Origin of the sequence: Pseudomonas sp., assembly GCF_035277045.1 — a bacterium.
Taxonomy (GTDB): Bacteria; Pseudomonadota; Gammaproteobacteria; order Pseudomonadales; family Pseudomonadaceae; genus Aquipseudomonas.
Map to the genome: position 1 here is coordinate 54,988 of NZ_DATELE010000196.1, position 55,116 is coordinate 110,103.

The 55,116-nt window shown below is 65.3% G+C and carries 56 protein-coding genes (3 of these 56 running past the window's edge); 30 read left to right on the plus strand and 26 right to left on the minus strand.

Annotated features, from left to right (window positions below):
• From VJS90_RS10375 to VJS90_RS10385, 3 genes are all read right to left on the minus strand, one after another.
• Positions 1–1,180, minus strand: partial view of an ethanolamine ammonia-lyase subunit EutB gene (locus tag VJS90_RS10375; protein ID WP_324121564.1) — the 5' portion only. The gene continues 215 nt to the left of window position 1, outside the view; 1,180 of the gene's 1,395 nt are visible here — the first part of the coding sequence; it begins with the start codon at positions 1,178–1,180; the stop codon falls past the left edge of the window.
• A gap of 25 nt (positions 1,181–1,205) precedes the next feature.
• The gene (gene eat / locus VJS90_RS10380) at positions 1,206–2,654 is read right to left on the minus strand and encodes an ethanolamine permease (protein WP_324121565.1); all 1,449 of its coding nucleotides are present in this window, start codon (positions 2,652–2,654) and stop codon (positions 1,206–1,208) included.
• Positions 2,655–2,801: 147 nt separating this feature from the next.
• Positions 2,802–4,322 (minus strand): aldehyde dehydrogenase family protein, encoded by a 1,521-nt coding sequence (locus VJS90_RS10385; protein WP_324121566.1) that lies wholly within the window; start codon positions 4,320–4,322, stop codon positions 2,802–2,804.
• A 264-nt stretch (positions 4,323–4,586) separates the two neighbouring features.
• Between VJS90_RS10385 and mpl the strand changes: the two genes are divergently transcribed.
• From mpl to VJS90_RS10400, 3 genes are read left to right on the plus strand one after another with little or no spacing between them, the layout of a single operon-like run.
• Positions 4,587–5,936: a UDP-N-acetylmuramate:L-alanyl-gamma-D-glutamyl-meso-diaminopimelate ligase gene (gene mpl, locus VJS90_RS10390; RefSeq protein WP_324121567.1), complete on the plus strand. Its 1,350-nt coding sequence runs from the start codon at positions 4,587–4,589 to the stop codon at positions 5,934–5,936.
• A complete protein-coding gene (ubiX, locus tag VJS90_RS10395; protein WP_324121568.1) occupies positions 5,933–6,562 on the plus strand; it encodes a flavin prenyltransferase UbiX in 630 nt (209 codons plus the stop codon). Before mpl ends, ubiX begins: the two co-directional genes overlap by 4 nt.
• Positions 6,559–6,846, plus strand: a complete 288-nt coding sequence (locus tag VJS90_RS10400; protein ID WP_324121569.1) for a YceK/YidQ family lipoprotein — start codon at positions 6,559–6,561, stop codon at positions 6,844–6,846. Before ubiX ends, VJS90_RS10400 begins: the two co-directional genes overlap by 4 nt.
• 25 nt (positions 6,847–6,871) lie before the next feature.
• On the opposite strand, the gene VJS90_RS10405 is transcribed toward VJS90_RS10400, so the two are convergent.
• From VJS90_RS10405 to VJS90_RS10415, 3 genes are all read right to left on the minus strand, one after another.
• Positions 6,872–7,513 carry an oxidoreductase gene (locus VJS90_RS10405; protein ID WP_324121570.1) on the minus strand — a complete coding sequence of 214 codons (642 nt, stop codon included), beginning with the start codon at positions 7,511–7,513 and terminating at the stop codon, positions 6,872–6,874.
• Between the two features lie 26 nt (positions 7,514–7,539).
• Positions 7,540–9,276, minus strand: a complete 1,737-nt coding sequence (locus tag VJS90_RS10410) for a C13 family peptidase (RefSeq protein WP_324121571.1) — start codon at positions 9,274–9,276, stop codon at positions 7,540–7,542.
• Positions 9,277–9,361: 85 nt separating this feature from the next.
• A complete protein-coding gene (locus VJS90_RS10415) occupies positions 9,362–9,817 on the minus strand; it encodes a MaoC family dehydratase (protein WP_324121572.1) in 456 nt (151 codons plus the stop codon).
• Positions 9,818–9,976: 159 nt separating this feature from the next.
• Between VJS90_RS10415 and VJS90_RS10420 the strand changes: the two genes are divergently transcribed.
• The 3 genes from VJS90_RS10420 to VJS90_RS10430 are packed head-to-tail and all read left to right on the plus strand — an operon-like array spanning position 9,977 to position 11,652.
• Complete coding sequence (locus VJS90_RS10420; protein WP_324121573.1) at positions 9,977–10,339, plus strand: CidA/LrgA family protein; 363 nt, start codon at positions 9,977–9,979, stop codon at positions 10,337–10,339.
• Positions 10,336–11,052, plus strand: coding sequence for an LrgB family protein (locus VJS90_RS10425; RefSeq protein WP_324121574.1), 717 nt, complete (start codon positions 10,336–10,338; stop codon positions 11,050–11,052). Before VJS90_RS10420 ends, VJS90_RS10425 begins: the two co-directional genes overlap by 4 nt.
• A 9-nt stretch (positions 11,053–11,061) precedes the next feature.
• A complete protein-coding gene (locus VJS90_RS10430) occupies positions 11,062–11,652 on the plus strand; it encodes an LON peptidase substrate-binding domain-containing protein (protein WP_324121575.1) in 591 nt (196 codons plus the stop codon).
• On the opposite strand, the gene VJS90_RS10435 is transcribed toward VJS90_RS10430, so the two are convergent.
• Together VJS90_RS10435 and VJS90_RS10440 are read right to left on the minus strand one after the other, a co-directional pair.
• Complete coding sequence (locus VJS90_RS10435) at positions 11,653–12,969, minus strand: bifunctional DedA family/phosphatase PAP2 family protein (RefSeq protein WP_324121576.1); 1,317 nt, start codon at positions 12,967–12,969, stop codon at positions 11,653–11,655.
• A gap of 3 nt (positions 12,970–12,972) precedes the next feature.
• A complete protein-coding gene (locus VJS90_RS10440; RefSeq protein WP_324121577.1) occupies positions 12,973–13,665 on the minus strand; it encodes a DNA-3-methyladenine glycosylase in 693 nt (230 codons plus the stop codon).
• Positions 13,666–13,915: 250 nt separating this feature from the next.
• On the opposite strand from VJS90_RS10440, the gene VJS90_RS10445 reads away from it, so the two are divergent.
• The 13 genes from VJS90_RS10445 to VJS90_RS10505 all read left to right on the plus strand — a co-directional run bounded on the left by VJS90_RS10445 (position 13,916) and on the right by VJS90_RS10505 (position 26,244).
• On the plus strand, positions 13,916–15,187 hold the full coding sequence (locus VJS90_RS10445) for a glutamate-5-semialdehyde dehydrogenase (RefSeq protein ID WP_324121578.1): 1,272 nt from the start codon (positions 13,916–13,918) through the stop codon (positions 15,185–15,187).
• 22 nt (positions 15,188–15,209) lie between these two features.
• Positions 15,210–15,863: a nicotinate-nucleotide adenylyltransferase gene (gene nadD, locus VJS90_RS10450; RefSeq protein WP_324121579.1), complete on the plus strand. Its 654-nt coding sequence runs from the start codon at positions 15,210–15,212 to the stop codon at positions 15,861–15,863.
• 45 nt (positions 15,864–15,908) lie between these two features.
• Positions 15,909–16,331, plus strand: a complete 423-nt coding sequence (gene rsfS / locus VJS90_RS10455) for a ribosome silencing factor (protein WP_324121580.1) — start codon at positions 15,909–15,911, stop codon at positions 16,329–16,331.
• 9 nt (positions 16,332–16,340) lie between these two features.
• Positions 16,341–16,808: a 23S rRNA (pseudouridine(1915)-N(3))-methyltransferase RlmH gene (gene rlmH, locus VJS90_RS10460; protein WP_158460618.1), complete on the plus strand. Its 468-nt coding sequence runs from the start codon at positions 16,341–16,343 to the stop codon at positions 16,806–16,808.
• A 13-nt stretch (positions 16,809–16,821) separates the two neighbouring features.
• On the plus strand, positions 16,822–18,711 hold the full coding sequence (gene mrdA / locus VJS90_RS10465; protein ID WP_324121581.1) for a penicillin-binding protein 2: 1,890 nt from the start codon (positions 16,822–16,824) through the stop codon (positions 18,709–18,711).
• 38 nt (positions 18,712–18,749) lie between these two features.
• Entirely contained in the window at positions 18,750–19,853 is a 1,104-nt protein-coding gene (gene rodA, locus VJS90_RS10470; protein WP_324121712.1) for a rod shape-determining protein RodA, read from the plus strand.
• 17 nt (positions 19,854–19,870) lie between these two features.
• Positions 19,871–20,881, plus strand: a complete 1,011-nt coding sequence (gene mltB / locus VJS90_RS10475) for a lytic murein transglycosylase B (RefSeq protein ID WP_324121582.1) — start codon at positions 19,871–19,873, stop codon at positions 20,879–20,881.
• Positions 20,881–21,900: a septal ring lytic transglycosylase RlpA family protein gene (locus VJS90_RS10480; protein WP_324121583.1), complete on the plus strand. Its 1,020-nt coding sequence runs from the start codon at positions 20,881–20,883 to the stop codon at positions 21,898–21,900. Before mltB ends, VJS90_RS10480 begins: the two co-directional genes overlap by 1 nt.
• Positions 21,901–22,031: 131 nt before the next feature.
• A complete protein-coding gene (locus VJS90_RS10485; protein WP_324121584.1) occupies positions 22,032–23,192 on the plus strand; it encodes a D-alanyl-D-alanine carboxypeptidase family protein in 1,161 nt (386 codons plus the stop codon).
• Positions 23,193–23,267: 75 nt separating this feature from the next.
• A complete protein-coding gene (locus VJS90_RS10490; RefSeq protein WP_324121585.1) occupies positions 23,268–23,543 on the plus strand; it encodes a DUF493 domain-containing protein in 276 nt (91 codons plus the stop codon).
• A complete protein-coding gene (gene lipB, locus VJS90_RS10495; RefSeq protein WP_324121586.1) occupies positions 23,543–24,190 on the plus strand; it encodes a lipoyl(octanoyl) transferase LipB in 648 nt (215 codons plus the stop codon). The genes VJS90_RS10490 and lipB overlap by 1 nt, the downstream gene beginning before the upstream one ends.
• 2 nt (positions 24,191–24,192) lie before the next feature.
• On the plus strand, positions 24,193–25,212 hold the full coding sequence (lipA, locus tag VJS90_RS10500; RefSeq protein WP_324121587.1) for a lipoyl synthase: 1,020 nt from the start codon (positions 24,193–24,195) through the stop codon (positions 25,210–25,212).
• Positions 25,213–25,287: 75 nt separating this feature from the next.
• Positions 25,288–26,244, plus strand: a complete 957-nt coding sequence (locus VJS90_RS10505; RefSeq protein ID WP_324121588.1) for an LD-carboxypeptidase — start codon at positions 25,288–25,290, stop codon at positions 26,242–26,244.
• Between the two features lie 236 nt (positions 26,245–26,480).
• Here VJS90_RS10505 and VJS90_RS10510 read toward each other — a convergent pair whose 3' ends face one another.
• From VJS90_RS10510 to leuS, 5 genes are all read right to left on the minus strand, one after another.
• Positions 26,481–27,800 (minus strand): lytic murein transglycosylase, encoded by a 1,320-nt coding sequence (locus tag VJS90_RS10510; protein ID WP_324121589.1) that lies wholly within the window; start codon positions 27,798–27,800, stop codon positions 26,481–26,483.
• Positions 27,801–27,861: 61 nt separating this feature from the next.
• Positions 27,862–28,026, minus strand: a complete 165-nt coding sequence (gene arfA, locus VJS90_RS10515) for an alternative ribosome rescue factor ArfA (RefSeq protein ID WP_324121590.1) — start codon at positions 28,024–28,026, stop codon at positions 27,862–27,864.
• 209 nt (positions 28,027–28,235) lie between these two features.
• Positions 28,236–29,273: a DNA polymerase III subunit delta gene (holA, locus tag VJS90_RS10520; RefSeq protein WP_324121591.1), complete on the minus strand. Its 1,038-nt coding sequence runs from the start codon at positions 29,271–29,273 to the stop codon at positions 28,236–28,238.
• A gap of 36 nt (positions 29,274–29,309) precedes the next feature.
• The gene (gene lptE, locus VJS90_RS10525; RefSeq protein ID WP_324121592.1) at positions 29,310–29,915 is read right to left on the minus strand and encodes an LPS assembly lipoprotein LptE; all 606 of its coding nucleotides are present in this window, start codon (positions 29,913–29,915) and stop codon (positions 29,310–29,312) included.
• A gap of 61 nt (positions 29,916–29,976) precedes the next feature.
• Positions 29,977–32,583, minus strand: coding sequence for a leucine--tRNA ligase (leuS, locus tag VJS90_RS10530; protein WP_324121593.1), 2,607 nt, complete (start codon positions 32,581–32,583; stop codon positions 29,977–29,979).
• A gap of 248 nt (positions 32,584–32,831) precedes the next feature.
• Here leuS and VJS90_RS10535 point away from each other — a divergent pair, with 248 nt between their 5' ends.
• Complete coding sequence (locus VJS90_RS10535) at positions 32,832–33,149, plus strand: hypothetical protein (RefSeq protein ID WP_324121594.1); 318 nt, start codon at positions 32,832–32,834, stop codon at positions 33,147–33,149.
• 129 nt (positions 33,150–33,278) lie between these two features.
• Complete coding sequence (locus VJS90_RS10540) at positions 33,279–34,040, plus strand: YdcF family protein (protein ID WP_324121595.1); 762 nt, start codon at positions 33,279–33,281, stop codon at positions 34,038–34,040.
• A 31-nt stretch (positions 34,041–34,071) separates the two neighbouring features.
• Here the strand turns inward: VJS90_RS10540 and lnt are convergent, their stop codons facing one another.
• Genes lnt through VJS90_RS10560 form a run of 4 tightly spaced genes read right to left on the minus strand, consistent with a single transcriptional unit; the run spans position 34,072 to position 37,928 of the window.
• The gene (gene lnt / locus VJS90_RS10545; RefSeq protein WP_324121596.1) at positions 34,072–35,589 is read right to left on the minus strand and encodes an apolipoprotein N-acyltransferase; all 1,518 of its coding nucleotides are present in this window, start codon (positions 35,587–35,589) and stop codon (positions 34,072–34,074) included.
• An 8-nt stretch (positions 35,590–35,597) separates the two neighbouring features.
• A complete protein-coding gene (locus VJS90_RS10550; protein ID WP_324121597.1) occupies positions 35,598–36,437 on the minus strand; it encodes an HlyC/CorC family transporter in 840 nt (279 codons plus the stop codon).
• 5 nt (positions 36,438–36,442) lie between these two features.
• The gene (gene ybeY, locus VJS90_RS10555; protein ID WP_324121598.1) at positions 36,443–36,937 is read right to left on the minus strand and encodes an rRNA maturation RNase YbeY; all 495 of its coding nucleotides are present in this window, start codon (positions 36,935–36,937) and stop codon (positions 36,443–36,445) included.
• Entirely contained in the window at positions 36,930–37,928 is a 999-nt protein-coding gene (locus VJS90_RS10560; protein WP_324121599.1) for a PhoH family protein, read from the minus strand. The genes ybeY and VJS90_RS10560 overlap by 8 nt, the downstream gene beginning before the upstream one ends.
• A gap of 186 nt (positions 37,929–38,114) precedes the next feature.
• Here VJS90_RS10560 and VJS90_RS10565 point away from each other — a divergent pair, with 186 nt between their 5' ends.
• On the plus strand, positions 38,115–38,441 hold the full coding sequence (locus VJS90_RS10565; protein WP_324121600.1) for a DUF1820 family protein: 327 nt from the start codon (positions 38,115–38,117) through the stop codon (positions 38,439–38,441).
• A 9-nt stretch (positions 38,442–38,450) separates the two neighbouring features.
• Here the strand turns inward: VJS90_RS10565 and VJS90_RS10570 are convergent, their stop codons facing one another.
• From VJS90_RS10570 to VJS90_RS10585, 4 genes are all read right to left on the minus strand, one after another.
• Positions 38,451–39,002, minus strand: coding sequence for a tetratricopeptide repeat protein (locus VJS90_RS10570; RefSeq protein WP_324121601.1), 552 nt, complete (start codon positions 39,000–39,002; stop codon positions 38,451–38,453).
• A 218-nt stretch (positions 39,003–39,220) separates the two neighbouring features.
• Positions 39,221–40,507, minus strand: a complete 1,287-nt coding sequence (gene hemL, locus VJS90_RS10575) for a glutamate-1-semialdehyde 2,1-aminomutase (RefSeq protein ID WP_324121602.1) — start codon at positions 40,505–40,507, stop codon at positions 39,221–39,223.
• 16 nt (positions 40,508–40,523) lie between these two features.
• Positions 40,524–41,150, minus strand: a complete 627-nt coding sequence (thiE, locus tag VJS90_RS10580) for a thiamine phosphate synthase (RefSeq protein WP_324121713.1) — start codon at positions 41,148–41,150, stop codon at positions 40,524–40,526.
• A 22-nt stretch (positions 41,151–41,172) separates the two neighbouring features.
• Complete coding sequence (locus tag VJS90_RS10585; protein WP_324121603.1) at positions 41,173–41,970, minus strand: hydroxymethylpyrimidine/phosphomethylpyrimidine kinase; 798 nt, start codon at positions 41,968–41,970, stop codon at positions 41,173–41,175.
• 263 nt (positions 41,971–42,233) lie between these two features.
• Here VJS90_RS10585 and VJS90_RS10590 point away from each other — a divergent pair, with 263 nt between their 5' ends.
• The 4 genes from VJS90_RS10590 (at position 42,234) to VJS90_RS10605 (ending at position 48,148) form a co-directional block, all read left to right on the plus strand.
• Entirely contained in the window at positions 42,234–44,225 is a 1,992-nt protein-coding gene (locus VJS90_RS10590) for a sensor histidine kinase (protein ID WP_324121604.1), read from the plus strand.
• Between the two features lie 81 nt (positions 44,226–44,306).
• On the plus strand, positions 44,307–45,947 hold the full coding sequence (locus VJS90_RS10595; RefSeq protein ID WP_324121605.1) for an acyl-CoA dehydrogenase family protein: 1,641 nt from the start codon (positions 44,307–44,309) through the stop codon (positions 45,945–45,947).
• A 104-nt stretch (positions 45,948–46,051) separates the two neighbouring features.
• Positions 46,052–47,512 (plus strand): AMP nucleosidase, encoded by a 1,461-nt coding sequence (gene amn / locus VJS90_RS10600; protein WP_324121606.1) that lies wholly within the window; start codon positions 46,052–46,054, stop codon positions 47,510–47,512.
• 6 nt (positions 47,513–47,518) lie between these two features.
• On the plus strand, positions 47,519–48,148 hold the full coding sequence (locus tag VJS90_RS10605; protein WP_324121607.1) for a pseudouridine synthase: 630 nt from the start codon (positions 47,519–47,521) through the stop codon (positions 48,146–48,148).
• On the opposite strand, the gene VJS90_RS10610 is transcribed toward VJS90_RS10605, so the two are convergent.
• Positions 48,145–48,348 (minus strand): DUF2788 domain-containing protein, encoded by a 204-nt coding sequence (locus VJS90_RS10610; RefSeq protein WP_324121608.1) that lies wholly within the window; start codon positions 48,346–48,348, stop codon positions 48,145–48,147. The genes VJS90_RS10605 and VJS90_RS10610 overlap by 4 nt on opposite strands.
• Positions 48,349–48,403: 55 nt before the next feature.
• Positions 48,404–48,880 (minus strand): Lrp/AsnC family transcriptional regulator, encoded by a 477-nt coding sequence (locus tag VJS90_RS10615; RefSeq protein WP_158460648.1) that lies wholly within the window; start codon positions 48,878–48,880, stop codon positions 48,404–48,406.
• Between the two features lie 422 nt (positions 48,881–49,302).
• Here VJS90_RS10615 and VJS90_RS10620 point away from each other — a divergent pair, with 422 nt between their 5' ends.
• On the plus strand, positions 49,303–50,130 hold the full coding sequence (locus VJS90_RS10620) for a DUF6515 family protein (RefSeq protein ID WP_324121609.1): 828 nt from the start codon (positions 49,303–49,305) through the stop codon (positions 50,128–50,130).
• Between the two features lie 168 nt (positions 50,131–50,298).
• Entirely contained in the window at positions 50,299–50,541 is a 243-nt protein-coding gene (locus VJS90_RS10625; protein ID WP_324121610.1) for a DUF1778 domain-containing protein, read from the plus strand.
• A 279-nt stretch (positions 50,542–50,820) separates the two neighbouring features.
• Here the strand turns inward: VJS90_RS10625 and VJS90_RS10630 are convergent, their stop codons facing one another.
• Complete coding sequence (locus tag VJS90_RS10630; RefSeq protein WP_324121611.1) at positions 50,821–51,240, minus strand: polyribonucleotide nucleotidyltransferase; 420 nt, start codon at positions 51,238–51,240, stop codon at positions 50,821–50,823.
• 121 nt (positions 51,241–51,361) lie between these two features.
• Here VJS90_RS10630 and hrpB point away from each other — a divergent pair, with 121 nt between their 5' ends.
• On the plus strand, positions 51,362–53,890 hold the full coding sequence (hrpB, locus tag VJS90_RS10635; protein WP_324121612.1) for an ATP-dependent helicase HrpB: 2,529 nt from the start codon (positions 51,362–51,364) through the stop codon (positions 53,888–53,890).
• A 287-nt stretch (positions 53,891–54,177) separates the two neighbouring features.
• The gene (locus VJS90_RS10640) at positions 54,178–54,666 is read left to right on the plus strand and encodes an Lrp/AsnC family transcriptional regulator (RefSeq protein ID WP_324121613.1); all 489 of its coding nucleotides are present in this window, start codon (positions 54,178–54,180) and stop codon (positions 54,664–54,666) included.
• A 6-nt stretch (positions 54,667–54,672) separates the two neighbouring features.
• Here VJS90_RS10640 and VJS90_RS10645 read toward each other — a convergent pair whose 3' ends face one another.
• Positions 54,673–55,116: the 3' portion of a GNAT family N-acetyltransferase gene (locus tag VJS90_RS10645; protein WP_324121614.1), read on the minus strand. It continues 9 nt past the right edge of the window; the window shows 444 of its 453 coding nt (coding positions 10–453); the start codon falls outside the window, past its right edge — the gene reads right to left on this strand; the stop codon is at positions 54,673–54,675.
• Positions 55,109–55,116, minus strand: partial view of an MFS transporter gene (locus tag VJS90_RS10650; RefSeq protein ID WP_324121615.1) — the 3' portion only. 1,213 nt of this gene lie beyond the right edge of the window; only the last 8 of its 1,221 coding nucleotides appear in the window; its start codon lies beyond the right edge, outside the window; its stop codon occupies positions 55,109–55,111. The genes VJS90_RS10645 and VJS90_RS10650 overlap by 17 nt, the downstream gene beginning before the upstream one ends.

The following is a 55,116-nucleotide window of genomic DNA, read 5'->3' on the forward strand; positions in this document are numbered from 1 at the left end:
TGATGAAGTTGATGCCCGCCACGCCCAGCAGCGTCAGCAGGGTGTCCATGTCGTCCTGGTCGGCTTCGGCGTGGTTGGTGTAGCAGATGTCGCAGCCCATCGGCACCCCGAGCAGCTTGCCGCAGAAATGGTCCTCGAGGCCGGCGCGAATGATCTGCTTGCCGTTGTAGAGGTATTCCGGGCCGATGAAACCGACCACGGTGTTGACCAGGAACGGCTTGAAATGGCGGGCCACGGCGTAGGCGCGGGTTTCGCAGGTCTGCTGGTCGACCCCGTGGTGGGCGTTGGCCGACAGGGCGCTGCCCTGGCCGGTCTCGAAATACATGAGGTTTTGCCCGAGGGTGCCGCGGTTGAGGCTCAGGCCTGCCTCGTAGCCTTCCTGCAGGACATTGAGGTTGATGCCGAAACCGGCGTTGGCGGCCTCGGTGCCGGCGATGGACTGGAACACCAGGTCGAGCGGCACGCCGCGGTTGATCGCCTCGATGGAGGTGGTGACGTGGGTGAGCACGCAGGCCTGGGTGGGGATCTCGTAGCGCTGGATGATGGCGTCGAGCATGTGCAGCAGGTCGCAGATCGAGGCGATGCTGTCGGTGGCCGGGTTGATGCCAATCATGGCGTCGCCATTGCCGTAGAGCAGGCCGTCCAGAATGCTGGCGGCAATCCCGGCGGGCTCGTCGGTGGGGTGGTTGGGCTGTAGCCGGGTCGACAGGCGCCCGCGCAGGCCCATGGTGCCGCGAAAGCGGGTGACCACGCGGATTTTCTGCGCCACCAGCACCAGGTCCTGCACGCGCATGATCTTGGACACGGCGGCGGCCATTTCCGGGGTCAGGCCGGGGGCGAGGGCGCGCAGGCTGTGTTCATCGGCCTGCTCGCTCAGCAGCCAGTCGCGCAGCCCGCCGACGGTCAGGTGGCTGACGGGGGCGAAAGCCTGGGTATCGTGGCTGTCGATGATCAGGCGGGTGACCTCGTCCTCCTCGTAAGGAATCAGCGCCTCGCTGAGAAAATGCGTGAGCGGGATGTCGGCCAAGGCCATCTGCGCGGCGACGCGTTCGCCGTCGCTGGCCGCGGCGATGCCCGCCAGGAAGTCGCCCGAACGGGCCGGGCTGGCCTTGGCCATGACGTCCTTCAGGCTGTCGAAACGGTAGACCTCATTGCCTACCGTGTGTACGAAAGTTGCCATTCAACATTCTCCAGACGCGGGGCGATCAATGCAGGGCCTGCTCGGCCTTCTGAATCGCGGCGAGTTCCTCTTCCGGGGTTCCGGCGACCAGGTGGTGGCGGCTGTAGAAAGCGAAGTAGGCGATGAGCACGCCATAGATCACCGCCGCGCCAATCACTACCCGTGGATCGACCAGGAAGCCCGCGACCACCGCCAGGCACGCCAGCACCAATGCGGTGCCGGAAGTGAACATTCCGCCCGGCGTGCGATACGGACGCTCCATTTTGGGGCGTCGGATGCGCAGGGTGATGTGCGCGGCCATCATCAGCACATAAGACAGCGTAGCGCCGAACACCGCGACCAGGATCAGCAGGTCGCCCTGGCCGGTCAGCGACAACGCGAAGCCGATGATGCCGGGGATGACCAAGGCCAGCACCGGCGCCTTGCTCTTGTTGGTCTGGGACAGCTTGCGCGGCAGGTAGCCCGCGCGCGACAGCGCGAAGATCTGCCGCGAATACGCATAGATGATCGAGAAGAAGCTGGCGATCAGGCCCGCCAGGCCCACCAGATTGACGAATCCGCCCATCCAGGTGGAACCGCCGTAGGCCCGGGACAGCGCCTCGACCAGCGGGTTGCCCGAGGCCTTCAGGGCATCCGCGCCCGCGCCGCCGGGGCCGACCACCAGGATCAGCAAGGCGAACGCGAGCAGCACCAGCATGGCGCCGATCAGGCCGCGTGGCAGGTCGCGGCGTGGATTCTTGGTCTCCTCGGCCGCCAGCGGCACGCCTTCGACGGCCAGGAAGAACCAGATGGCATAGGGGATCGCGGCCCACACGCCGACGTAGCCGAACGGCAGGAAGCTGCTGGCGCCGACCGCGTCGGTCTGGGCGATGTCGAAAAGGTTGTTGACGTTGAAGTGCGGCACCATGCCGATCAGGAACACCGCCAGGGCGATCGCGGCGACCGCGGTGATGATGAACATCAGCTTGAGCGCCTCACCGACTCCAAAAATGTGGATGCCGATGAAGATGATGTAGAAGGCCAGGTAGATCATCCAGCCGCCAATGCCGAACAGCGACTCGCAGTAGGCGCCGATGAACACGGCGATGGCGGCGGGGGCGATGGCGTATTCGATCAGGATCGCCGTGCCGGTGAGAAAGCCGCCCCAGGGCCCGAATGCGCTGCGGGCGAAGCCGTAGCCGCCGCCTGCGGTGGGGATCATCGAGGACAGCTCGGCCAGGGAAAAGCACATGCACAGGTACATGGTGGCCATCAGCAGGGTGGCCAGGAACATCCCGCCCCAGCCGCCCTGGGCCAGGCCGAAGTTCCAGCCGGCGTAGTCACCGGAGATCACGTAGGCCACGCCCAGGCCCACCAGCAGGACCCAGCCGGCGGCGCCCTTTTTCAGTTCACGTTGCTGGAAATAGTCCGAGCTGACCTTTTCGAAGTCGACGGAGGATGTCGTTGGCGTAGCGCCGGGGTTTTCGCTTGGCATCAGTGTCCACCTTTTTTCTTGGTCCGGCGAGGAGCTGCCGGTTAGTGGTGATACGGCTTGCAGGAAGCGGGCCAGAGCGGTTGGAGGGCTTTGGCCGGTAGAGTCTCAGGGGGTTTTGGGGCCGCTTTGCGGCCCCAAAATGGTTCTTTAGAAGAACCCAAGCGGATTGATGTCGTAGCTCACCAGCAGGTTCTTCGTCTGCTGGTAGTGATCCAGCATCATCTTGTGGGTCTCACGCCCGACCCCCGACTTCTTGTACCCGCCAAAGGCCGCATGCGCCGGATACAGGTGGTAGCAGTTGGTCCACACGCGGCCCGCCTTGATACCGCGCCCCATCCGGTAGGCCCGGTTGATGTCACGGGTCCAGACCCCCGCGCCAAGACCGAACTCGGTGTCATTGGCAATCGCCAGCGCTTCGGCCTCGTCCCGGAACGTGGTCACGCTGACCACCGGCCCGAAGATCTCCTCCTGGAACACGCGCATCTTGTTATTGCCCTTGAGCAGGGTCGGCTGGATGTAATACCCGGTGGCCAGGGAGCCTTCGAGTTTTTCCACCTTGCCGCCAGTCAGCAGCTCGGCGCCTTCCTGTTCGGCAATCTCGAGGTACGAGAGAATCTTCTCGAACTGCTGCTGCGACGCCTGGGCGCCGACCATGGTGTCGGTGTCGAGCGGATCGCCACGCTTGATCTGCTGGACTTTCTTCATCACCGCTTCCATGAACTGCGGATAGATCGACTCCTGCACCAGCGCCCGCGACGGGCAGGTGCACACTTCGCCCTGGTTGAAGAAGGCCAGGACCATGCCTTCGGCGGCCTTTTCGATAAAGCTCGGCTCGGCCTGCATGATGTCTTCGAAGTAGATGTTCGGCGATTTGCCGCCCAGCTCCACGGTGGACGGGATGATGTTCTCGGCCGCGCATTTCATGATGTGCGAGCCGACCGGGGTGGAGCCGGTGAAGGCGATCTTGGCGATGCGCTTGCTGGTGGCCAGCGCCTCGCCGGCTTCACGGCCGTAGCCCTGCACGATGTTGAGCACGCCGGGCGGCAGCAGGTCGCCGATCAGCTCGGCCAGCACGGTGATGCCCAGCGGGGTCTGCTCGGCGGGTTTGAGCACCACGCAGTTGCCGGCCGCCAGGGCCGGCGCGAGTTTCCAGGCGGCCATCAGCAGCGGGAAGTTCCACGGGATGATCTGCCCGACCACGCCGAGCGGTTCGTGGATGTGGTACGAGACCGTGCCTTCGTTGATTTCGGCAGCGCCGCCTTCCTGGGCGCGGATGCAGCCGGCAAAGTAGCGGAAGTGGTCGACGGCCAGCGGGATGTCGGCGTTGAGGGTCTCGCGGATCGGCTTGCCGTTGTCCCAGGTTTCAGTGATGGCCAGGAGCTCGAGGTTCTGCTCGATGCGGTCGGCGATGCGCAGCAACACGTTGGAGCGGTCCTGCACCGAGGTGCGGCCCCAGGCGTCGGCTGCGGCGTGGGCCGCGTCGAGGGCCTTGTCGATGTCTTCGGCGGTGGAACGGGGGAATTCGGCGATCGGCTGGCCGTTCACCGGCGAGACGTTGGTGAAATAGGTGCCTTTCACGGGGGGAACAAACTCCCCACCGATGAAGTTGCCGTACTGGCGCTTGAACGAGACCTTCGCGCCGTCGGTACCGGGATGTGCGTAACGCATGATGTGTCTCCTGGCTATTGTGTTTGTGGGGGAGGATATAAAGTCTAGTGCAAGCGCCGGGCCAGCGCTTTTGGGTGTATTGCAATCAATGACTTGGCGCCGTTACCCCAGCGGTTTGCCAGCGCCGCGTGGCAGTTGCGATACGGGCGGGGTGACACTTTGCGCCGTCCGCGGTACAGGCTTGCGCGGGTTGGCCGAGCGAAACACCTGGTGCGATTTCCCGCGCCCTGGGCTACCCTGCCCCGACGTTTTGCGAGGTCGATCATGCACATTCATATTCTCGGTATTTGCGGCACTTTCATGGGTTCCCTGGCCGTGCTGGCCAAGGAGCTCGGCCATCGGGTCACCGGCTCCGATGCCAATGTCTACCCGCCCATGAGCACCCAGCTCGAGTCCCAGGGCATCGAACTGACCCAAGGCTACGACGCGGCCCAGCTGGACCCGGCGCCTGACCTGGTGGTGATCGGCAACGCCCTGTCGCGCGGCAACCCGGCCGTGGAACACGTGCTGAACAAGGGCCTGCCCTATGTCTCTGGCCCGCAGTGGCTGGCCGACCACGTGCTGCAGGGCCGCTGGGTGCTGGCCGTCGCCGGCACCCACGGCAAGACCACCACCAGCAGCATGCTGGCCTGGGTGCTGGAACACGCCGGCATGAGCCCGGGCTTTCTCATCGGTGGCGTGCCGCAGAACTTCTCGGTGTCCGCCCGCCTGGGCGGGACGCCGTTCTTCGTGGTCGAGGCCGACGAGTACGACAGCGCCTTCTTCGACAAGCGCTCGAAGTTTGTCCATTACCGTCCCCGCACCGCGATCCTGAACAACCTGGAGTTCGATCATGCGGATATCTTCCCTGACCTGGCAGCCATCGAGCGTCAGTTCCACCACCTGGTGCGCACCATCCCGAGCGAAGGCCTGATCGTCCATCCGACCACCGAGCAAGCGCTGGAGCGGGTGATCGGCATGGGCTGCTGGACGCCGGTACAGACCACCGGCGAAGGTGGCCAGTGGCAGGTACGGCTGCTGAGCGCCGACGGTTCGCGCTTCGAAGTGAGCTTCGAAGGTGAAGTGCAAGGCGTGGTCGACTGGGCCCTGACCGGCCAGCACAACGTCGCCAACGCCCTGGCCACCCTGGCCGCGGCACGCCATGTCGGCGTGGTGCCGGCCATGGGCATCGAGGCGCTAAGCGCGTTCAAGAGCGTCAAGCGGCGCATGGAGAAGGTCGCCGAGGTGAACGGCGTGACCATCTTCGATGACTTCGCCCACCACCCGACGGCCATCGCCACCACCCTCGACGGCCTGCGCAAGCGCGTGGGCGACGCGCCGGTGATCGCGGTGATCGAGCCGCGCTCCAACTCCATGAAGCTTGGGGCCCACCGCGATGGCCTTCCAGAGAGCGTCGGCGATGCCGACCAGGTGATCTGGTACGCGCCGCCCAACCTGGGCTGGGACCTGGCCGGTACCGCGGCGCAGTGCAAGGTGCCTGCCATCGTCGCCGATAGCCTGGAAGCGATCATCGAACGGGTCAAGAGTCAGGCTCAGCCTGGAACGCAAGTGGTCATCATGAGCAACGGCGGCTTCGGCGGCCTGCACGGCAAGCTGGCGGAGGCGCTCAAATGAGCGGGCCACAGCGCATCACCCTGGCGATGACCGGGGCTTCGGGGGCCCAGTACGGCCTGCGTCTGCTTGATTGCCTGGTGCGCGAAGAGCGGGAGGTGCACTTCCTGATCTCCAAGGCGGCGCAACTGGTGATGTCGACCGAGACCGACGTGGTGCTGCCGGCCAAGCCGCAGGCCATGCAGGCGTTTCTCACCGAATACACCGGCGCGGCGGCGGGGCAGATCCGCGTGTATGGCAAGGAAGACTGGATGTCGCCGGTGGCCTCGGGCTCTGGCGCGCCGGCTGCGATGGTGGTGGTGCCGTGCTCGACGGGCACCTTGTCGGCGATCGCCACCGGTGCCTGCAACAACCTCATCGAACGCGCCGCCGACGTGACGCTCAAGGAGCGCCGCCAGCTGATCCTGGTGCCGCGCGAGGCGCCGCTGTCGACCATCCACCTGGAAAACATGCTCAAGCTGTCGCAGATGGGCGCGGTTATCCTGCCTGCCGCGCCTGGGTTCTATCACCAGCCGCAGACCATCGACGACCTGGTCGATTTTGTCGTGGCGCGCATACTCAACCTGCTGGACATCCCGCAGGACATGCTGCCGCGCTGGGGCGAGCATCACCTGAGCGCGGACGAGTGAAACGCCTGCTGTCAGGGCTGGCGCTGCTTGTCGCGCTGCAGGGTTGCGCGACGGTGCGCACCCTGGATGCCGCCAAGCCGGGCGCGCCGGTGGTCTACTCCGGCACGCGTCTTGACCTGTATGCGTTGAAGGGTGGGTGTTGCGCGGTGGACCGGTTTGGCGCCGAGGCGCCAGCCTACCCCGGTCTGGATCTGCCGGGCAGTGCCTTGCTGGACACGGTATTGCTGCCGCTGTCGGTATTGACGGTGCTAGGTGTCGGCTTCCAGGCCACCGGGGGGTTGTAGCCTGCACCCCACTCGGTGACCGCCTTTACTTGCCCAGCCTGCGCAGCTCGTCCGACTCGACGATCCGGATCCCGTCCTGCTCCTCCAGCGCCAGACGCCACAGCGCACGGGCCAGCTGGCAGGCCTCGATCCCGCGAAACTTGCCGGGAATCAGCTTGGACAGCGAGCCCGCCACCTGCTCGGCCAGGCGTGGCTCCGGGCGGTCGCCCAGCAGCAGCGAGGGCCGTGCGATGGTCAGCTGCGGCCAGTCCTGTGCCTTGAGGGCTTCTTCCATCTCGCCCTTGACCCGGTTGTAGAAAATCGAAGATTTCGGATCGGCGCCAATCGCGCTGACGACAAGAAGATGACGCGCGCCAAGCTCGCGGGCACGCCTGCTGAAGGCCACGACCATGTCCAGGTCGACAGCGCGAAAGGCGGTCTCCGAACCTGCCTGCTTGAGGGTGGTGCCCAGGCAGCAGAAGGCGATATCCACGCGTCCGCCCAGCTGCGGCAGAAAAAGCGCCGGATCGCCTACCGGGTTTTCCAGGTGCGGGTGTTCGGCCAGCGGGCGTCGGGTCGGGGCCAGGACGCGGCTGATGGTCGGTTCGTTGAGAAGCCGGTCGAGCAGGTGTTCACCCGTCAGGCCCGTGGCTCCGGCAAGCAGTACATGCTGAGGCGTCAAGTACATGATGTCTCTCCCTTGTTACACCCAGCTTAGTGGTTTGCAGGGGTTTTTTCCTGCTCCGCCTGGGCTGGTGGTCGCGCATCGCTCTGCAAGGCCTTCCGGGCCTGCTGCTGGCGCAGTCGCTGCCAATGGCCAAGCACAGCGGGAGGAGCCCAGAGCTGAGGTTCGGAGGCTTCGAAACCTTCTGTCCTTTCTCGTTCGGCAACAGTGGCGCTCGCCAGTTCAAACGCCTGTTTCAGATCGTCGGTCTGGTTCAGTGCCTGGGCGAACAGGGCATCGCCAAAGTAGGTGAAGTCGGCTTCTTCCGAGCAACCGAACGACACCCTGTCCGGCCGCGCCGCCGTCATGATCAGCGTGCGGTCGTCCTTGAGCGGGGCGATATAACCCCCGGAATAACACGCGGAGATGACGATTACCTTGTCGCGATGTTCCAGTGGCGCCAAAGCGCTGGCCAGTTCACTGGCGGTCATGTCGGCCAGCTGCAGGCGCGGCTGGTCGAGCACCAGCTGGTGATCCTGGCTTCCGTGGCTGGTGAGGTAGATGAAGATCAGGTCTTCGGGGCCGCTGCGCTCGGCCAGGGCCTGGGCGGCGCGGGTGAGGTTCTCGCGGGTGGCCATGGGACGGTCGGCGAGGTGATCGCGGTGGTTCACCAGGGTGACCTGGCCGCGCGCGCCAAAACGCACCTTGAGCAGCCGGCTGACATAATCGGCCTCACGCAGGAACACGCTTTGCTGGCCGTCGCCCGCCAGCACCAGGCTGTACAGCTCGATCGGCGGAGCAGAGCGGGGCAGGCGGTCCAGCGATTGCTCCAGCAGCCTGCCCTGGTTCAGCAGCGCCAGCTCGAGCGGGTCGGGGAGCAGCTTGCCTTTCTCGTCTCGGACACGCAGACCATTGACCCAGGCGCCGCCCTCGACCTGGCCATTGCCTGATGTCAGCCGTCCGTGGCCCTGGTAGGCGTCGTTCTCGAAGCCGCCCACATAATGGCTGCCATCAGCCAGTTGCAAGCGGCCCTGGCCGCTAAAGCGCCAGTCGCGGAAGCCACCCTTGTAGTGGCTGCCGTCGCTGCCCAGCAACTCGCCTTCGCCCATCAGCGAGCCGTCCTTGAATTCGCCTATCCACACATCGCCCTCGGCGTTTTCGTAGCGGCCGCGGCCTTCCAGGCGGTTGTCCTTGAATTCGCCAATGTACTGCTCGCCCTCGACACTGTTGAACGTTCCGGCGCCCTGCAGCAGGCCATCGACAAAACGGCCACTGAACTGGTTGCCGCTGGCATCGCTGCGCACCCCGGCACCATTGGGCTTGCCTTTGCTGAACAGGCCCTGGTAGCGGCTGCCGTCGGCCAGGTCGAGCTGGCCGGCGCCGTCGTACTGGTCTTCCTTGAACTGGCCGCGATAGACGCTTTCATGTTCCTTGAGCGTGCCCTCGCCATCGCGCCGGCCGTGCCTGAACGTGCCGCTGTAGTGGCTGGCCAGGGTGCTCAGGGTGCCCACGCCCTGGAACAGGCCTTCCACGAACTGCCCGCGATAGACCTCGCCATTGCTCCCATGCCACTCACCCTGGCCATGCCACTGGCCATCGTGGAAGGCGCCCGCGTACCAGCTGCCATTGGGGTAATCGATGCGACCTTCGCCTTGAAGCAGGCCATCGACCACCTCGCCCCGGTAGCGGCCGCCATCGGGCAGGCGCGCGTCCGGCGGTGACAGCGACTCGCCGTCACCACAGGCGGCGAGCAACAGGATCAGGACGATAGGGGCGAGTTGGCGCATGGCGGGGTCCGGGAAAAAACAAGCCCGGGAGTATGCCGCACAATGCGCCGGATGAGACAGCCGCAGCCGTCGAGTGTTCTGTGTTTCAGACGAAGCAGAGCGTGAGGGGCTCGGCAATGTAGGCGGGCTTCTCCTCGCCTTCGATCTCAAGGGTGGCCGTGGCCTTGAGCAGCCACTGGCCTGGGCGCTTCTCTGTGGCCTCGACCAGTTCGACCTTCAGGCGCACCTGGCTGTCGACTTTGACCGGCTGGATGAAGCGCACGCTGTCCAAGCCGTAGTTGACGACCATCTTCAGCCCTTCAGGGAGCACCAGGATGTCTTCCATCAGCTTGGGGATCAGCGACAAGGTCAGGAAACCATGGGCGATGGTGCCGCCGAACGGCGTCTGGGCCGCCTTCTGCGGGTCGACGTGGATGAACTGGAAGTCCCCGGTTGCCTCGGCGAACAGGTTGATGCGCGCCTGGTCGATCTTCAGCCACTGGGAGCGGCCCAGTTCCTTGCCAACATGCTGCGACAGTTCTGCAACGGGTACGTAGGGCATCGCGGTCTCCAGAGCGTCATTTTGAGTAGGGTGGTACGAGAGTCCAAGATCAGCACGGCATCGGGGTGTGGTCAAGTCGCCATGACGTCGGTGAATGCCGGGTTATAGCCGCTCGCCCGGCATGCTTATAATGGCGCCGGGCCTTGATGGGAGATCCCTATGTTGTTGCGTGGTTTGACCTGGCTGGTGCTGTTCCAGCTGCTGGGCACGGCGATCAATCACTTGCTGATGCCGGTACTGCCGGGGCCGATCATTGGCCTGCTGCTGTTGCTGGCCTTCCTGATGGCGCGCGGCGAGGTGGGCAAGCCGCTCAACGACGCGGCCAGCAGCCTGCTGCGCTATTTGCCGTTGCTGCTGGTGCCGCCAGCGGTGGGGGTGATGGTCTACGCCAAGGATATCGCGGCCGACTTCTGGGCGATCGTCGGTGCGCTGATGATCTCCGCACTGTTGACCCTGGTGTTCGTCGGCGTGCTGATGCAGCGGCTGATGCGGCGTCAGGTCAAGCGCGAGGAGCAGCCATGATGCTCGACTGGCACGGCGCGGTCGACGCGGTCATCCATCACCCGTTGTTTGGCATTGGCATCACCCTGGGCGCCTACCAGCTGGTGCTGGCCGCCTTCGAGAAGACCCGCTGGATCTTCCTGCAGCCGGTCCTGGTATCGATGCTGCTGGTCATCGGCGTGCTGCTCGCCTGCGGCATCAGCTACGGCGAATACCGCAAGAGCACCGAGATCATGAACATCCTGCTGGGCCCGGCCACCGTGGCCTTGGCAGTGCCGCTGTACCTCAACCTGCGGCGCATCCGCCAGCTGTTCTGGCCGACGTTTACTACGCTGGTAGTCGGAGGCCTGTTCGCCACCGTGGCGTGCCTGCTGCTGGGGTGGTGGTTTGGCGCCGAGCACATGATTCTGATGACCATGGCGCCCAAGTCGGTGACTTCGCCGATCGCCATGCTGGTGGCCGAACAGATCGGCGGCGTGGCGGCCCTGGCCGCGGTGTTCGTGTTGATCACCGGGGTGATCGGGGCCATTTTCGGCCCGGCGTTGCTGTCACGTTGCGGGGTGCTGAGTCCCGAGGCGCGTGGCATGTCGCTGGGCATTACCGCGCATGCCGTCGGTACCTCGGTGGCATTGCAGGAAAGTGACGAGTGCGGCGCCTTTGCCGCGCTGGCGATGAGCCTGATGGGCGTGGCCACGGCGGTGTTCCTGCCGCTGGCCGTCAGCCTGGTGGCCTGAGGACATGAAATGACGCTTCCGCTGTTTCCCCTGAATACGGTGCTGTTTCCTGGCTGCCTGCTCGACCTGCAGATTTTCGAGGCACGCTACCTGGACATGATCGGCCGCTGCATGAAGCAGGACGGCGGTTTTGGCGTGGTGTGCATCCTTGAAGGCGAGCAGGTCGGCAAGGCCCCGCAAGGTGTGGCGACGATCGGCTGCGAAGCGCTGATCCGCGATTTTCAGCAGCAGGACAACGGCCTGCTGGGCATCCGGGTCGAAGGCGTGCGGCGTTTTCGGGTCGAGCAGACCGAGGTGGAGAAAGACCAGTTGCTGGTGGCCGAGGTGCAATGGCTCCCCGAACGGCCGGACACGCCACTGACCGAGCACGACGACGACCTGCTGGCGCTGCTCACGGCCTTGGGCGAACACCCGATGGTGGCCTCCCTGGATATGCCCAGGGCGGTGGACGGACAGCAGTCGCTGGCCAACCAGCTGGCCTACCTGCTGCCCTTCATGGAAGAAGACAAGCTCGACCTGCTGGCCATCGATTCGCCCCGCCGGCGCCTGGAGGCGATCCAGTCGTTGCTGGAACGCATCCAGGGCGAGCTCTTCGCCTGACTAATATTGGTAACGCAGCAGCGCCTGGGGCAGTGCGTAGAGGGCGAAGAAGGCCAGCAGCGCGATGCACGAGGGCAACACCAGCCACCAGACCTTGAGCGGCAGGGCGTTGAGCGGCTCGCGCTGCTGCGTCAAGGTCAGGCACAGGGCGCAGACGCAACAGGCCAGCAAGGCCCCCGCAAGCACGTCCGTCGGCCAATGCGCCCCCAGGTAGACGCGCGAGAGCGCGATCAGCAGCGCGGGCAGGCAGCCCAGCAGGATCCAGGTCAGGCGCATGCGCGGTGGCTGCCCACGCCCGGCAAGCACCGCCAGCGCCAGAAAGAATGCGAACGAGGCGGAGCTGTGGCCGCTGGGCATGCTGTAGGACGTCAGCGGGTCGGTCAGCACTTCTGGCCGCGCCCGGGCGAACAGCCATTTCAAGGTGCCGTTGGCCACGGCGGTTCCCAGCAGCACGCTGCCAGCGAAAACCGCGTGGCGCCACTGCCGGGCGAGCAGCAGCAGGCTAGTCAGCAGCACGCCAAGGATGAGTTGGTGACTGAAGTCGCCAAGCCGTGTGATGACCACCACGGCGGCGTCCAGGGACTGTCGGCGATGCTCCTGGATCAGCGTCATCACGCCTTGGTCGAACTCATGCAGGTACGGCCAGCCGAGGAACACCGCGGCCAGCGCCAGCAGGCTGGCGCCGGCGACCAGTCGGGCGCCATGGCGATGCCGGCGCAGGCTGCTGTTGATGCTCAGGCCCACCAGTATCGCCAGCCCCCCGGCAATCAGCCCCGCGTCCAGCCAGAAGCCTTCGGGCAATGGCAGGCGCATCGCCGCCCCGGTCGTCCAGCCTGGCAGCAGGTAGGCAACCGACCACCCGGCTCCGGAGACGATGCTGACCGCGATGAAGCGCGGCAGCGGCATGTCGAACATGCCGGCGACCATGGGCAGCATGGGTCGCAGCGGGCCGATGAAGCGCCCGACCAGCAGGCTCGCGATGCCGTAGCGCTGGAAGTAGGTCTCGGCGCTGCCAATCCACTCGGGGTGATGGCGTATCAGGGGCAGTCGGCGGATGTTCTGGTGGAAGCGCCGTCCTAGCGTGTAGGACACCGCATCACCGAGCATGCCTCCAAAGAAGCCCAGCATCAGCGTCTCGCCCAGTGACAACGCGCCGCTGCCCGCGAGCACGGCAACGGCGAACAGCAATACCGTGCCCGGCACGATGATCCCGGCGATGGCCAGGCATTCGATACAGGCCACCACGAAGATTGCCAGGCCAAGCCACTGGGGGTTGGCGCTGAGCCAGCCGGTCAGGCTGTCGAGCCATTGGCCCATGTTTCAGCTTCCTTGTTGGAGAATGAAAAAGTCGCGCCCTTCGACTTGGCCCCGGCGCAGGGGGTTCCTTGTGCAGAAACGGGCATATTCGGCATCGACGAAGCGGTATAGCAAGTGTTCGTCCCGGCCGTGGGGAATACCGAGGCGAGTGGTCTGGATAATGTGTTTCGGATTTATTCCGCTGTCCTCGACATAGAGGCGTTCCGCGTCGAAACGCTGGGCGTCCCAGTGCGGCACTTTCAGGCCCAGGGCCTTGCACAGCAGGGTCTGCCCCGCGCACAGGCGCTCGGGCGGGCGCAGCTGGCCGCTGGCGTCGGGGTTGTTGAGCTGCATCCGGGCCAGGCTATTGGCGTCCGAGAGCGCGTCCTGCCAGGGGAAGGCCGACTTGATCAGCACGGCATTGCCTGGCCCGTTGGCGCTGAAGTTCAGCGAATCGCCGCCCCGGGCGTAGTACATGTAGATATGGCCGCCGTCCAGGAACAGCGCCTTGCGCTTCTCGGTGTAGCCGAGCGACGCGTGGCTGCCCTTGTCGGTGAGGTAGTAGGCCTCGGTCTCGATGATCCGCGCCGCCAGCCACAGGTCACCGTGACGGTGACGAATCACCTTGCCCAGCAGTTCCTTGGCCAGGGTCTGGGCGTCACGATCAAAAAAGCTGTCGGGCAGCGCGCGGGCGGGGCAGGGGGCTGTGTCGGGCATGCGCAGGGCTTCGCGATCCAAAGGGTGTGAGGATAGCAATTTATGGGTTTCTTACACATTGGTGGGTGGTGGATGAGGTTGCATGAGGCGCAATGGTGCCCGATCCCCTGTAAGATATTTCGACACCAGCTGATACATCTTTCCGTCCCACCCCACCCCCCATTTCAGACCATCCGCCAGCCACCGCTGGGCGTATACCTGCGCGCCAGTTATAATCAGCCGATTTCCCCTTTGCCAAGACACCGAGCCCATGACTGAGTCCGTTCTTGACTACATGACCCGCCTGGGTCGCGCCGCTCGCGAGGCTTCGCGGGTGATCGGCCGTGCCAGCACCGCGCAGAAGAACCGCGCCCTGCAGGCGGCGGCCGATGCCCTCGACGCCGACCGCGACGCGCTCACCGCAGCCAACGAACAGGACCTGTCCGCTGGCCGCGCGAGCGGGCTGGACGCCGCGCTGCTCGACCGCCTGGCCCTGACGCCTGCGCGCATCGACGGCATGATCACCGGCCTGCGCCAGGTCGCCAGCCTGCCGGACCCGGTCGGCGCCATGCGCGACATGAGCTATCGGCCATCGGGCATCCAGGTCGGCAAGATGCGCGTTCCGCTCGGGGTAATCGGGATCATCTACGAATCACGTCCGAACGTGACCATCGACGCCGCCAGCCTGTGCCTGAAGTCGGGCAACGCGACCATCCTGCGCGGCGGTTCCGAGGCCATCCATTCCAACCGCGCCATCGCCGCCTGCATCCAGCGCGGCCTGGCCGAAGCCGGCCTGCCGCCCGCCGTGGTGCAGGTGGTCGAGACCACCGACCGCGAGGCGGTGGGCGCACTGATCAGCATGCCCGAATACGTCGACGTGATCGTCCCGCGCGGCGGCCGCGGCCTCATCGAGCGCATCAGCCGCGACGCGCGCGTGCCGGTGATCAAGCACCTGGACGGCATCTGCCACGTGTACGTGGCCGAGCACGCCGACCTGGACAAGGCCTGGGGCATCGCCCTCAACGCCAAGACCTACCGCTACGGCATCTGCGGCGCCATGGAAACCCTGCTGGTCGACCAGCGCGTGGCCACCGACTTCCTGCCCGAGATGGCCCGCCGCCTGCGCGACAAGGGCGTCGAACTGCGGGGTTGCGAGCGCACGCGCGCGATCATCGAGGCATTGCCAGCCAGCGAAGACGACTGGCACACCGAGTACCTGGCGGCGATCCTGTCGATTCGCGTGGTCGACGGCCTCGACCAGGCCATCGAGCACATCAACCACTACGGCTCGCATCACACCGATTCGATCGTCACCGAGCACCAGGGCCTGGCCCGGCGCTTCATCGCCGAGGTCGACTCGGCGTCGGTGATGCTCAACACCCCGACCTGCTTTGCCGACGGCTTCGAGTACGGGCTGGGCGCGGAAATCGGCATTTCCACCGACAAGCTGCACGCCCGTGGCCCGGTCGGCCTCGAAGGCCTGACCTGCGAGAAGTACGTGGTGATCGGCGACGGCCAGCTGCGCGGCCAGGGGTCCTGCTGATTTGAGTCAGGCGACCACGCCCGTGCGCGGGGCTGTCCGGCGTGTCGGGATTCTCGGCGGCACGTTCGACCCGGTGCATATCGGCCACCTGCGCAGCGCGCTCGAAGTGGCCGAGTTCATGGCCATGGACGAGCTGCGGCTGCTGCCGAACGCGCGCCCGCCGCACCGCGACACCCCGCAGGTGGCGGCGCGGGACCGCCTGGCGATGGTCGAGCATGCGGTCGAGGGCGTGGATCGCCTGAGTGTCGACGCCCGCGAGCTGGCGCGCGACAAGCCTTCCTATACCATCGATACCCTGGAGTCGATCCGCGCCGAACTCGCCGCCGACGACCAGTTGTTTCTGGTGCTGGGCTGGGATGCCTTTTGCGGCTTGCCTGGCTGGCATCGCTGGGAAGAGCTGCTACAACACTGTCACATCCTGGTGCTGCAACGCCCGGATGCCGACGTCGAACCCCCGGACGCGCTGCGCAACCTGCTGGCGGCGCGCTCCGAAAGTGACCCCACGACCCTGTCCGGGCCGGCGGGCCACATCTCATTCGTCTGGCAGACTCCGCTCGCGGTGTCGGCCACGCAGATCCGACAGCTGCTGGCCAGCGGCAAGTCGGTGCGGTTCCTGGTGCCGGACGCAGTACTGGCCTACATCGATGCGCACGCCCTTTACCGTGCGCCGAACTGAAGGCGCCACACGGCGCCTCACCCAAACGAGTTGAACGAGTTTTATATGAAAAAGCAAAGCAACATCACTGCCGAAGAACTGGTCGAACTGACCAAGGCAGCCCTGGAAGACGTCAAGGCCCAGGACGTGCAGATCATCGACGTGCGTGAGAAGCACAGCCTGACCGACTACATGATCATCGCCACCGGTACCTCCAACCGCCAGATCAGCGCCATGCTGGAAAAGGTCCGCGAGCAGGTCAAGGCCAAGGGCGTGCAGCCACTGGGCGAAGAAGGCAAGGGCGACAGCGACTGGGTCCTGCTGGACCTCAACGACGTCATCGTGCACATGATGACCGCCGCCGCTCGCCAGTTCTACGACCTGGAGCGCCTGTGGATGGGCGCCGAGCAGAGCCGTGCCGCCGATGGCAAGCACCACAGCCCGGATCACGCCCACAGCTACTCCGACAACCTGAAAGACCGGGAATAAGGAAGCGCTGTGCGTCTGCGTCTGATCGCGGTCGGCTCGCGCATGCCCCGATGGGTCGAGGATGGCTGGCATGAATATGCCAAGCGCCTGCCCTCGGAGCTGGCGCTGGAGCTGGTGGAAATTCCGCTGAACACCCGTGGCAAGAACGCCGATGTCGCCCGCCTGATCCGTCAGGAAGGCGAGGCGATGCTGAGCAAGGTGCAGCCAGGGGAGCGTATCGTCACCCTGGAAGTCCACGGCAAGCCGTGGAGCACCGAGCAGCTGGCGGTCGAGCTCGATCGCTGGCGGCTGGACTCGCGCACGGTCAATTTCATGGTTGGTGGCCCGGAAGGGCTTGCGCCAGAGGTCTGCGCGCGCGCGGAGCAGCGCTGGTCGCTTTCACCGCTGACCCTGCCGCACCCGTTGGTAAGGATACTGATCGGCGAACAGCTGTACCGTGCCTGGACCGTCTTGTCCGGGCATCCTTACCACAAATGAGCCTGTAAGCTTCATGTCGCAGCCGATCCGCCTCAAGGACCACGAGAAAGACGCCCGCCTGGTGCGTAACCGCGTCGTGGTCGGTGCGGTGGCGATCATGCTGCTGATCGGTGTGCTGATTGCCCGGCTGTATTTCCTGCAGGTGATCCAGTACGACTATCACTCCACGCTGTCGGAGAACAATCGGGTGCATGTGCAGCCGATCCCGCCGACCCGCGGGCTGATCTACGACCGTAATGGGGTGATCATCGCCGATAACCGGCCAAGCTTCAGCCTGACCATGACCCGCGAACGGTCTGGCGACTGGCAGCAGGTGCTGGACGTGATCGTCGAGGTGCTGCAGCTTTCGGCGGACGACCGGGCCCTGTTCGAGAAGCGCATGCGCCAGGGCCGCCGGCCGTTCGAACCGGTGCCGATCCTGTTCGAGCTGACCGAGGACCAGATCGCCCGGGTCGCCGTGAACCAGTTCCGCCTGCCCGGCGTCGAGGTGTCGGCGCAGCTGGTGCGACACTACCCGCAGGGCGCGCATTTCGCGCACTCGGTCGGTTATGTGGGGCGGATCAACGAGAAAGAGCTCAAGACCCTCGACCCGGTCAACTACAGCGGTACCCACCATATCGGCAAGACCGGCATCGAGCGCTTCTATGAAGCCGAGCTGCACGGGCAGGTCGGTTACGAAGAGGTGGAAACCAATGCACGTGGCCGGGTGCTGCGGGTGCTCAAGCGCACCGACCCGATTCCCGGCAAGGACATCGTCCTGGGGCTGGACATCAAGTTGCAGGAAGCCGCCGAAGCGGCGCTGGCCGGGCGTCGTGGCGCCATCGTCGCGCTCGACCCGCGCAGCGGCGAGGTGCTGGCGATGGTCAGCCAGCCGAGCTTCGACCCTAACCTGTTCGTCACCGGCATCGGCTTCCAGGCTTACGCCGACCTGCGCGATTCGATTGACCGTCCGCTGTTCAACCGGGTACTGCGCGGGCTGTATCCGCCGGGCTCGACCATCAAGCCCGCGGTCGCCATCGCCGGGCTCGACAGTGGCGTGGTCACGGCCGGCAGCCGGGTCTTCGATCCCGGTTACTACCAGTTGCCCAACTACGACCACAAGTACCGTAACTGGAACCGCAGCGGCGACGGCTGGGTCGACCTGGATCTGGCGATCATGCGTTCCAACGACACCTACTTCTATGACCTGGCGCACAAGATGGGCATCGATCGCCTGTCCAGCTACATGAACAAGTTCGGGCTCGGGCAGAGGGTCTCGCTGGACATGTTCGAAGAATCCTCCGGCCTGATGCCCACCCGCGAATGGAAGCGTGCCACCCGCCGCCAGGCTTGGTTCCCGGGCGAGACGCTGATCCTCGGCATCGGCCAGGGCTACATGCAGACCACGCCTTTGCAGATGGCCCAGGCCACGGCGCTGATCGCCAGCAAAGGCAGGTGGAACCGTCCGCACCTGGCCAAGACCATCGAGGGACAGCCGCCGGTGGACGAGAATCCGATCGACGATATTGTCCTGCGCGACAAGTCCGACTGGATCAAGGTCACCCACGGCATGGAGCAGGTGATGCACAACGCCCGCGGCACCGCCCGCCAGGCCGCCGCCGGGGCGCAGTACCGCATTGCCGGCAAGAGCGGCACGGCCCAGGTAGTCGCCATCAAGCAAGGCGAGAAATACGACCGCAACAAAGTCCAGGAGCGCCACCGTGACCATGCGCTGTTCGTCGGCTTCGCCCCCGCGCAGGACCCCAAGATCGTGGTCTCGGTGATGATCGAGAACGGCGAGGCTGGCGGGCGGGTCGCGGCGCCCGTGATGCGTCAGGTGATGGACGCCTGGATGCTCGACGAGAACGGCCTGCTCAAGGCCGAGTTCGTACCTTCAACCGTCGCGCAGGAAACCGCCCCGTGATGAGTAATTTCGATCGCATGCTCTCCAGCGAGGATGTGATGCGTCGGCGCGCCAGCTTCTTGCAGCGCATCCATGTCGACGGCCCCTTGCTGATCCTGTTGCTGGCCCTGGCGGCCGGCAGCCTGTTCGTCCTCTATTCGGCCAGCGGCAAGAACTGGGACCTGCTGCTCAAGCAGGCCAGCTCGTTCGGCCTGGGCCTGGTGTCGATGTTCATCATCGCCCAGCTCGAGCCCCGCTTCATGGCGCGCTGGGTGCCGGTGGCCTACCTGGGCGGGGTGTGCCTGCTGGTGGTGGTCGACGTGATGGGCCACAACGCCATGGGTGCCACGCGCTGGATCAACATCCCCGGGGTGATTCGCTTCCAGCCTTCGGAGTTCATGAAGATCATCATGCCGGCGACCCTGGCCTGGTACCTGTCCAAGCGGACCCTGCCGCCAGACCTCAAGCACGTGATCATCAGCCTGATGCTGATCGGCGTGCCGTTCATCCTCATCGTGCGCCAGCCTGACCTTGGCACGGCCCTGCTGATTCTGGCCGGGGGCGCGTTCGTGCTGTTCATGGGCGGGCTGCGCTGGCGCTGGATTCTGACCGCGGTCGGCGCGGCGGTGCCGGTGGCGGTGGCCATGTGGTTCTTCTTCATGCACGACTACCAGAAGCAGCGCGTGCTGACCTTCCTCGACCCCGAGAGCGACCCGCTGGGCACCGGCTGGAACATCATCCAGTCCAAGGCCGCGATCGGTTCGGGCGGGGTGTTCGGCAAAGGCTGGCTGCTCGGCACCCAGTCCCACCTGGACTTTCTGCCCGAGAGCCACACCGACTTCATCATCGCCGTGCTCGGCGAGGAATTCGGCCTGGTCGGCATCTGCGCGCTGCTGTTGCTGTACCTGCTGCTGATCGGCCGCGGGCTGGTCATCACGGCCCAGGCCCAGACGCTCTACGGCAAGCTGTTGGCCGGCGCCCTGACCATGACCTTCTTTGTATACGTGTTCGTCAATATCGGTATGGTCAGCGGCCTGTTACCCGTGGTGGGCGTGCCGCTGCCCTTCATCAGCTATGGCGGAACTTCGTTGGTGACGCTGCTGTCAGCGTTTGGCGTTCTGATGTCGATCCACACCCACCGCAAGTGGATTGCGCAAGTTTGAATAAGGTGAACAATTTCATGCAAGCAGTGCGTGGCTGGGCGGCTCGTTGGGTACCGTGGATCGGTGCGATGGGCTTGTTCGGCGCTGTCCAGCAGGCCAATGCCGGAGACTATGACGGCTCGCCCCAGGTCGCTGAGTTCGTCGGTGAGATGACCCGCGACTACGGCTTCGCCGGCGAGCAGCTGATGGGTGTGTTCGCCGAGGTGCAGCGCAAGCAGTCGATCCTCGATGCGATCTCGCGCCCGGCCGAGCGGGTCAAACCGTGGAAAGAGTATCGGCCTATGTTCCTGACCGACGCGCGCGTTGCCCGTGGCGTGGACTTCTGGCGCCAGCACGAGGCAACCCTGGCGCGCGCCGAGCAGGAATACGGCGTGCCGGCCCAGGTGATCGTGGCGATCATCGGCGTGGAGACCTTTTTTGGCCGCAACACCGGCAACTTCCGGGTGCTCGACGCGCTGTCGACCCTGGGCTTCGATTATCCGCCGCGCGCCGAGTTCTTCCGCAAGGAGTTGCGCGAATTCCTCTTGCTGGCCCGCGACGAGCAGCTCGACCCGCTCACGCTGAAGGGCTCGTACGCCGGTGCCATGGGCTTGCCGCAGTTCATGCCCAGCAGCTTTCGCGCGTACGCCGTGGATTTCGACGGTGACGGCCATATCAACATCTGGAACAACCCGGACGATGCCATCGGCAGCGTCGCCAGCTACTTCAAGCAGCATGGCTGGGTCGGCGGCGAGGCGGTGGTCAGCCGCGCGACGGTACGCGGCGAGCATGTCGACGAAGGCCTGAGCCCGGGTATCGACGCGGTCAAGACGGTCGCCGAGTTGCGGGCACTGGGCTGGTCGAGTCATGATGCGCTGCGCGATGATCTGCCGGTGACCGCCTTCCGTCTCGAGGGCGAAAATGGCCCTGAATACTGGCTTGGCCTGAAGAATTTCTACGCGATCACTCGCTACAACCGCAGCGTGATGTACGCGATGGCGGTACATCAGCTATCGGACCTGCTGGTTCAAGCACGGGGCGTCAAGTAATGCGCGTATTGTCCAACTCCACTTCCTTCAAGCTGCTGGCCTGCGCCGCCGCCGGCCTCGTCCTGGCCAGCTGCTCCAGCACCCGCGCTCCGCAAACCCAGCAGCAGGGCGCCGTCGTGCGTGCCCAGCCGGGCCTGGACATCAACCGGGCCCACAAGGACGGCGCGCCGTGGTGGGACGTCGACGTGTCGAAGATCCCTGATGCCACGCCGACCGTGCACACCGGCAACTACAAGGCCAACCCCTACACCGTGCTGGGCAAGACCTACTTCCCCATTCAGGACTCGCGCAACTACCGCGCCGAGGGCACGGCATCCTGGTACGGCACCAAGTTCCATGGCCAGAACACCGCCAACGGCGAGGTCTACGACCTGTACGGCATGAGCGCGGCGCACAAGACCCTGCCGCTGCCGGCCTATGTACGGGTGACCAACCTGGACAACAACCGTACGGTGGTGCTGCGGGTCAACGACCGCGGGCCGTTCTATTCCGACCGGATCATCGACCTGTCCTACGCCGCGGCCAAGAAGCTCGGCTATGCCGAGACCGGCACCGCCCGCGTGCGCGTCGAGGGCATCGACCCGCAGCAGTGGTGGGCCCAGCGTGGCCAGGCCGCGCCGATGGTCCTGCAGCAGCCGCAAGTGGCCCAGGCCAAGCCGCTGCCAGCCACCACCGGGCGTGTCGAGCAATGGACCCCGCCACCGCAGCAGCACGCCGCGGCCGTGGTGCCGGTGCAGGTGGCCAGCAACTCGGCCACCGGCAACCCTGCCATCAGCAACAGCGGCGGCCTGTTCCTGCAGGTCGGCGCCTTCGCCAACCCGGATGCCGCCGAGCTGCTGCGCTCCAAGCTCAGCACCATGGTCAGCGCGCCGGTGTTCATCAGCTCCATCGTGCGCAACCAGCAGACCCTGCACCGCGTGCGCCTGGGGCCGATCAGCAGCCAGGGCGAAGCCCAGCAGATGCAGGACAGCGTGCGCCTGGCCAACCTTGGCCAGGCCAAGGTGGTCACGGCGGACTGACAGCGGAACTGTCAGTTTTGTCATGAAGCGGGTGGCGCGCCCATGTACAATGGTCGTTTTGCCCGCAAGGCCCCGGCCTGATAACGTTTTGCCCATGAGGGCATGAGCCCATTAGCCATTTCGAGAGACGGATGAACATCACCTCCTTTGCCAAACGCCTTTGCCTGCTTGTACCGCTGATGATCACCCCTGCTGCGTTCGCGGCAGAGCAGATGATGCCGTCGCCGCCGCAACTGGCTGCCAAGTCCTACGTGCTCATGGAAGCAACCAGCGGTAACGTCCTGGTCGAGAACAATGGTGACGAGCGTCTCCCGCCGGCGAGCCTGACCAAGCTGATGACCGCCTACATCGCCACCCTCGACATCCGTCGCGGCCAGATCGGCGAAAACGACCCGGTCACCGTCAGCGAAAACGCCTGGCGCACCGGCGGTTCGCGCATGTTCATCAAGGTGGGGAGCCAGGTCAGCGTCAGCGACCTGCTGCACGGCATCATCATCCAGTCCGGCAACGACGCCAGCGTCGCCCTGTCCGAGCACATCGCCGGCAGCGAAGACGCCTTCGCCGACATGATGAACAAGACCGCCGCCGACCTGGGCATGAGCAACAGCCACTTCATGAACCCGACCGGCCTGCCGCACCCGGAGCACTACTCCTCGGCGCATGACATGGCGGTGCTGGCGCGCGCGATCATCCACGAAGACCCTGCCCACTATGCGATCTACTCGCAGAAAGAGTTCTACTGGAACAACATCAAGCAGCCCAACCGCAACCTGTTGCTGTGGCGCGACAAGACCGTCGACGGCCTGAAGACCGGCCACACCGACGAAGCCGGCTACTGCATGGTGTCCTCGGCCGTGCGTGATGGCATGCGCCTGATCGCCGTGGTGTTCGGTACCAACAGCGAGCAGGCCCGTGCCGCCGAGACCCAGAAGCTGCTGACCTACGGTTTCCGCTTCTTCGAAACCCAGACCTTCTACCAGAAGGGCACCGAGCTGACCCAGGCCCAGGTCTGGAAGGGCGCCACCAATGTCGTCAAGGCCGGCCTGGCCGATGACCTGAGCATGACCATGCCCAAAGGCCAGCTCAAGCGCCTGGTTGCCAGCATGACCCTCAATCCCCAGCTGACCGCGCCCATCGCCAAAGGTGACGTGATCGGTAAAGTCGAAGTCAAACTCGATGACAAGGTTGTCCACAGCGCCGACCTGATCGCCCTGGACGGTGTCGAGGAAGCTGGTTTCTTCGGCCGTATGTGGGATAGCATCCGCCTGTTCTTCTACGGGTTGTTCAACTGATACGTGACCTGCCGCGCCCCCGCCTGTTGTAGCGGGGGCGTTGTTGTTGCCACGGCTTACGAGGCCGTTACTGCCATGAGCGAAGCTGACGTCAAGTCGCACAAAATCGAATTCCCTTGCGCCGATTACCCGATCAAGGTCATCGGCGACACTGTTGTCGGTTTCAAGGACACGGTGATCGAAATCCTGAGCAAGTACGCCCAGGTCGACCTGAGTACCCTGGCCGAGCGCCAGAGCAAGGAAGGCAAGTACACCACGGTGCAGCTGCACATCATCGCCACCGGCGAAGACCAGCTGCACAACATCAACAGCGCGCTGCGCGCGACCGGCATCGTCAAAATGGTGCTGTGATGCCAGCCACACTCGGCTTTCGCGATCTCGGTCAGCAGCCCTACGAGCCGGTGCTGGCGGCCATGCGCCGCTTCACCGACGCGCGTACGGCCGAGACCTGCGACGAAGTCTGGCTGGTCGAGCACCTTCCGGTGTTCACCCAGGGCCAGGCGGGCAAGGCCGAGCACCTGCTGGTGCCGGGCGAGATCCCGGTGGTGCAGACCGACCGCGGTGGCCAGGTGACCTACCACGGCCCTGGCCAGCTGGTCGCCTACCTGCTGCTGGATGTGCGCCGCCTGGGCATTGGCGTGCGCGAGCTGGTGACCCGGATCGAGCGCAGCCTGGTCGAGTTGCTGGCAAGTTATGACGTGCAGGCAGCGGCCAAGCCCGATGCGCCTGGCGTGTATGTCGACGGGGCGAAGATCGCTTCTCTCGGCCTGAGGATCCGCAACGGCCGGTCGTTCCACGGGCTTGCCCTTAACGTGGACATGGACCTGGCGCCGTTTCGCCGTATCAATCCCTGCGGGTATGCGGGGCTGGCCATGACCCAGCTGCGCGACCTGGCAGGCCCGATCGAACTCTCCGAGGTCAGGACAAGGCTGCGCGGACAGCTGGTCAAGCACCTCGACTATGCTGAGCAGACGACCCTCATGGGCGGAATCGACTGAATATGACTATTGTGCAAGAAGCCGTGCCTAACCTGATCCCGACCCAGGATGTCACCGCGCGACCGGCCCCACGGCCAAAGGTCGAGGCGGGCGTCAAGCTGCGGGGCGCCGAGAAGGTCGCCCGCATTCCGGTAAAGATCATTCCCACCGAAGAGCTGCCGAAAAAGCCCGACTGGATTCGCGTGCGCATTCCGGTCTCGCCGGAAGTCGACCGCATCAAGCAACTGCTGCGCAAGCACAAGCTGCACAGCGTGTGCGAGGAAGCCTCCTGCCCGAACCTGGGCGAATGCTTCTCGGGCGGTACCGCGACCTTCATGATCATGGGCGACATCTGCACCCGTCGCTGCCCGTTCTGTGACGTCGGCCACGGCCGGCCGAAGCCGCTGGACATCGACGAGCCCAAGAACCTCGCCGTGGCCATCGCCGACCTGCGCCTGAAGTACGTGGTGATCACCTCGGTGGACCGCGACGACCTGCGCGATGGCGGTGCCCAGCACTTCGCCGATTGCATCCGCGAGATCCGCGCCCTGACCCCCGGCATCCAGCTGGAGACCTTGGTGCCCGACTACCGCGGGCGCATGGACGTGGCCCTGGCGATTACCGCGCAGGAGCCGCCGGATGTGTTCAACCACAACCTCGAAACCGTGCCGCGCCTGTACAAGGCCGCGCGTCCGGGTTCGGACTACCAGTGGTCGCTGACCCTGCTGGAGAAGTTCAAGGAGCTGGTGCCGCACGTACCGACCAAGTCCGGCCTGATGCTGGGCCTGGGCGAGACCGACGAGGAAGTGATCGAGGTGATGCATCGCATGCGCGAGCACAACATCGACATGCTGACCCTGGGCCAGTACCTGCAGCCATCGCGCAGCCACCTGCCGGTGCAGCGTTTCGTGCACCCGGACACCTTTGCCTGGTTCGCCGAGGAAGGCTACAAGATGGGCTTCAAGAACGTCGCGTCCGGCCCGTTGGTGCGTTCTTCGTACCACGCCGACCAGCAGGCGCATGAGGCTCGGATCAAGCTCTGAGCCCTTGTGGGTTGACGATGCCGATGCGCGCCGTGAGGCGGCATCGGCATTTTTGTTTGCAGAGGGAACCTACGAATGAACCACGCTTGCACCGCTACCCTGGATTCACGCCTGCCGGCTCCACTGCCGCGCCACGCCCGCTTCGCGATCATCGCCCCGGCGGGGCCAGCCCGGCTGGATGCCGACAAGGCCCGCGACTGGTTCGACAGCCGCGGCTACCAATGTCAGCTTTATCCAGGTGTCAGCGAGTCGGAAGGCTACCTGGCGGGTTCTGATGAGCGCCGCCTGCGAGACCTGCATGATGCCTTCGCCGATCCGCAGGTCGATGCGATCCTGTGCATGCGCGGGGGGTATGGCAGCATGCGGCTGCTCGACAGGATCGACTTCGAGCTGATACGGCGTAATCCCAAGCCGCTGATCGGCTACAGCGACCTTACCGCACTGCATACCGCCATCGCCCGGCATGCCGGTTTCGTCACCTTCCATGGCGCCATGCTCAATGCCGACCTGCTCGGGGAGAAGCTGGAGCCGACGCTCAGCTCATTGCTGGCGCAGCTGCACGGGCGCGTGGGTGAGGGCAGTCTGCTACAACATCCTGCGGCCTATCCGCTGAGCACGGTGCTGCCGGGGGCGGCCAGCGGGCGACTGATGGGGGGCAACCTGTCGCTGCTGGCGGCGACGCTTGAAACGCCGGCAGAGGTGAGCTTCGATGACTGCATCCTGTTTATCGAGGACGTCAACGAGCCGCTGTACCGGATCGACCGTCTGCTGACCCAGCTACGGCTCGCGGGCAGGCTGCAAGGGGTGCGCGGGGTGCTGGCGGGCGATTTCGCGGGGATCACGGTCGAGGCGCTGACGCCGTTGCTGCAGGATATCTTCGGGCCACTGGGCGTGCCGGTGCTGGCGGGGTGGAGGAGCGGGCATTGCAACCCGAACCTGTGCCTGCCGCTTGGCGCGCAGGTGCGTCTGGACAGTGGGGCGGCGGCCCTGACCCTGGAACAGGACCTCTACACAAAGGCCATCCCAGTGTAGGAACAGTGGTTTTGCTGACAAGCCTGGACTTTTCAGTGAAAACTCAAATCCTGTGGGAGCGGGCTAGTCCCGCGATCGGCCCCGAAGGGGCCGTGAACCTGCCTGCGCAGAGTGTTTGACAATACCGGATCGCAGCTTCTACGGCCGCTTCGCGCCCGATCGCGGGACTAGCCCGCTCCCACAGGGCCCGAGCTGCGCTCTGGCTCCCACAGGGCCCGAGCTGCGCTCTGGAGCCCTCAGGGCTGCCTCAGGCTCTCCAGCAGCTTGTGCGTCGGATACCCATCCGCCGGCCAGCCCAGCGCATGCTGCGCGGTGCGGATCGCCTTGCGGGTATTGGCGCCGATGATGCCGTCCGCGTTGCCTGCCTCATGGCCGTTGGCGTTGAGCAGACTCTGCAGTTCCATGCGCTCGCTGCGGCTCAACGGCAGGTCATCCTTGGGCCATGCACCCGCGATGTAACCCCAGTTGGAGAACCGGTCACCCAGCAGGCTTACCGCCAACGCGTACGACGACGAGTTGTTGTACTTGAGAATGGCGCGGAAGTTGTCCAGCACCAGGAAGGCCGGCCCGCGCGCGCCCGCTGGCAGCAGCAACGCCGCGGACAGCTGGTTGCTGCCATCCGGCAGGCGGGTGCCCGCCGGCAGCTTCAGGCCCAGTTGCAGCCACTCGCTGATGGTCTTGCGCTGGGTGCCGTCGGCCAGCCAGTAGTCGAAGCCTGCAGGCGTCTGCACCTCGAAGCCCCAAGGCTGCCCGCGTTTCCAGCCAGAGCTCTCCAGATAGTGCGCGGTGGAGGCCAGCGCATCGGCGGTGCTGTTCCAGATGTCACGGCGCCCGTCACCATCGAAATCGACGGCGTGGGTCTTGTAGGTGGTCGGGATGAACTGGGTCTGTCCCATGGCGCCCGCCCAGGAGCCACGCATGGCCTCTGGCTGGATATCGCCGTTTTGCAGGATTTCCAGGGCTGCCAGCAACTGGTCGTGGGCGAAGGCCGGACGACGCCCTTCATAGGCCAGGGTAGCCAGGGAACGGATCACCGACTTGTTGCCCTGGAAGCTGCCGAAGTTGCTTTCCATGCCCCAGACCGATACCAGCACCTGGCGGTCCACGCCGTAGCGTTGCTCGATACGGCCCAGCAGCTCGGCATTTTCCGCGAGCAGGGCCTTGCCCTTGCGCACACGAACCGGCGACAGGGCGCCGTCGAGGTATTCCCAGACCGGGCGGGTGAATTCAGGCTGGCTGCGGTCGGCCTTGATCACGTCCATGTCGGGCGTGACGTCCTGGAAGGCACGGTCGAACACCCCGGCATTGATGCCGGCCTGCAAGGCTTGCTGGCGGAAGCTGTCCTGCCATTGGGCGAACGTTTGCGCGGGTTGCTGGATCTCGGTGCTGACATCAACGGCCGGGGCGGGCTGGGTGGAAGCGGCGGCGGGCTGGGCTTGCGCCAGCGGAAGAGCGTCGGCGGCGGTGGGTTTTTCCGCGCAGGCGACGAGCAGGATTAGGCTGGAGGCCGCGATCAGCTGGCGGGGTTGCCAGCGCTGGGAAAGACGAAGGGGCATGCACAGGTCCAGGGATTGCAGGTCAGGTGCCGACCATATCATGCCTGTGGTGTTCTTGCCTTCATGCGGCCAAAAAGTCAGAAGCCTCCCAATCTCTCGATTGGAAGGCTTCGCGGCGGTAGCTGCCTTTGCCTTTGCCCGACTGCTCCTGGCGGCAGCGGAACAGCGGTTGGGCGACGATGGACTTGGCTTTGTTGGGGCGTTGCGGTTGCGGCTTTTTGCTCATGGCGCGTCCCGTGTTGGGGGGTGGGTACGGGGCGCACTGTAAGACCAGCGGGGGGTGGTGACCAATTGATTGTATGTATGGATGGTGCGTCAGTACCGGCCTCTTCGCTGGCAAGCCAGCTCCCACAGGTACAACGCCACCCGTGAGATCAGCGCTGTTTCTGTGGGAGCTGGCTTGCCAGCGAAGCGGCCGGCACTGGCATTGCAAGACTACTGGGCAGGAAGCGCCAGACGCTGCCCCGCCATCAACAGGCTCAACCGCGCCAGGCTCACCCACGGTGATCCCTCGGCCTGGCCCTTGATCTGCGCATCGATACGCTGGGCGTCCTGCAGCAGCTGGGCCCAGCGTTGCGCCGACATGCGCTGCAGGGCCTTGCTGACCAGCGGCCGGCGTTTGTCCCACACCGGCGGACGGGCCTGGCTGAAGGCCTTGTCCAGTGGCACGCCCTGGCTGAACTGCTGGGCGAGGCCCGCCAGCAGGCGTAGCTCGCGGGCCAGGGCCCAAAGGATGACCGGTGGCTCGACGCCTTCGCCGCGCAACCCTTCCAGCATGCGCAGGGCATGGGCGGCCTCGCCATTGAGGATGGCATCGACCAGCCCGAACACGTCGAAGCGCGCGCTGTCGGCCACTGCCGCCTGCACGGTTTCCACGGTGATCTGACTGCCTTCGGCCACCAGCTTGAGCTTTTCGATCTCCTGAGCCGCGGCGAGCAGGTTGCCCTCCACCCTCGCCGCGATCAGCTCCACCGCCTCACGCTGGGCCGACAGCCCGGCCTGGGACAGCCGCTGGTTGATCCACTGGGGCAGTTGGTGGCTGTCCACCGGCCAGATCTGGATGAACTGGCAGTGCTGGCCTTCGACCAGTGCCTTGCCCCACTTGGTCCTCTGCGCGCTGGCGTCGAGCTTGGGCAGGCTGATCAGCAGCAGGGTGTCTTCCGCTGGCCGGCTGCAGTACTCGATGAGCGCGGCGGCGCCCTTGTCGCCCGGCTTGCCGTTGGGCAGGCGCAGCTCAAGCAGGCGGCGCTGGGCGAACAGCGACAGGCTGGCGCCGGCCTGGAGCAGGGTGCCCCAGTCGAAGTTGGCGTCGGCACTGAACACCTGGCGCTCGTCGTACCCTTGCTGGCGAGCCGTGGCACGAATGGCATCGGCGGCCTCCTGGCACAGCAACGGGTCATCGCCGCTGACCACGTAGACCGGCGCGAGGTTGCCTTGCAGGTGTTTGTTGAGCTGGGCGGGAGAGAGTTTCATGGGGAAGGGCGGGGCACCGGGGTGCCCCTTTCAGGCTCAGTTGGCGGGCAGTTCCAGGGGCGACTGCTGGGGCGTGGCATCCTGGGCACGAGGCGCGGCGTCCAGCGCCTCGGCCTCGGCACGGGCACGCTCGTCCGCTTCCTGCTGGAGGTGCTCGAGCTGTGCCGGGGTCAGCAGTTGCAGGCGGACCACCATGGCCTGGACCAGCTCCTGGCGCAGTTCGTTGCGCGTGCGCGCGGCATCCTGCTCGGACCCGGTGATGTTGTTGCCGTCGTGGATGTAGACCTTGCGGACCTGGACCTTGTCATCGAGCAGTTGGGCGTTGTTCAGGCCGGCGATGGTGTAGCTCAGCGTCGTGGTGAGCTCGTACTCGGCCGAGCGGCTGCCACCGGTGTAGCTAGCGGCGCGGCGGTCTTCCTGTTCGTTGGTCAGGATCAGCTTGTACGGCGCGCCCGCATGCACGTCGACGCCGCTGTTCTCCAGCACATGGCGCAGCTGGGTGACGGTGTCGCCATAGGCGTTGCGCGCGCTGACATCCAGCTCCTTGATGGCCAGGTCGGTGGTGCCCGTGCCGCGCAGCTGGAAACCGCAGGCGCTGAGCAGTACGGCCAGGCCCATTACCAGCAGATTGCGTTTGATCATGTTGTTGCTCCCTTGTGGGCCGATTCCGCCCGCCCGCGTGTCGCGCGGGCGGACGTTGCCATCAGTTGGCGACGATGTTGACCAGCTTGCCTGGTACCACGATGACCTTGCGAATGGTCAGGCCATCGAGGAAGCGCAGCACGTTCTCGTTGCCGCGGGCGGCCGCCTCGACTTCCTCGCGGGTGGCCGCGGCGGGCATTTCGATCTGGCCGCGCAGCTTGCCGTTGACCTGGATGACCAGGACGATGCTGTCCTGCACCAGCGCGTCTTCGTCGACCACCGGCCAGCCAGCGTCGATCACGGCGCCCTCGTGGCCCAGGCAGGCCCACAGTTCATGGCTGATGTGCGGGGTGATCGGCGCCAGCAGCAGGGTGACGGCCTCCAGGCCTTCCTGGAGCAGGGCGCGGTCTTGCGCGGTCGCCTGCGGGGCTTTCTCGAGCACGTTCATTACGGTCATCACCTGGGCGATGGCAGTGTTGAACTTGTGGTGCTGGCCCACATCGGTGCTGGCTTGCTTGATCGCGGCGTGGATGGCGCGGCGCACGACCTTCTGCGCATCGTCCAGGGCCGCGATGTCCAGCGCGCCCGGCAGGCCCTGGCTGACATGTGCCTGGGCCAGGCGCCAGACGCGGCGCAGGAAGCGGCTGGCGCCCTCGACGCCGGAGTCGGACCATTCCAGGCTCATGTCCGGCGGCGAGGCGAACATCATGAACAGGCGGCAGGTGTCGGCGCCGTAGGCGTCGATCATCGACTGCGGGTCGACGCCGTTGTTCTTGGACTTGGACATCTTCTCGGTGCCGCCGATTTCCACCGGCAGGCCGTCGGACTTCAGGCGGGCGCCGATGATCTTGGCCTTGGCGTCACGCTCGATCTCGACATCGGCCGGGTTGAACCAGTCCTTGCCGCCGTTGGCGGCGACGCGGTAGTAGGTCTCGGCGACGACCATGCCCTGGGTCAGCAGGTTCTTGAACGGCTCGTTGGAGGTGACCAGGCCTTCGTCGCGCATCAGCTTGTGGAAGAAGCGCGCGTACAGCAGGTGCAGGATCGCGTGTTCGATACCACCGATGTACTGGTCCACCGGCAGCCAGTGGTTGGCGGCCTTCGGATCGACCATGCCACCCTCGTAGTTCGGCGAGGCGTAGCGGGCGAAGTACCAGGACGACTCGACAAAGGTGTCCATGGTGTCGGTTTCGCGCTTGGCCGCGGTGCCGCATTTCGGGCAGGTGCATTCGTAGAATTCGGGCAGGCGCGCCAGGGGCGAGCCGGCGCCGTCCGGCACCACGTTTTCCGGCAGGGTGACCGGCAGCTGGTCTTCAGGCACCGGCACGTCGCCGCACGACGGGCAGTGGATGATCGGGATCGGGCAGCCCCAGTAGCGCTGGCGGCTGATGCCCCAGTCACGCAGGCGGAACTGGGTGCGCGACTTGCCCAGTTCCTTGCGGATCAGGGCGACTTCGATGGCGTCGAAGGCGCCGGCGAAGTCCAGGCCGTCGAACTCGCCGGAATTGATCAGCTGGCCATGCTCGCCATAGGCGGCCTGCCACTCGCCGCCGACGTCGTCGCCGGCGCTGGTGCGCACCACGGCCTTGATCGGCAGGCTGTACTTGTGGGCGAACTCGAAGTCGCGTTCATCATGCGCCGGCACGGCCATGACCGCGCCATCGCCGTAGTGGATCAGCACGTAGTTGGCGACCCATACCGGCAGCTTCTCGCCAGTCAGCGGGTGCTCGACGAACAGGGAAGTGGGCATGCCCTTCTTCTCCTGGGTGGCGACGTCGGCCTCGGCGACGCTGCCGCCCTTGCACTCATCGATGAACGCCTGCAGCGCCGGGTTGCCTTCGGCGGCCTGGGTGGCCAGCGGGTGTTCGGCGGCCACGGCCACGTAGGTGGCGCCCATCAGGGTGTCGGGACGGGTGGTGAAGACCTTCAGCGCGCCCTCGTGGCCGATGCTGGCCTGGTCGTAGGGGAACTGCACTTCCATGCCGCGCGACTTGCCGATCCAGTTGCGCTGCATGGTCTTGACCTGTTCAGGCCAGCCCGGCAGCTCGTCGAGGCTTTCCAGGAGCTCGTCGGCGTAGTCGGTGATGCGGAAGTAGTACATCGGGATCTCGCGCTTTTCGATCAGCGCGCCCGAACGCCAGCCTCGGCCGTCGATGACCTGCTCGTTGGCCAGTACGGTCTGGTCGGCGGGGTCCCAGTTGACGGTGCCGTTCTTGCGGTAGATGACACCCTTCTCGAACAGGCGGGTGAACAGCCACTGCTCCCAGCGGTAGTAGTCCGGCTTGCAGGTGGTGACTTCACGCGACCAGTCGATGGCCAGGCCCAGGCTCTTGAGCTGGGTCTTCATGTAGTCGATGTTCTCGTACGTCCACTTGGCCGGGGCGACGTTGTTTTTCATCGCCGCGTTTTCGGCCGGCATGCCGAAGGCGTCCCAGCCCATTGGCTGCAGGACGTTCTTGCCGAGCATGCGCTGGTAGCGGGCGATCACGTCGCCGATGGTGTAGTTGCGCACGTGCCCCATGTGTAGCTTGCCGCTCGGGTACGGGAACATCGACAGGCAATAATAGGTGTCCTTGCCTGGCTGTTCACTGACTGCAAACGACTGTTGCTCGTCCCAGAAGGTCTGGGCGGCGGCTTCGATGTCACGGGGCTGATATTGTTCGTGCATGGCTACTTTTGCGCTGAGAGATGAGAGACCCTATCCAGGCAGCGAGGCTCGCTGCATCCGGCAATCCGGTGTCAAAAGAGTGAACGCCGTAGCATACAGGAGCGTCGCGCGTCGTGGGAAACCCTGATTGCATCGCCAGCCCTGGTCCGCGGGTTCGCGGGCCGTTGGTCGCGGCGCACCGCTGCTTCGCGCAGTGGCGCTAAGCTCAGGTGTGGGGGAGATGTTCTTATCTTCAATGAGGTGGACGGATGGGAGAGTCGCAGCTACCCGTAATGCAGCCGGAGCTATATGAACGCCTGATCGATCGCCTGGGCCTGGCGCTGGAAGTGGCCAGGACATCTGTGCAACTACGTGATGAAACGCCTGTAGAACTTGAGCTGCGCGGCCTGAGCCACGCCGAGTTCGAGGTGATCAAGGCTTATCTGGACACGCTTGCCGAAGGCCGCTTTGCGAGCGCCGGTGCCTACCAGCACCCGGAGCCGCTGCCTGGCGCCAAGGTTATCTGGCTTACCAGCAAGAAGCGCTCGTCCCTCACCGCACGATCCAGGACGCTGCCGCTCAGATAGCCGTCCGGTTTTGCTGGCGCAATCAGGAGTGCGCCCCGTCATCAAAGACATTCATCAATCGGCGCCGCCTGCGCACTTGTGGGCTGGCGCCGATTTTTCTAGGCTGCGCACCTTCCATGGAGGTGCCCGATGCCCATTCGTTACCTGATCAAACACTGGCTGCTGCCCCCCGGCGGGTTGTTGCTGTTGCTGCTGGCCGCCTGGTGGCTGCGCACGCGCAGGCCACGGCTGGCGCGGTTGTGCTTTGCCCTGGGACTGGGCGGCTTGTGGCTGATGAGCCTGCCGCTGGTGGTCGAGCAGGCAGCGCGGCAACTTGAAACCGAGGCGCCTTTGCGTGCGGATCAGTGGGCGAGCCTGGGTGAGCGCGCGGATGCCATCGTGATTCTTGGGGCCGGCCGCGAGCGTGGCGACCCGGCCTGGGGCGATCAGGACCAGCCTTCCGTCGTGGCGCTCGAGCGCCTGCGCTATGCCGCGCAGATTGCCAAGGCCTCGGGGCTGCCCGTGCTGACCACCGGCGGATTGCACTACGGCACACCCCCGAGCGAGGCGCGGTTGATGGGTGACAGCCTGCGGCGCGACTTTGGCGTGGGGGTGAAGTGGAAGGAGGAAGCCAGCCGCACCACGTGGGAAAACGCCCGGCTGACCGCCGATGTGCTGCTGCCGTTGGGTGTGCGCCGGGTGGTGGTGGTCACCCAGGCCTGGCACATGCAGCGCTCGCGCTGGAGTTTCGAACAGGCGGGGTTCGAGGTGGTGCCGGCGCCCGTAGGGTTCCTGGGACGGGATCATGGGCGGCCGTTCTGGGGATTGTTGCCCGAGGCGCGGGCGGTATGGCAGAACGGGCAGTTGCTCAATGAGGCGGTGGGGTTGGTGGGGTATCGGTTGTTTTACTGAGAATCCTGGGGCCGCGAAGCGGCCCCGAGGCCTACACAGTCTTGGCCATCCGCGCTGCGAGCAATGCCCACCCGAACAGCAGCAGGCATACCACCGCCAGCGGCCAGGAACGCCATTGCAGGTAAGGCGTCAGCTGCTGCATCGGCACCACGTCCCCATACAGGATCGCCCGCTCGAACTGCGGCACCTGCGCGGTGATCCTGCCAAACGGGTCGATCAGCCCGGTGACACCGTTGTTGGTCGCGCGAATCATCCAGCGGCCCGCCTCGAGAGCCCGCATCTGCGCCATCTGCAGATGCTGCAGCGGGCCGATCGAGGTGCCGAACCAGGTGTCATTGCTGATGGTCAGGAGAATATTGCTGCGTGCGGCAAGGCTCGCGGCGAACTCCGGATAGACCACTTCGTAGCAGATGTACGGGGCGATCTGGTACCCCTTGGCCTGCAGCATGGCCTGGTCGGCCGGGCCACGGGCGAAGTCCGACATCGGCAGGTCGAAGAAGGCGATGACACCGCGCAGCATGTCCTGCAGCGGCACATACTCGCCAAAGGGCACCAGCTTCTGCTTGAGGTAGGTGCCTTCGCCTTCGCCACTGACCGTGATGCCGTTGTAGTAGCGACGCTGCCCTTGCTCCACTTCACGCACCGGAACGCCAGTGATGAGCGCGCTGTGACGGTCGCCGGCAAAGCGCCCCATCATGTCGATATAGCCCTGCGCCTGGTCCTTGAGGATCGGCACCGCGGTCTCTGGCCACACCAGCAGGTCGACGGGCCTGGAGCTGAAGCTCATGTCGCGGTACAGGGCAAGCTGCGCGTCGATGTGCGCCGGGTCCCATTTCAGATCTTGCTCGACGTTGCCCTGCAAGGCGGCAACCTTGAGCGGCGCGCCCGCCGGGCTGGTCCACGCGTGGCCCTTGAGCGCCAGGCCCACGGCCCACGGCGCGAGCAACAGCACCACGCCAGTCGCCAGGAACGACGGCCGGGCCCGCAGTCGGCGCAGGTTGCACAGCAGCGCGGCACTTAGCGCCAGAACGAACGAAATCAGCCAGACGCCGCCCAGCGGCGCCAGGCCGGCAAGCGGGCCATCGAGCTGGCTGTAGCCGGCATAGAGCCATGGGAAGCCGGTCAGGAACCAGCCCCGGAACGCCTCCTGCAGCACCCACAGCGCCGCGAAGCACAGGGCATCTGCCAGTGGCGCTTCGGTACGCCGCAGCCAGCGGGCCCAGAGCCACGCGGGCAGGGCGAAGAACCAGGCAATGGCCGCGAAGAACGCCACCAGCAGCAGTGTGGCCAGCAGCGGCGAGGCACCGCCGTAGGTGTTGATGCTGACGTAGATCCAGCTGGTGCCGGCGCCGTACAGGCCGAATCCGTAGCACCAGCCGCGGCCCAGGGCCTGGCGCGGGCTCAGCTCGCGCAGGCCCAGGTAGAACAGGCCCACCGCGAGCAAGGCCAGCGGCCAGATATCGAAGGGCGCCAGGGCCAGGGAAGTAAGGGCACCGGCCGCCACGGCCAGCAGGTTACCGGGCCAGCCGGGGCGGGTGATCCAGCGCATGTAGATCCTTAGCGGTTGATAGGCGTCAGGCGCAGCAGGTGAATCCGGCGGCTGTCAGCGTTGAGGATGCGGAACCGGTAAGGGCCGATCTCGGTGGTCTCGTTGCGCTTGGGCAGATGACCAAAGGCACTCATGACCAGGCCGCCGACGGTGTCGAACTCGTCGTCGGAAAAGACGGTGTCGAAGAACTCGTTGAAGTTCTCGATCGGCGTCAGGGCCTTGATCAGGAAGTCGCCGCTGGGCAGCGGCTTGATGTAGCTGTCTTCCTCGACGTCGTGCTCGTCTTCGATGTCGCCGACGATCTGCTCGAGCACGTCCTCGATGGTCACCAGGCCCGCCACGCCGCCGTACTCGTCGATGACGATGGCCATGTGGTTGTGGTTGGCGCGGAACTCGCGCAGCAGCACATTCAGTCGCTTGGACTCGGGCACGAAGGTGGCCGGGCGCAGCAAGTCCTTGATATCGAACGTGTCGCCGTTTTCCTTGAGGATCAGCGGCAACAGGTCCTTGGCCAGCAAGACCCCGAGCACATCGTCGTGGCCTTCGCCGATCACCGGGTAGCGCGAATGCGCGGCGTCGATCACCGCCGGCAGGAACTCGCGTGGCGACTGGTTGACCTTGATGCTGATCATCTGCGAGCGCGGCACCATGATGTCGCGCACCTGCAGGTCGGCGACCTGGATGGCGCCTTCGACGATGGTCAGCGCTTCGCTGTCGAGCAGCTTGTTCTGATGGGCTTCGCGCAGCAGCTCAAGGAGCTCCTGGCGGTTTTTCGGCTCATGGGCAAAAGCCTGGGTCAGTTTACCCAGCCAGGACTTCTGCCCGTTGCTCGATCGGTCTTCGCTCATGGCGGTTACTCGTGTTCCTTGCAGATATCAGTGTGTGGTGTGTCGGATTCGTCGTCGGCGTACGGGTCGGGATGACCCAGTTCGGCGAGCAGCGTGCGTTCGAGGGCTTCCATTTCCTCGGCTTCATCGTCATCGATGTGGTCGTAGCCGAGCAGGTGCAGGCAGCCGTGGATCACCAGGTGCGCCCAGTGCGCCTCGAGCGTCTTGCCTTGTTCGGCGGCTTCGCGCTCGACCACCGGGATGCAGATCACCAGGTCGCCGAGCAGCGGGATGTCGAGCAGCTCGTCAGGCACATCGGCCGGGAAGGACAGCACGTTGGTCGCGTATTCCTTGTGCCGGTAGGTGTGGTTGAGCTCGCGGCCTTCGGCCTCGTCGACCAGGCGGATGGTCATCTCCGAGTCGGCGCTGCGCTGGCGCAGGGCAAGCTCGCACCAGCGGCGGAAGACGGCGTCATCGGGGGCGGCGGCCTCGGTGGCCCGTTGCAGGTCAAGTTCAAGCATCGCCAGCGATACCCTCTGGGTTGGCCGCGCGGGTCTCGAAGCGCTCGTAGGCCTCGACAATGCGCTGGACCAGCGGGTGGCGGACCACGTCCTTGGGCTGGAAGTGCGTGAAGCTGATGCCCGGCACGTCCTTGAGCACGTCGATGACATGGGCCAGGCCTGACTTGGTGCCGCGCGGCAGGTCGACCTGGGTGATGTCACCGGTGATCACCGCGGTCGAGCCAAAGCCGATACGGGTCAGGAACATCTTCATCTGCTCGACGGTGGTGTTCTGGCTTTCGTCGAGGATGATGAAGCTGTTGTTCAGCGTGCGGCCACGCATGTAGGCCAGCGGGGCGATCTCGATCACCTGGCGCTCGATCAGCTTGGCCACATGTTCGAAGCCGAGCATTTCGTACAGGGCGTCGTACAGCGGGCGCAGGTACGGGTCGATCTTCTGGGCCAGGTCGCCTGGCAGGAAGCCGAGCTTCTCGCCGGCCTCGACCGCCGGGCGGACCAGCAGGATGCGCCGGACCTGTTCACGCTCCAGCGCGTCGACCGCGCAGGCCACGGCGAGATAGGTCTTGCCGGTACCGGCCGGGCCCACGCCGAAATTGATGTCGTTGGCCAGGATTTCCTTGACGTAGCGCTGCTGGTTGACGCCGCGCGGACGGATGTTGCCCTTGCGCGTGCGCAGCGACACGCTGACTTCGTTGACAGCCGGGTTGTCGAGGGTTTCCACGGTGGATTCCTGGAGATACAGGTGGACCGTTTCCGGGGACAGCTCGGTGGCCTTGGTCTCGCGATAGAGACGGCGCAGCAGCTGCTCGGCAGAGGAGGTGGTCTTGGGGTCGCCGATCAGCTCGAACTGGTTGCCGCGGTTGCGGATCTCGATGGCCAGGCGTTGTTCGATCAGGCGCAGGTGCTCGTCGAACTGCCCGCACAGATTGGCGAAGCGATGGGCCTCGAAGGGCTCGAGGATGAAACGATGAGGTTGTATGGGTGCGTTCAAGGTCGTTTTTGGCCGCTCAACGGCTAAGAAGATGAACCCAAGAATAACCCTTGCTCGACAGTGGCGAAAGCACTTAAACGATCAAGGGTCGCAAAGGAGAGGACGCGGGTGGTTCGGCGCCGCTTGCGCGCGGGTCTGCTCTGTTATCATCCGCATTCTATTTCCCCATTCTGATTGCCGCCGAACATGACCAAGCGCGAAGCACCCATCTATAAAGTCATCTTTATCAACCAGGGCCAGGTGTTCGAGATGTACGCCAAGCAGATCTTCCAGAGCGATCTGTGGGGCTTTCTTGAAGTGGAAGAGTTTGTCTTTGGCGAACGCACCCAGATGGTCGTCGACCCCAGCGAAGAAAAGCTCAAGGCGCAGTTCGAGGGCGTGGTGCGCAGCTTCGTGCCCATGCATTCGATCGTGCGCATCGACGAGGTCGAGCGCCTGGGCACGGCGAAGATCAGCGAAGCGAAAGGCATGGGCAACGTGATGCCGTTCCCGGTGCCCATGCCCGAAAAATAACGGCCTGTTTCAGGGCAGCGGCGAGAACGGCGTGCGCCCGTCGGCGTTCTGCAGCTCCAGCAAATACTTGCGGAAGATCTGGCCAAGCACCTGGGTTGCGTGCTCCAGTTCTTCGCGGGACATCTGCGACGAGACTTCGTCGGCCATGTCCAGGGCATCCTCGGCCCCGTTGACCGCTGCCATCTTCAGCACGATGTAGGCCTGCACATTGTTGGCGGCCACGCCTTCGCCGTGAAAGAACATGCCACCGAGGCGGTATTGCGCTTCGGCATGGCCTTGCAGCGAGGCCTGTTCGAAGTAGCTGAGGGCCTTGTCGAGGTCGCGCGGCGCGAGATTGCCGCTGTAGTAGAAGTCGCCCAGTTCGAACTGTGCCTGCGCATCCCCCGACGCCGCCGTCTGCTCGCACGCCTTCACCGCCTTGGACAGGTCTTCGGGCTGCACATTCAGGGTGCAGCGACTCGTTGCCGGGATCAGCAACGAATTTCCGTCCTCTGCCAACGCCAGCAGGGGCTGAAGAAGCAACAGGCAGCCCAGGGCAAGGGCGCGGCCGGTGCGGTTCATGGGGATCGACTTACCTCTGCGAAACTGCGGCCAATATGTCTGGTGGCACATTATGGGATAAGCGGCGCCAACCTTACAAAGTTTTACGCGAATTTGTGCAGGGGGAACAGTATTGGAAACGAGTCGCCTGCCGTGTGGGGGATTCCAGGGGGCATGGCAAGCCCGCCCCCACAGGAGGGAAGGCCCAAGGAAGCGGGACGAGCCCGCTCCCACAGCGGTTACTTGGCGAGTTCGGCGAACGCGCGCTCGGCGGCGTCCAGGGTGATCTTCAGCTCGGCTTCGCCGTGGGCGATCGAGGTGAAGCCCGCCTCGTAGGCGCTTGGCGCCAGGTACACGCCGCCTTCGAGCATCAGGTGGAAGAAGCGTTTGAAGCGTTCGATGTCGCTGCCCATCACATCCTCGAAGGTGACGATGTCGTCGGCACCGGTGAAGTACAGGCCGAACATCGCCCCTGCCTGCGTGGTGACGAAAGGCACGCCCGCCGCATCGGCACGTTGCTGCAGGCCGTCGAGCAGGCGGCTGGTGAAGGCGGTCAGCTCGTCGTGGAAGCCCGGACGGCTGATCAGCTTGAGGGTGGTCAGGCCCGCGGCCATGGCCAGCGGGTTGCCCGACAGCGTACCGGCCTGGTAGACCGGGCCGAGCGGGGCGATGCGCTCCATGATGTGGCGCTTGCCGCCAAAGCAGCCGACCGGCATGCCGCCGCCGACGATCTTGCCGAAGGTCGACAGGTCCGGGGTAACGCCGTAGTAGCCTTGGGCGCCGCCGAGGGAGACGCGGAAACCGGTCATCACTTCATCGAAGATCAGCACCACGCCGTGCTTGTCGCACTGCTCGCGCAGGCCTTCGAGGAAGCCCGGCGCCGGCGGCACGCAGTTCATGTTGCCGGCGACCGGCTCGACGATAATGCAGGCGACGGACTGGCCGACTTCGGCCAGGGTCTTCTCGACCTCGGCAATGTCGTTGAACGGCAAGGTCAGGGTGTGCTTGGCGAAGTCCGCCGGCACGCCAGCCGAGCTCGGCACGCCCTGGGTCAGCAGGCCGGAACCGGCCTTGACCAGCAGGCTGTCGGAGTGGCCGTGGTAGCAGCCCTCGAACTTGATGATCGCGTCGCGGCCGGTGTAGCCACGGGCCAGGCGGATGGCGCTCATGGTGGCTTCGGTGCCGGAGCTGACCATGCGCACCATTTCCATGGACGGCACGATCGAGCAGACCAGGTCGGCCATCTCGGTTTCCATGGCGGTCGGCGCGCCGTACGAGAGGCCGTGCTCCAGCTGGCGGCGCACCGAATCGAGGACGTCAGGATGGCTGTGGCCGAGGATCATCGGGCCCCAGGAGCCCACGTAGTCGACGTAGCGCTTGTCATCTTCATCGGTGACGTAGGCGCCTTCGGCGTGCTTGAAGAACAGCGGGGTGCCGCCAACGCTCTTGAAGGCGCGCACAGGCGAGTTGACGCCCCCGGGAATGTGCTTCTGGGCGTTGGCGAACAGGGTTTCGGAACGGGACATGATGAAATCTCTCAAATCAGGCGGAAGCGAACAGGGCGTTGAAGGCGCGGGCACGGCGGGTGACTTCCTGCGTGCTGTCGGCGCCAAACAGGCCGTGGATCACCGCCAGCAGGTGGGCACCGTGGTCAACCAGCGCAGCGGCGTTGTCGAGGGTGACGCCACCGATCACGGCGATCGGCAGCTTCACGCGGGCGCGGGCTTGCGCGAGTAGCTCAAGGTTGGCCGCGGGCGCGCCGGGCTTGGTGACGGAATTGAAAAAGCGGCCGAAGGCGACGTAGCTGGCGCCTTCGCGGGCAGCCTGCTCGGCCAGGTCGAGCTCGGCATGGCAGGTGGAGCCAATGATTGCGTTGCGCCCGAGCAGGGCGCGCGCCGGGGTCAGCGGGCCGTCGGTCTGGCCCAGGTGCACGCCGACGCCCAGGCGCGCGGCGAGCTCGGCGTCGTCGTTGATGATCAGGCGGGTGCCGTAGCGTTCGCAGAGCGCCTTCAGGGCTTCGGCCTCGCGCAGGCGGCGGGCCTGGTCGTTGCTCTTGTCGCGATACTGCAGCAGGCAGACGCCGCCTTCGAGCGCCGCCTCCACATGAGACAGGAAGCGGCCGGCGAGCAGCTGGCTGTCGGTGATGGCATACAAGCCGCGTAGTTTCATCATCGGGCCTCGAAGGATGGAGTCAGGAGCAGAAATCCAGCGGCAGCCGGCGCGGCACGAACTGTCCCTTGCCCAGCTGCTCGGCGTCACGCAGGGTGCGCCAGGTGTAGTCCAGCGCCGAGCGCACGGCGCTCTCCAGCTGCTCGCCCAGGGCCAGGCGACCGGCCAGGGCGCTGGCCAGGGTGCATCCCGATCCATGATAGCTGCCCGGTAGGCGTTGGCAGGTCCAGGTGTGGCGCTGGCCGTCGCGGCTGTACAGGCGGTTGTGGATTTCGTCCTCTTCGCCATGGCCGCCGGTGATCAGCAGGTGCCGGCAGTAGGGCAGGAGCTTTTCGGCGCACTCGTCGGCGGTCCCCTCGGGCAGTTCGGCCAAGATCCGCGCCTCGGGCAGGTTCGGCGTGGCGATCATGGCCAGCGGCAGCAAGCGCTCGCGCATGGCGTAGCCGACCTCGTCCTTGCCCAGGCGGCCACCGCCACCGGCCCGCAGGACCGGATCGCAGACCATCGGCAGGTGCGGATGGGCCGCGAGGAGTTCGGCGACGGTGTCGACCATCTCGGTCGAGCCGAGCATGCCCAGCTTCACGGCGGCGACATTCGAGTCGGCGAGCACGGCATTGGCCTGGGCCAGCACCCATTCGCGGTCGAGCACCCGAAAATCGGAGACATTGACGGTATCCTGCACGGTCAGGGCGGTCACGGCAGGCGCGGCGTGACACCCCTGAGCGATCAGGGCTTCGATATCTGCCTGCAGGCCGGCGCCGCCACTGGGGTCGTGGCCGGAGAGACAGAGGACAACGGGGCGGGAGCTGTAGATATTCATGGGGGGCGAGCTTACCACCAAACCTTTTTCACCGGGTTGCCGGCCGAATCACTTTTGCTGATCGAGCGATCAGGTTTTTGCCCTGCGTATCTCTGCAATGACTGATCTAGAGCCTCTGCTTTATATTTTGCCTTGTTCGGTTTCCTTGCCGGAGACCTATGCTAGAGTGCTGCGATAACTCGATAACGGCTGCTGCCAGATTTCGTCGCCTCAAAGGGATAGGGGGCCTCGCGACGCGACTGGACAGGCCATGCTGGGGCTGTATGCGCTATTTGCTGATCGTTGTGCTGGGCTGGTTGCCCTTGCTCGCCGGGGCCGTCGATTTCGACGATGCCACGCGTAGTCTGCCGTTGGGCAAGGTCATGCAGGTCTATGAAGACCGTGACGGCAGCGCCACCATCGCACAGGTCAGCGCGCCCTTGTTCGCCAGCCGCTTTCGCCAGCACTCAGCCGATGTGCTCAACGCCGGCTACTCGACCTCGGTGTTCTGGCTGAAGATCGACCTTACCTATACCGCCACGCCCCAGGCTGCGCCGCGCCAGTGGCTGCTCGAACTTGCCTACCCGCCGCTCGATCATCTCGAGCTGTACCTGCCCGATGAGCACGGCACCGCGCGCCTGGTGCAACGCACCGGCGATGCGCTGCCCTACGCGAGCCGCCAGATCCGCCAGAACAACTACCTGTTCGAGCTGCCGTTCGGCCCCGGGCAGTCGACCACCGTCTACCTGCGCCTGCACAGCCAGGGCTCGGTGCAGGCGCCGCTGACCCTGTGGTCGGCCGATGCATACCTTGAAGACCAGCCCACCCGGTTGTACGTGCTCGGGATGATCTATGGGGTGCTGCTGGTGATGCTGGTGTACAACCTGTTCATCTACGTCAGCGTGCGCGACACCAGCTATCTGTACTACATCCTCTATATCGCCTCGTTCGGCCTCTACCAGGTCTCGGTCAACGGTGCCGGGGTTGCCTACCTCTGGCCGGACAGCCCGTGGTGGGCGAACGCCGCCACGCCGTTGTTCATCGGTGCCTCCGGGCTGTTCGGCTGCCTGTTCGCGCGCAACTTCCTGGAGATGGGCCGGCTCAGCGTGGCCTTCGACCGGTTGCTGCAACTGCTGATGGCCGGCGGCGCGCTGGTGATGGTGCTGTCGGTCAGCATGCGCTATGGCGTCGCCCTGCGCATGGCCACGGCCCTGGCGCTGCTGTTCACCGTGAGCATCTTCGCCGCTGGCCTGTATGCCTGGGCGCGGGGGCTGCGGGTGGCGCGCTATTTCATCATCGCCTGGTCGGCGTTCCTGCTGGGCGGGCTGGTCAACACCCTGATGGTGCTTGGCTACCTGCCCAACCAGTTCCTGACCATGTACGCGAGCCAGCTCGGTTCGGCGCTGGAGGTGTCGCTGCTGTCACTGGCTCTGGCCGACCGCATCAACAGCCTGCGCGAACAGCAGGCCCAGGCCCTGCGCGACAGCGGCCGTACCCTTGAGCAGCTGAACGCGCAGCTGGCCAAGAGCAACCAGCTCAAGGACGAATTCCTCGCCACCGTGACCCACGAGTTGCGCACACCGATGAACGGCGTGATCGGTTCGCTGGAACTGATGCAGACGCTGCCCATGGACAGCGAACTGGCCCACTACCAGCGCACCGCCAGTGGCGCGGCCCAGGACATGATGGTGATGGTCGACGACATTCTGGTCCTCACCGAGCTGCAGGCCGGACGGGTGCGCGCGCACCCGGTGCCGTTCAGCCTGCGCACGCTGCTGCAGGAACTGCGCGCCAGCTATGCCAGCCAGGCACTGGGCCGGGGGCTGTACCTGAGCCTGGATATCCCGGCCGACCTGCCCGACACCCTGGTCTGCGATACCCAGAAGCTGGCGCGTTGCCTGGCCTGCCTGGTGGACAACGGGCTCAAGTTCACCCACCAGGGCGGGGTGATGCTGCAGGCCCGCGGCCGGCTGCTGGGGCCGCAGAACCTTGCCCTGTCGATCAGCGTCAGCGACAGCGGCATCGGCTTCGATGACCTGGACCAGGCGATCCTCTACCAGCGCTTCTTCCAGGTCGATGGCTCGATGACCCGTCGCTATGGCGGCCTGGGCATCGGCCTGTCGATCTGCCGGCAGTTGGCCGAGGTGCTGGGCGCCAGGCTGTCGCACGAGTCCACCGCAGGGCTGGGCAGCCGTTTCGAGTTGAGCCTGAACCTGGCCGTGGCGCGCTCCAGCGTGGTGCCCCGGCAAGTGGCGACGGGACTAAACCACTTCTAGTTAGGCGTTTTTGTTACTTTGATGCGGGGATGAAGAGGTGCTTCACTGGATTTTCCAGGCATTCCGGATCCAGGAGCCCTCATGAACCCGCACCAGTACGCTGAGACCCACGAAGTCACCAACCAGCCCCCGCCGCTGGACGGCGCGAACCTGTACCGCCTCGACACGCCCCTGCAGGAATGGGCACGGCGCCTAGGCGCGGGCTGGGCCGAATCAAGGATCGATGCCTACGGTGCGCTGGCAGGTGGGCCGCTGATGGCGGCGGGCTTCCTGGCCAACCAGCACAAACCCCGCTTCGTCAGCCATGACCGCTATGGCCATCGCATCGACCTGGTCGAATTCCACCCCGCGTATCACGAACTGATGCGCACGGCCATCGAGCATGGCCTGCCGTCCTTGCCGTGGACTGAGCCTCGCAGCGGTGCCCATGTGGCGCGGGCCGCGATGACCTACCTGCACACGCAGGCGGAGGCGGGAAGCGGCTGCCCGTTGACCATGACCTTTGCCGCCGTGCCCGCGCTGCGGCTGCAGCCGGAGCTTGCGCGCTACTGGCTGCCCAAGGTGCTGGCCCGCGAGTACGACCCGCGCAATGTCGGCGACCGGCACAAGGGGGGCGTCACCTTGGGCATGGCGATGACCGAGAAGCAGGGCGGCACCGACGTACGCGCCAACACCACCCGTGCCTATCCGGTCGGCGGCCCCGGTCCGGGCCAGGCCTACGAGCTGGTCGGGCACAAATGGTTCTGCTCGGCGCCCATGTGCGATGCCTTCCTGACCCTGGCGCAGACCGAAAAAGGCCTGAGCTGCTTTCTGCTTCCCCGGCATCGGCCCGACGACAGCCGCAACCAGTTCTATATCCAGCGTCTCAAGGACAAACTCGGCAACTGTTCCAATGCCTCCAGCGAAGTGGAGTTTCGTGGCGCCCTGGCCTGGATGATCGGCGAAGAAGGTCGAGGCGTGCCGACGATTATCGAGATGGTCGCGATGACCCGCTTCGACTGCATGGTCGGCTCCAGCGCCCTGATGCGCCAGGCGCTGACCCAGGCCGCGCACCACTGCGCCCATCGCACGGTGGGCGGGAAGGTGCTCAGTCAGCAACCCCTGATGCAGAACGTGCTGGCCGACCTCGCGCTGGAGAGCGAGGCGGCGTTGGCCCTGAGCCTGCGCATGGGCCAGGCCCTCGACCAGCCCGACGATCCGCAACAGGCGCGTTTCGCACGCCTGGTGACGGCCGTGGGCAAGTACTGGATCTGCAAGCGCGCCCCGGCGATGATCAACGAAGCGGCCGAGTGCATGGGCGGCGCTGGCTACGTGGAAGACAGCATATTGCCGCGGCTGTACCGCGAGGCACCGGTCAATTCGACGTGGGAAGGGTCAGGCAATGTGCAGTGCCTGGATGTGCTGCGCGCGCTGTCCAGGGAGCCCGGGGTGCTTGAGGCGTTGTTCGCCGAGCTGGGCGACGGCCATGGCGACCCGCGCCTGGCCGCGCATATCGGCAACCTCAAGGGAGCGTTTGCTGACACCGGGGACATCCAGTACCGCGCCCGTCAGTTGACGGAGGACATCGCCTTGGCGTTGCAGGCCAAGCTGTTGCTGGAAGCGGGGAATGCCACGGTGAGCGATGCCTTCATCGGCAGCCGGCTGACAGGTGGTGGGCGGGTGTACGGCGCGTTGCCGCGGGGTGTGGATGTGCAGGCGCTGGTTGCCCGGTCGATGCCATGACACCAGGACAGTGCGGGCCGGGAGGTTCACTGAAGCCTGGGGATGTTTTTACCCAAGAACCTAGGCAAGATGGCTGACATGCATGTCCAGACAGGAAGCCCAGTGTGAGCCAAGCTTTTGAAGTTGTAGATACCGCCGAGCAGGCCGTCGATCGTCTGGCGGCCCTGCATGAACAAGCCACCGGTGCCCTCAGCCAGGCCCTCAAACGCTACCTCAAGGACCGCACCGAACCCGATGCCGGCGAGCGCGCGCTGTTCCGCTACCCGGCCCTGCGCCTGACCTATTACTGCCAGGGCGAGGCCCCGGTCATCACCCGTGCCTACGCCAAGGTACAGGTCGCCGGCACCTACAGCGTCACCGTCACCCAACCGGCAGCCTTCCGCAAGTACCTGCTGGAACAGCTGGGTCCGTTGATGAGCGACTTCACGGTCACCGTTGAAGTCGGCGTGAGCGAACAGAACATCCCCTACCCGTACGTGGTCGAGCAGGGCGACGAGCTTGCCGGCACCGGCATCACCGCCGCGGCGCTCGCGCGCGTGTTCCCCAGCACCGACCTCTCGGCCGCCACCGACGGCATCGCCGATGGCCTGTATGACTGGGATGCCGAACCCTTGCCGCTGGCGCTGTTCGACGCCGCGCGCGTGGACTTTTCCCTGCGCCGCCTGGTGCACTACACCGGCAGCGACTGGCGTCATGTGCAGCCCTGGATCCTGCTGACCAACTACCACCGCTACGTCGACCAGTTCATCGCCCACGGCCTCGAGCAGCTGCGCGATGACCCGCGCTTCGTGCGCATGGTCCTGCCGGGCAACGTCATCATCGACAAGGGCATGGACAACGGCGAGGCCCAGGCTCTGGTCGCAGGCGTGGTCTGGCACCGCTACCAGATGCCGGCCTACCACCTGATGGCCGCCGATGGCGACGGCATCACCCTGGTCAACATCGGGGTCGGCCCCTCCAACGCCAAGAACATCACCGATCACCTGGCCGTGCTGCGTCCGCACTGCTGGCTGATGATCGGCCACTGCGGCGGGCTGCGTCAGTCGCAGACCATCGGCGACTACGTGCTGGCCCACGCCTACATGCGCCGCGACGGGATTCTCGACCGGGTGGTACCGCCCAACATCCCGATCCCGGCGCTGGCCGAGGTACAGCTGGCGCTGCAGGAAGCGGCGGCGCAAGTCACTGGCGAGCGCGGCGACGACCTGAAAAAGCGCCTGCGTACCGGCACCGTCCTGACCTACGACGACCGTAACTGGGAGCTGCGCTGGGCCCAGGAGCGGCCGCTGATCAACCTGTCGCGCGCGGTGGCCGTCGACATGGAAAGCGGCACCATCGCCGCCCAGGGCTACCGCCTGCGGGTGCCATACGGGACCTTGCTGTGCGTGTCGGACAAGCCGCTGCACAGCGAGATCAAGCTGCCCGGCGCGGCCAACGCCTTCTACAACCGGGCGGTCAGCCAGCACCTGAAGATCGGCATCGCCGCGCTCGACCTGCTGCGCACCGAGCTCAACTCGTTGCACTCGCGTAAACTGCGCAGCTTCGATGAGCCGCCGTTCCGCTGAGGCCCCATGCCCTTGCCCCCCCGTTCCAAGCCGCGCCGCGCCGACGCGCGGCCTGCAGGCCCGCGTCGCCAGCCCAAGGCGCCGCCGGCCGAGCCACGCCTGATCCTGTTCAACAAGCCGTTCGACGTCCTGACCCAGTTCAGCGATGGCGAAGGCCGCGCCACCCTCAAGGACTTTATCGACATTCCCGGCATCTATCCCGCCGGGCGCCTGGACCGTGACAGCGAAGGCCTGTTGCTGCTGACCAACGACGGCCAGTTGCAGGCCCGCATCGCCGATCCCCGGCACAAGCTGCCGAAAACCTACTGGGTGCAGGTGGAAGGGGAGGCGAGCGATGAGCAGGTGCAGCGCCTGCGCGACGGGGTCGAGCTCAACGATGGCCCGACGCTGCCCGCCGAGGCCCGGCGTCTTGAAGAGCCTGAACTGTGGCCGCGCAATCCACCGGTGCGGTTCCGCAAGAGCGTGCCGACCAGCTGGCTGGAGCTGGTGATTCGCGAGGGCCGCAACCGTCAGGTACGGCGCATGACCGCCGCGGTCGGCCTGCCGACCTTGCGCCTGGTGCGTGTGCGCATTGGTGACTGGACGCTGGAGGGCCTGGACCAGGGCTGCTGGCGTGAAGTGCCGGCCAGGCGCTAGACGCCCTCGAGCAGGCCGACCACCACCGTCTTGATGATGAAGGCCAGCACGCCCAGGCCGAGGACGCAGAACAGGATGATCGTGCCGAAGCGCCCGGCCTTGGATTTCTTTGCCAGGTCCCAGACGATGAATCCCATGAAGCCGATCAGCAGGGTGACCAGGATGATCATCATCCATTCTTCGAACAGTGCAGGATCCATCGGCGCGCTCCGTCAGGCTGAGGCGCCGGAGTATACGCCTGGCGCGGGGCGCCGACTAACGCAGGTGGGTCAGGGGCAGTTCGGTGCTGGCCAGCACCTGGTTGAGCACGAAGCTTGAGCGCACGCTGGTGACGCCTTCGATGCGTGTCAGGCTGCCCAGCAGCAGCTTCTGGTAATGATCCATGTCCGGCACCACCACCTTGAGCTGGTAGTCGGCATCCATCCCGGTGACCAGGCTGCACTCCAGCACCTGCGGCAGGCCGCGGATCGCCGCCTCGAAGGTCTCGAAGCGCTCGGGGGTATGGCGGTCCATGCCGATCAGCACATAGGCGGTCAGGCTCAGCCCCAGTTTCTTGCGGTCCAGCAGCGCCACCTGGCGTGAAATGTAGCCATCGTCTTCCAGCTGCTTGACCCGCCGCGAGCATGGGGAAGGGGACAGGCCGATGCGTTCGGCGAGCTCCTGGTTGGAGATACGCGCATCGCGCTGCAGTTCGGCAAGGATGCTCAGGTCGTAGCGGTCAAGCTTGCTCATGAAAGGGGCCTTTTCTGTCTGGATTGCGGCAAATTATCAATCAGGGGTTAAAAATTGCGCAAGTGATATTTAACTCCGCAATCTTAGCAATCCTCTGCCGGCTCTGATGCCCTATCTTTATCAACAGAATCACTGCCCGGACATCAGTCCACGGCGACCGGCCCAAGAGGGCGGTTGCGGCCAGCCATCCAACAGGACAGGCGAGGCCCCCGGGCTACACCCCGTCCACAAGACGGCGTGAGGTGAGCCGGCGCCACAAGCGCCGAGCACGGACGACAATTCTCGAAGGGAGGCCCCAGTGGCCTCCCTTTTTTATGCACCAGGCACCCTCACACAACCCTGCTCCCGCATTTTCATCTACACCTTCAATCACCGTTGTAGACTGGTGCGGTAACAATCCGGTTTCCAACGAGAGAAACAGCATGAAGTCACGCATCTGGCAGTTGGCGGGTGTAGGTTTGCTCAGCCTGGGAGTGTCCTGTTTGGCCTGCGCCCAAGGCCCGAACGAAGGCCATGGCGGCCAGGGCCCCCAAGACCCCAACAGCGGCGGTCATGGCAGCTCACCCTTGAATTCGCGCGACGAAGTGCGCCAGACCCAGCCCCCGCGCCAAGGTAATTACCAGGACATCCCTCGCCGCAACGGCAACGGCCAGCAGTGGCAAGCCGGAGGCAACGGCCAGCGCCCGAGTGAAAACTGGCCAGGGCGCCCCGACGGCGGTGGCAACGGCTGGGGCTCGGGCCCGCAGTACCGTCCCGGTCACACTGTCGACCGGTTCGCCGACCGCTATTCAAAAGTCCCCTACCGCGGGCAGGACTACTTCTATTCCGGTGGCTACTGGTACCGTCCACAGGGCCCGAACTATGTGGTCGTCACTCCGCCCTATGGCGTGCGGGTCGATTACCTGCCCTCGTATGCCCAGGAAGTCTGGCTGGGCGGCGCCTTGTTTTTCCTGGCAGCTGACACCTACTACCAATACCTCGCCGACAGCCGTCAGTACGTGGTCGTCAACCCGCCTGTCGCCACCCCCGCGCCCCAGCAGGCCACCGGCTACGACGTCATCGCCTATCCCGCCTACGGACAGACAGCTGAGCAGCAGCAACAGGACCGCTACCAATGCCATCGCTGGGCTGTCGATCAGTCCGGGTTCGACCCCGCATCGGCCACCTATGCGCCCGCGGCGAATGTGACGGATACCTATCGACGGGCATTGGGCGCCTGTTTGAGTGGGAGGGGATATAGCGTTAATTGAGAAGCGAAATGGACTACAGATACTTCGGAACGCGTGAAGTAGCTTTCTGCATGCCGCTCAAGGAAAGTAGCGCCTCGAATTCATCGCGCGCCCTATCGTTCGTCTTCACGGAGGCAAGCGCATGACCACCCGACACCGGAGACGAAAAGCAAGCCCGTGCCTATCAACATGCGTACTGACGCAAAACGTCGAGATCTTATTGATACAGCCGCCCAGATACTTCGTATGGACCGCACCAGCTTCATCCTGGATGCGGCGTGCAAGCGCGCTGAGGAGGTCATTATTGACCGGCGCTTGTTCCTGCTCGACGACGAAGCGTTTCATCGATTCGAGCAGGCGCTGGAAGCCAATCCCATGAGGAATAACGAATGCGTCAGGGATCTTCTGGCAAGGCCCCAACCCTGGAGTTGAGTACTCCGGAAAAGCTGATGCCCGATGTGTCCTTGATCGACTTCGCAAACCGTGGGCGTGGCGCTGGAGGCTCAAGGCCGAGGGTTCGCTGTCGCGCTGTTGGCCGACGCAGTCGAGCGAGCCCTGGGTGCAGCGGAGGTGGTGGGCTCAACCGCCATGATTGTCCACCCCCTCGATGAGTCCCTCGCGAGTTTCTATGCCCGATTCGGCAATTTTAAAACCTGCCCAGACCTCACACCTCTCACGATGATGCTCTCACTGCGCTGACTACCAGCTTCATCAGGCCGCAGGCACCAACCCATACGAAGCCAGCTGCTCGACACTGCCACGGTGCTGGATCAGGCGCGGATCATCCAGCGGCAAACGCTGGCCCAGCTCGCTTTCCAGAATCGCCTGCAGCTTGACGTTGTCGACCTTGCCGTCGGCGCCCACAGCTTCTTTCAGTTTTTCCGGCGCGACCTGAGCGGTGGTACCGCCCGGGTAGTAGATGGCGCCGGTGGCGAAGTCGACGCCGAAGGCGATCAGCCCGGGGATGACATAGAACAGGATACCGATGGCGTCGAGGGCCACGATCACGGGGTCGACCTTGCCCTCGATCTGCCCACGGCGCTCAGGGTAGAACAGCGTGCCGCAGGCCGTCAGCTGGGTCAGCAGGGCAGCGACCAGGGCGCCACCGATGACGCGGGATTGGATGCGCATTTGAATCTCCGGAAATAAAAGCCACGAACGATGCCAGGCAGAGCGCCTGCACCTGAAGCTAAGACCATGAAGAGGCAGGTCAGGTTCGCCGTTATACTCGCCCGACTGTTCGAGGGCCACCATGATTTCATTACCGATAGATGCCGTACTGCCCGCGCTGCGACGCGCCTTGTCCGAGCGCCACGAAGCCGTGCTCGAAGCGCCGCCCGGCGCGGGCAAGACTACCCGCGTTCCCCTGGCGCTGCTCGACGCGCCGTGGCTCGCCGGGCAGCGCATTGTCATGCTCGAGCCACGCCGGCTGGCGGCGCGGGCGGCGGCGGAGCGGCTGGCCAGCGAGCTGGGTGAGAAGGTCGGCGAGACGGTCGGCTACCGCATTCGCCTGGACAGCAAAGTGGGGCCCAACACGCGCATCGAGGTGGTCACCGAGGGCATCCTGACACGCCGCCTGCAGGCCGATCCGGCGCTGGAAGGGGTGGGGCTGCTGATCTTCGACGAGTTCCACGAGCGCAGTCTGGATGCGGACCTCGCCCTGGCCCTGAGCCTCAATGGCCGGGAGCTGCTGCGCGACGACCCGCCCCTGAAGATCCTGCTGATGTCGGCAACCCTGGAGGGCGAGCGCCTGTCGCGCCTGCTCGACGATGCGCCGGTGGTCAGCAGCCAAGGGCGCATGCATCCGGTGGAAATGCGCTGGGGGCGGCCGTTCCAGCCAGGCGAGTTCATCGAGCCGCGGGTGGTCGATGCGGTGTTGCAGGCCGTGGCGGACGAGTCCGGCAGCCTGTTGGTGTTCCTGCCAGGCCAGGCCGAAATCCGCCGCGTGCATCAATCCCTGCAGGATGCCCTCGGCGATCGGCGGGACCTGCTGCTGTGCCCCCTGCACGGCGAGCTGGACCTCAACGCGCAGCGCGCGGCCATCGAACCTGCGCCGCACGGGCTGCGCAAGATCGTGCTGGCGACCAACATCGCCGAGACCAGCCTGACCATCGATGGCGTGCGCGTGGTGATCGACGCTGGGCTGGCGCGGGTGCCGCGTTTCGATCCCGGCAGCGGCATGACCCGCCTGGATACTCAGCGCATCTCGCGCGCCAGCGCCACCCAGCGCGCGGGCCGCGCCGGGCGCCTGGAACCGGGCGTGTGCTACCGGCTCTGGTCCGAGGCCCAGCATGACCAGTTGGCCGCGCACGGCGCCGCGGAGATTCTCCAGGCTGACCTGGCAGGCATGGCCCTGCAGCTGTCGCGCTGGGGCGTAACCCCGGACCAGTTGCAGTGGCTCGACCAGCCACCCACCGCCGCCTGTTCCCAGGCTCAGGACCTGCTCACCCGGCTCGGCGCCTTCCGGCCTGGCAGCCGTGACACGCTCAGCGAGCACGGACAGGCCATGGCCGAGCTGCCGGCCCACCCGCGCATCGCGCACCTGCTGCTACGTGGCCAGGACCTGGGCCTTGGCGACATGGCCTGTGACGTCGCGGCCTTGCTCGGCGAGCGCGACATCCTGCGCGGGGGCGGCGCCGACCTGCACACCCGCCTGGCTCTGCTCAGCGGTGAAAGCCGTGCCGCGCGCGGCAGCCAGGGCGGTGTGCAACGCGCCCGCCAGTTGTCGCGCCAGTACCGTGGAATGCTGCGCGGCAAGGCGCGCACCGCGGTACCCGATGCTGACCATCCACGCTGGCTCGGCGCCTTGCTGGCGCTCGCCTATCCCGACCGGGTTGCCCAGCAACGCCGTGAGGGTGGCGGCGAATATCGCCTGGCCAACGGCCGCGCCGCCGTGTTCGCCGAAGCCGATGCCCTGATGAAATACCCCTGGCTGGTGATCGCCGACCTCGGCAGCCGCCAGGGCCAACGCGAAGAGCGCATCTACCTCGCCGCCGATTTCGATCCGGCGTTGTTCGACGGCGTGCTGGCCGAGCAGGTCGAGACCCTCGACCTGCTGGACTGGGACGAGCGCGAGAACGTGTTGCGCGCCGAACGCCAGCGCAAGGTCGGTGAGCTGGTGCTCGGCCGCGAGCCGCTGCCCGGGCTGGACGAAGACGCGCGTGCCCGCGCCTTGCTCGGCCTGGTCCGGCGCAAGGGCCTGGCCCTGCTGCCCTGGACCCCCGAGCTGCGCCAATGGCAGGCACGCGTGGCGTTGCTGCGCCAGATTGACCTCGACAAGGACGGCCACAGCGAATGGCCCGACCTCGGTGACGAAGCCCTGCTCGGCACCCTCGAAGACTGGCTCCAGCCCTATGTCGGCAAGGTCTCGCGCCTGAGCCATTTCGCCCAGCTCGACCTGTCGTCGATCCTGCGCAACCAGCTTCCCTGGCCGCTGCCCCAGCGCCTGGACGACTGGGCACCTGTCCATCTCCACGTGCCGTCCGGCTCGAACATCCGCCTGGACTACAGCGAGACCCCGCCGATCCTCGCCGTGCGCCTGCAAGAGCTGTTCGGCCTGGCCGACACCCCACGCATCGCCCAGGGCCGCCTGCAGGTCAAGCTGCACCTGCTGTCACCCGCGCGGCGGCCGGTGCAGGTGACTCAGGACCTGGCCAGCTTCTGGCGCACCACCTATGCCGAGGTGAAGAAGGACTTGAAGGGCAGGTACCCCAAGCACTACTGGCCCGACGATCCACTGGTGGCCGAGGCGACCGCGCGGGCGAAGCCGCGCAAGTCCTAGATCGGCGATCGCTCGGCAGCCGCCAGCACGGGGCCCTGCCTCAGGGCCATAAGACGACTGCCTCTCGGCCTGACTTTTCCCTCACCTCGATAGCGAAGAGGAGGGGCAGCGTGCTTGATCGATCTGCTCCTCGCGGCCTGACAGGCCCGGATTCGTATCGGTACCGCCGCTGGTCCATCGCAGACACACCCTGTTGTGTATTTTCAATATCATTTAACAATAAAGACAGTGTGGTTATTTTGCCGGCGACGTAACGTTCTGCTTGAGAATTGAACCTAGGAACGACCATGAGAAGGAAATCGAGCGCGCTTGATTCAGTAGACCTGCAAATCCTGTCTATCATGCAGTCGGATTGCCGAACCACCCTCTCCAAATTGAGCGAAAAGGTCGCTTTGAGCGAGACGCCTTGCTGGCGGCGCCTCAAGCGGCTTGAAGACGACGGATACATCAAGCGCTACCAGGCGATCCTTGACAAGCACGTGCTGGGCTTCGACGTCACAGCGTTCATTCAACTGTCCGTGGATTCCCATACCCCCGAATGCACGCGTGACCTCGAACAGCGCCTGACTGCTTCGCCCGAAGTGATGGCGCTGTACAACGTCACCGGCGACTTCGATTTCATGGTCCACATCGTCTGTCCGAACATGCAGATCTACTCGCGGTTCGTCGAACTGAATTTACGCTCGCTTAAATGCATCAAACAGATCAAGACATCGGTCAGCCTGCGGGAAATCCGCGCCAGCAACGAACTGCCAATCTGCTCGATATCCGCTTGAGTTACGTTATTCGGTGGAAGGCTGGGCGTATACGTCCGGGCGGTGGAGTTGCCACAGGTAGTTGGGCTGGTTGACCGGTGTAAAACCTATCTTTGCGTACAGCCATGGCGCGGTGGTGGTGGCCAGCAGAATGCGGCGTAGCGCGCTGGCCTCGGGCACTTCGAGCAACGTTTCCGACAATCGCCGTCCCAGGCCGCGTCCCCGGTACGCCTCGTCGACGAATACGTCGCACAGATAGCCGAAGGTCGAGAAATCCGTGACCAGCCGGGCGAAGCCCACTTGCCGAGCACCGTCGTAGGCGCCCACGCACAGGCTGTTGGCTATGCTCGTTTCCACGCGATCCCGAGATATGCCGGCCGCCCAGGTCGAGGTGGTGAGGAAGGCGTGAACGAAGGGGATATCCAGACGAGCTTTGTCCAGCGTCAGTATGATGTTGTCGATCTCAATGAT

Bases quoted from the DNA above. Each gene is read 5' to 3' on its own strand.
- VJS90_RS10625 (WP_324121610.1), top strand. From the start codon at position 50,299: ATGCGTACTGACGCAAAACGTCGAGATCTTATTGATACAGCCGCCCAG.
- VJS90_RS10405 (WP_324121570.1), bottom strand. From the start codon at position 7,513: ATGTACTTGACGCCTCAGCATGTACTGCTTGCCGGAGCCACGGGCCTG.
- VJS90_RS10535 (WP_324121594.1), top strand. From the start codon at position 32,832: ATGGGAGAGTCGCAGCTACCCGTAATGCAGCCGGAGCTATATGAACGC.
- VJS90_RS10415 (WP_324121572.1), bottom strand. From the start codon at position 9,817: ATGCCCTACGTACCCGTTGCAGAACTGTCGCAGCATGTTGGCAAGGAA.
- VJS90_RS10640 (WP_324121613.1), top strand. From the start codon at position 54,178: ATGAGAAGGAAATCGAGCGCGCTTGATTCAGTAGACCTGCAAATCCTG.
- VJS90_RS10430 (WP_324121575.1), top strand. From the start codon at position 11,062: ATGACGCTTCCGCTGTTTCCCCTGAATACGGTGCTGTTTCCTGGCTGC.
- holA (WP_324121591.1), bottom strand. From the start codon at position 29,273: ATGAAACTCTCTCCCGCCCAGCTCAACAAACACCTGCAAGGCAACCTC.
- VJS90_RS10485 (WP_324121584.1), top strand. From the start codon at position 22,032: ATGAACATCACCTCCTTTGCCAAACGCCTTTGCCTGCTTGTACCGCTG.
- mrdA (WP_324121581.1), top strand. From the start codon at position 16,822: ATGTCGCAGCCGATCCGCCTCAAGGACCACGAGAAAGACGCCCGCCTG.
- mltB (WP_324121582.1), top strand. From the start codon at position 19,871: ATGCAAGCAGTGCGTGGCTGGGCGGCTCGTTGGGTACCGTGGATCGGT.
- VJS90_RS10615 (WP_158460648.1), bottom strand. From the start codon at position 48,880: ATGAGCAAGCTTGACCGCTACGACCTGAGCATCCTTGCCGAACTGCAG.
- VJS90_RS10610 (WP_324121608.1), bottom strand. From the start codon at position 48,348: ATGGATCCTGCACTGTTCGAAGAATGGATGATGATCATCCTGGTCACC.
- arfA (WP_324121590.1), bottom strand. From the start codon at position 28,026: ATGAGCAAAAAGCCGCAACCGCAACGCCCCAACAAAGCCAAGTCCATC.
- eat (WP_324121565.1), bottom strand. From the start codon at position 2,654: ATGCCAAGCGAAAACCCCGGCGCTACGCCAACGACATCCTCCGTCGAC.
- rodA (WP_324121712.1), top strand. From the start codon at position 18,750: ATGCGTCGGCGCGCCAGCTTCTTGCAGCGCATCCATGTCGACGGCCCC.
- VJS90_RS10565 (WP_324121600.1), top strand. From the start codon at position 38,115: ATGACCAAGCGCGAAGCACCCATCTATAAAGTCATCTTTATCAACCAG.
- thiE (WP_324121713.1), bottom strand. From the start codon at position 41,150: ATGAAACTACGCGGCTTGTATGCCATCACCGACAGCCAGCTGCTCGCC.
- VJS90_RS10480 (WP_324121583.1), top strand. From the start codon at position 20,881: ATGCGCGTATTGTCCAACTCCACTTCCTTCAAGCTGCTGGCCTGCGCC.
- VJS90_RS10605 (WP_324121607.1), top strand. From the start codon at position 47,519: ATGCCCTTGCCCCCCCGTTCCAAGCCGCGCCGCGCCGACGCGCGGCCT.
- rsfS (WP_324121580.1), top strand. From the start codon at position 15,909: ATGAAAAAGCAAAGCAACATCACTGCCGAAGAACTGGTCGAACTGACC.
- VJS90_RS10550 (WP_324121597.1), bottom strand. From the start codon at position 36,437: ATGAGCGAAGACCGATCGAGCAACGGGCAGAAGTCCTGGCTGGGTAAA.
- VJS90_RS10570 (WP_324121601.1), bottom strand. From the start codon at position 39,002: ATGAACCGCACCGGCCGCGCCCTTGCCCTGGGCTGCCTGTTGCTTCTT.
- leuS (WP_324121593.1), bottom strand. From the start codon at position 32,583: ATGCACGAACAATATCAGCCCCGTGACATCGAAGCCGCCGCCCAGACC.
- lipA (WP_324121587.1), top strand. From the start codon at position 24,193: ATGACTATTGTGCAAGAAGCCGTGCCTAACCTGATCCCGACCCAGGAT.
- hemL (WP_324121602.1), bottom strand. From the start codon at position 40,507: ATGTCCCGTTCCGAAACCCTGTTCGCCAACGCCCAGAAGCACATTCCC.
- VJS90_RS10420 (WP_324121573.1), top strand. From the start codon at position 9,977: ATGTTGTTGCGTGGTTTGACCTGGCTGGTGCTGTTCCAGCTGCTGGGC.
- VJS90_RS10410 (WP_324121571.1), bottom strand. From the start codon at position 9,276: ATGCGCCAACTCGCCCCTATCGTCCTGATCCTGTTGCTCGCCGCCTGT.
- VJS90_RS10540 (WP_324121595.1), top strand. From the start codon at position 33,279: ATGCCCATTCGTTACCTGATCAAACACTGGCTGCTGCCCCCCGGCGGG.
- ubiX (WP_324121568.1), top strand. From the start codon at position 5,933: ATGAGCGGGCCACAGCGCATCACCCTGGCGATGACCGGGGCTTCGGGG.
- VJS90_RS10590 (WP_324121604.1), top strand. From the start codon at position 42,234: ATGCGCTATTTGCTGATCGTTGTGCTGGGCTGGTTGCCCTTGCTCGCC.
- VJS90_RS10595 (WP_324121605.1), top strand. From the start codon at position 44,307: ATGAACCCGCACCAGTACGCTGAGACCCACGAAGTCACCAACCAGCCC.
- VJS90_RS10445 (WP_324121578.1), top strand. From the start codon at position 13,916: ATGACTGAGTCCGTTCTTGACTACATGACCCGCCTGGGTCGCGCCGCT.
- hrpB (WP_324121612.1), top strand. From the start codon at position 51,362: ATGATTTCATTACCGATAGATGCCGTACTGCCCGCGCTGCGACGCGCC.
- VJS90_RS10510 (WP_324121589.1), bottom strand. From the start codon at position 27,800: ATGCCCCTTCGTCTTTCCCAGCGCTGGCAACCCCGCCAGCTGATCGCG.
- ybeY (WP_324121598.1), bottom strand. From the start codon at position 36,937: ATGCTTGAACTTGACCTGCAACGGGCCACCGAGGCCGCCGCCCCCGAT.
- VJS90_RS10505 (WP_324121588.1), top strand. From the start codon at position 25,288: ATGAACCACGCTTGCACCGCTACCCTGGATTCACGCCTGCCGGCTCCA.
- VJS90_RS10385 (WP_324121566.1), bottom strand. From the start codon at position 4,322: ATGCGTTACGCACATCCCGGTACCGACGGCGCGAAGGTCTCGTTCAAG.
- lptE (WP_324121592.1), bottom strand. From the start codon at position 29,915: ATGATCAAACGCAATCTGCTGGTAATGGGCCTGGCCGTACTGCTCAGC.
- VJS90_RS10620 (WP_324121609.1), top strand. From the start codon at position 49,303: ATGAAGTCACGCATCTGGCAGTTGGCGGGTGTAGGTTTGCTCAGCCTG.
- VJS90_RS10630 (WP_324121611.1), bottom strand. From the start codon at position 51,240: ATGCGCATCCAATCCCGCGTCATCGGTGGCGCCCTGGTCGCTGCCCTG.
- VJS90_RS10435 (WP_324121576.1), bottom strand. From the start codon at position 12,969: ATGGGCCAATGGCTCGACAGCCTGACCGGCTGGCTCAGCGCCAACCCC.
- VJS90_RS10585 (WP_324121603.1), bottom strand. From the start codon at position 41,970: ATGAATATCTACAGCTCCCGCCCCGTTGTCCTCTGTCTCTCCGGCCAC.
- mpl (WP_324121567.1), top strand. From the start codon at position 4,587: ATGCACATTCATATTCTCGGTATTTGCGGCACTTTCATGGGTTCCCTG.
- lnt (WP_324121596.1), bottom strand. From the start codon at position 35,589: ATGCGCTGGATCACCCGCCCCGGCTGGCCCGGTAACCTGCTGGCCGTG.
- VJS90_RS10425 (WP_324121574.1), top strand. From the start codon at position 10,336: ATGATGCTCGACTGGCACGGCGCGGTCGACGCGGTCATCCATCACCCG.
- VJS90_RS10440 (WP_324121577.1), bottom strand. From the start codon at position 13,665: ATGCCCGACACAGCCCCCTGCCCCGCCCGCGCGCTGCCCGACAGCTTT.
- VJS90_RS10490 (WP_324121585.1), top strand. From the start codon at position 23,268: ATGAGCGAAGCTGACGTCAAGTCGCACAAAATCGAATTCCCTTGCGCC.
- lipB (WP_324121586.1), top strand. From the start codon at position 23,543: ATGCCAGCCACACTCGGCTTTCGCGATCTCGGTCAGCAGCCCTACGAG.